This is a genomic window from Sphingomonas sp. PP-CC-1A-547, from assembly GCF_003610375.1.
Lineage (GTDB): Bacteria > Pseudomonadota > Alphaproteobacteria > Sphingomonadales > Sphingomonadaceae > Sphingomonas.
On the sequence record NZ_RAPZ01000013.1, the window covers coordinates 288358 to 346028 of the forward strand.

49 protein-coding genes, 1 tRNA gene and 1 pseudogene (2 of these 51 only partly in view) are annotated in these 57671 nt (G+C 64.9%); 23 read left to right on the plus strand and 28 right to left on the minus strand.

Annotation, left to right across the window (positions count from 1 at the left end; genetic code table 11):
• Both C8J39_RS14800 and C8J39_RS18845 read left to right on the plus strand, forming a co-directional pair.
• On the plus strand, positions 1-643 hold the 3' portion of the coding sequence (locus C8J39_RS14800) for an IS1 family transposase (RefSeq protein ID WP_243650166.1). 230 nt of this gene lie to the left of the window's left edge; 643 of the gene's 873 nt are visible here — the last part of the coding sequence; its start codon lies off the left edge, out of view; the stop codon is at positions 641-643.
• Complete coding sequence (locus tag C8J39_RS18845; protein ID WP_165895248.1) at positions 643-789, plus strand: hypothetical protein; 147 nt, start codon at positions 643-645, stop codon at positions 787-789. Before C8J39_RS14800 ends, C8J39_RS18845 begins: the two co-directional genes overlap by 1 nt.
• Before the next feature lie 548 nt (positions 790-1337).
• Here the strand turns inward: C8J39_RS18845 and C8J39_RS18545 are convergent.
• The 7 genes from C8J39_RS18545 to C8J39_RS19120 form a co-directional block, all read right to left on the minus strand.
• Entirely contained in the window at positions 1338-1952 is a 615-nt protein-coding gene (locus C8J39_RS18545; protein WP_132833619.1) for a hypothetical protein, read from the minus strand.
• Between the two features lie 150 nt (positions 1953-2102).
• Positions 2103-2987 (minus strand): hypothetical protein, encoded by an 885-nt coding sequence (locus C8J39_RS14810; RefSeq protein WP_120301244.1) that lies wholly within the window; start codon positions 2985-2987, stop codon positions 2103-2105.
• 55 nt (positions 2988-3042) lie between these two features.
• Complete coding sequence (locus C8J39_RS14815; protein ID WP_243650136.1) at positions 3043-3573, minus strand: hypothetical protein; 531 nt, start codon at positions 3571-3573, stop codon at positions 3043-3045.
• A 98-nt stretch (positions 3574-3671) separates the two neighbouring features.
• Complete coding sequence (locus tag C8J39_RS14820; RefSeq protein WP_165895249.1) at positions 3672-4601, minus strand: AAA family ATPase; 930 nt, start codon at positions 4599-4601, stop codon at positions 3672-3674.
• Positions 4601-5215: a hypothetical protein gene (locus C8J39_RS14825; RefSeq protein WP_120301144.1), complete on the minus strand. Its 615-nt coding sequence runs from the start codon at positions 5213-5215 to the stop codon at positions 4601-4603. Before C8J39_RS14825 ends, C8J39_RS14820 begins: the two co-directional genes overlap by 1 nt.
• 79 nt (positions 5216-5294) lie before the next feature.
• On the minus strand, positions 5295-6113 hold the full coding sequence (locus tag C8J39_RS14830) for a ribonuclease H-like domain-containing protein (protein ID WP_120301145.1): 819 nt from the start codon (positions 6111-6113) through the stop codon (positions 5295-5297).
• 270 nt (positions 6114-6383) lie between these two features.
• Entirely contained in the window at positions 6384-6506 is a 123-nt protein-coding gene (locus tag C8J39_RS19120; protein ID WP_259457560.1) for a hypothetical protein, read from the minus strand.
• Between the two features lie 222 nt (positions 6507-6728).
• Here C8J39_RS19120 and C8J39_RS14835 point away from each other — a divergent pair, with 222 nt between their 5' ends.
• From C8J39_RS14835 to C8J39_RS14850, 4 genes are read left to right on the plus strand one after another with little or no spacing between them, the layout of a single operon-like run.
• Entirely contained in the window at positions 6729-9548 is a 2820-nt protein-coding gene (locus C8J39_RS14835; RefSeq protein ID WP_243650137.1) for a helicase-related protein, read from the plus strand.
• Positions 9545-10303, plus strand: coding sequence for a DUF4391 domain-containing protein (locus C8J39_RS14840; RefSeq protein WP_120301147.1), 759 nt, complete (start codon positions 9545-9547; stop codon positions 10301-10303). The genes C8J39_RS14835 and C8J39_RS14840 overlap by 4 nt, the downstream gene beginning before the upstream one ends.
• Before the next feature lie 17 nt (positions 10304-10320).
• The gene (locus C8J39_RS14845; protein WP_120301148.1) at positions 10321-12252 is read left to right on the plus strand and encodes a site-specific DNA-methyltransferase; all 1932 of its coding nucleotides are present in this window, start codon (positions 10321-10323) and stop codon (positions 12250-12252) included.
• Entirely contained in the window at positions 12249-15272 is a 3024-nt protein-coding gene (locus tag C8J39_RS14850) for a type III restriction-modification system endonuclease (RefSeq protein WP_120301149.1), read from the plus strand. The genes C8J39_RS14845 and C8J39_RS14850 overlap by 4 nt, the downstream gene beginning before the upstream one ends.
• 45 nt (positions 15273-15317) lie before the next feature.
• On the opposite strand, the gene C8J39_RS14855 is transcribed toward C8J39_RS14850, so the two are convergent.
• The 5 genes from C8J39_RS14855 to cpdR form a co-directional block, all read right to left on the minus strand.
• On the minus strand, positions 15318-17279 hold the full coding sequence (locus C8J39_RS14855) for a hypothetical protein (protein ID WP_147420678.1): 1962 nt from the start codon (positions 17277-17279) through the stop codon (positions 15318-15320).
• Between the two features lie 96 nt (positions 17280-17375).
• Positions 17376-18290: a hypothetical protein gene (locus C8J39_RS14860; RefSeq protein WP_120301151.1), complete on the minus strand. Its 915-nt coding sequence runs from the start codon at positions 18288-18290 to the stop codon at positions 17376-17378.
• Positions 18291-18423: 133 nt separating this feature from the next.
• Entirely contained in the window at positions 18424-19461 is a 1038-nt protein-coding gene (locus C8J39_RS14865) for a site-specific integrase (protein WP_120301152.1), read from the minus strand.
• Between the two features lie 724 nt (positions 19462-20185).
• Positions 20186-20260 (minus strand) — tRNA-Val (locus C8J39_RS14870).
• A 44-nt stretch (positions 20261-20304) separates the two neighbouring features.
• Positions 20305-20682, minus strand: a complete 378-nt coding sequence (cpdR, locus tag C8J39_RS14875; protein WP_056065257.1) for a cell cycle two-component system response regulator CpdR — start codon at positions 20680-20682, stop codon at positions 20305-20307.
• 110 nt (positions 20683-20792) lie between these two features.
• On the opposite strand from cpdR, the gene C8J39_RS14880 reads away from it, so the two are divergent.
• Positions 20793-21638, plus strand: coding sequence for an N-formylglutamate amidohydrolase (locus C8J39_RS14880; protein ID WP_120301153.1), 846 nt, complete (start codon positions 20793-20795; stop codon positions 21636-21638).
• 10 nt (positions 21639-21648) lie between these two features.
• On the opposite strand, the gene C8J39_RS14885 is transcribed toward C8J39_RS14880, so the two are convergent.
• The 3 genes from C8J39_RS14885 to C8J39_RS14895 all read right to left on the minus strand — a co-directional run bounded on the left by C8J39_RS14885 (position 21649) and on the right by C8J39_RS14895 (position 26615).
• The gene (locus tag C8J39_RS14885; protein ID WP_310793839.1) at positions 21649-24834 is read right to left on the minus strand and encodes a helicase-related protein; all 3186 of its coding nucleotides are present in this window, start codon (positions 24832-24834) and stop codon (positions 21649-21651) included.
• Positions 24835-24916: 82 nt separating this feature from the next.
• Complete coding sequence (locus C8J39_RS14890) at positions 24917-25858, minus strand: Gfo/Idh/MocA family protein (RefSeq protein ID WP_120301154.1); 942 nt, start codon at positions 25856-25858, stop codon at positions 24917-24919.
• 31 nt (positions 25859-25889) lie between these two features.
• On the minus strand, positions 25890-26615 hold the full coding sequence (locus C8J39_RS14895; protein WP_107954384.1) for a FadR/GntR family transcriptional regulator: 726 nt from the start codon (positions 26613-26615) through the stop codon (positions 25890-25892).
• A gap of 159 nt (positions 26616-26774) precedes the next feature.
• Here C8J39_RS14895 and C8J39_RS14900 point away from each other — a divergent pair, with 159 nt between their 5' ends.
• From C8J39_RS14900 to C8J39_RS14940, 9 genes are all read left to right on the plus strand, one after another.
• Complete coding sequence (locus C8J39_RS14900) at positions 26775-27638, plus strand: 2-dehydro-3-deoxygalactonokinase (protein ID WP_120301155.1); 864 nt, start codon at positions 26775-26777, stop codon at positions 27636-27638.
• A complete protein-coding gene (locus C8J39_RS14905) occupies positions 27635-28267 on the plus strand; it encodes a 2-dehydro-3-deoxy-6-phosphogalactonate aldolase (RefSeq protein WP_120301156.1) in 633 nt (210 codons plus the stop codon). The genes C8J39_RS14900 and C8J39_RS14905 overlap by 4 nt, the downstream gene beginning before the upstream one ends.
• A gap of 56 nt (positions 28268-28323) precedes the next feature.
• Positions 28324-29445 carry an 8-amino-7-oxononanoate synthase gene (locus C8J39_RS14910; RefSeq protein WP_120301157.1) on the plus strand — a complete coding sequence of 374 codons (1122 nt, stop codon included), beginning with the start codon at positions 28324-28326 and terminating at the stop codon, positions 29443-29445.
• A complete protein-coding gene (bioD, locus tag C8J39_RS14915; protein WP_183038010.1) occupies positions 29442-30059 on the plus strand; it encodes a dethiobiotin synthase in 618 nt (205 codons plus the stop codon). The genes C8J39_RS14910 and bioD overlap by 4 nt, the downstream gene beginning before the upstream one ends.
• Complete coding sequence (locus C8J39_RS14920; protein ID WP_120301159.1) at positions 30056-31309, plus strand: adenosylmethionine--8-amino-7-oxononanoate transaminase; 1254 nt, start codon at positions 30056-30058, stop codon at positions 31307-31309. The genes bioD and C8J39_RS14920 overlap by 4 nt, the downstream gene beginning before the upstream one ends.
• 98 nt (positions 31310-31407) lie before the next feature.
• Positions 31408-32526, plus strand: coding sequence for a PHB depolymerase family esterase (locus C8J39_RS14925; protein ID WP_183038011.1), 1119 nt, complete (start codon positions 31408-31410; stop codon positions 32524-32526).
• A 361-nt stretch (positions 32527-32887) separates the two neighbouring features.
• Complete coding sequence (locus C8J39_RS14930) at positions 32888-34261, plus strand: MATE family efflux transporter (protein ID WP_120301160.1); 1374 nt, start codon at positions 32888-32890, stop codon at positions 34259-34261.
• Positions 34262-34346: 85 nt separating this feature from the next.
• A complete protein-coding gene (locus C8J39_RS14935) occupies positions 34347-34568 on the plus strand; it encodes a hypothetical protein (protein WP_120301161.1) in 222 nt (73 codons plus the stop codon).
• Between the two features lie 37 nt (positions 34569-34605).
• Positions 34606-35004, plus strand: a complete 399-nt coding sequence (locus C8J39_RS14940) for an MAPEG family protein (protein WP_120301162.1) — start codon at positions 34606-34608, stop codon at positions 35002-35004.
• A gap of 3 nt (positions 35005-35007) precedes the next feature.
• On the opposite strand, the gene mmsB is transcribed toward C8J39_RS14940, so the two are convergent.
• The 4 genes from mmsB to C8J39_RS14960 form a co-directional block, all read right to left on the minus strand.
• A complete protein-coding gene (gene mmsB / locus C8J39_RS14945; RefSeq protein ID WP_120301163.1) occupies positions 35008-35883 on the minus strand; it encodes a 3-hydroxyisobutyrate dehydrogenase in 876 nt (291 codons plus the stop codon).
• A 130-nt stretch (positions 35884-36013) separates the two neighbouring features.
• The gene (locus C8J39_RS14950) at positions 36014-36787 is read right to left on the minus strand and encodes an enoyl-CoA hydratase (RefSeq protein ID WP_120301164.1); all 774 of its coding nucleotides are present in this window, start codon (positions 36785-36787) and stop codon (positions 36014-36016) included.
• Positions 36788-36864: 77 nt separating this feature from the next.
• Positions 36865-37908, minus strand: coding sequence for an enoyl-CoA hydratase/isomerase family protein (locus C8J39_RS14955; protein ID WP_120301165.1), 1044 nt, complete (start codon positions 37906-37908; stop codon positions 36865-36867).
• Between the two features lie 68 nt (positions 37909-37976).
• Complete coding sequence (locus tag C8J39_RS14960) at positions 37977-39134, minus strand: acyl-CoA dehydrogenase family protein (protein ID WP_120301166.1); 1158 nt, start codon at positions 39132-39134, stop codon at positions 37977-37979.
• A gap of 91 nt (positions 39135-39225) precedes the next feature.
• Here C8J39_RS14960 and C8J39_RS19335 point away from each other — a divergent pair.
• Positions 39226-39569: pseudogene (locus C8J39_RS19335) on the plus strand (GIY-YIG nuclease family protein).
• An 87-nt stretch (positions 39570-39656) separates the two neighbouring features.
• Here C8J39_RS19335 and C8J39_RS14970 read toward each other — a convergent pair.
• A complete protein-coding gene (locus tag C8J39_RS14970; RefSeq protein WP_120301167.1) occupies positions 39657-41183 on the minus strand; it encodes a CoA-acylating methylmalonate-semialdehyde dehydrogenase in 1527 nt (508 codons plus the stop codon).
• Positions 41184-41289: 106 nt separating this feature from the next.
• On the opposite strand from C8J39_RS14970, the gene C8J39_RS14975 reads away from it, so the two are divergent.
• Positions 41290-42207: a LysR family transcriptional regulator gene (locus C8J39_RS14975; protein ID WP_120301168.1), complete on the plus strand. Its 918-nt coding sequence runs from the start codon at positions 41290-41292 to the stop codon at positions 42205-42207.
• 53 nt (positions 42208-42260) lie between these two features.
• A complete protein-coding gene (locus C8J39_RS14980; RefSeq protein ID WP_243650138.1) occupies positions 42261-42650 on the plus strand; it encodes a hypothetical protein in 390 nt (129 codons plus the stop codon).
• Between the two features lie 159 nt (positions 42651-42809).
• On the opposite strand, the gene C8J39_RS14985 is transcribed toward C8J39_RS14980, so the two are convergent.
• From C8J39_RS14985 to C8J39_RS15000, 4 genes are all read right to left on the minus strand, one after another.
• The gene (locus C8J39_RS14985; RefSeq protein WP_120301169.1) at positions 42810-43892 is read right to left on the minus strand and encodes an acyl-CoA dehydrogenase family protein; all 1083 of its coding nucleotides are present in this window, start codon (positions 43890-43892) and stop codon (positions 42810-42812) included.
• A gap of 4 nt (positions 43893-43896) precedes the next feature.
• Positions 43897-45093 carry an acyl-CoA dehydrogenase family protein gene (locus tag C8J39_RS14990; protein ID WP_120301247.1) on the minus strand — a complete coding sequence of 399 codons (1197 nt, stop codon included), beginning with the start codon at positions 45091-45093 and terminating at the stop codon, positions 43897-43899.
• A 247-nt stretch (positions 45094-45340) separates the two neighbouring features.
• Positions 45341-46879 (minus strand): alginate export family protein, encoded by a 1539-nt coding sequence (locus tag C8J39_RS14995; protein WP_243650140.1) that lies wholly within the window; start codon positions 46877-46879, stop codon positions 45341-45343.
• Positions 46880-46930: 51 nt separating this feature from the next.
• A complete protein-coding gene (locus tag C8J39_RS15000; RefSeq protein ID WP_259457561.1) occupies positions 46931-48271 on the minus strand; it encodes a dicarboxylate/amino acid:cation symporter in 1341 nt (446 codons plus the stop codon).
• A 207-nt stretch (positions 48272-48478) separates the two neighbouring features.
• Between C8J39_RS15000 and C8J39_RS15005 the strand changes: the two genes are divergently transcribed.
• Together C8J39_RS15005 and C8J39_RS15010 are read left to right on the plus strand one after the other, a co-directional pair.
• A complete protein-coding gene (locus C8J39_RS15005; RefSeq protein WP_207896980.1) occupies positions 48479-50263 on the plus strand; it encodes an ATP-binding protein in 1785 nt (594 codons plus the stop codon).
• The gene (locus tag C8J39_RS15010) at positions 50260-51597 is read left to right on the plus strand and encodes a sigma-54 dependent transcriptional regulator (protein WP_120301171.1); all 1338 of its coding nucleotides are present in this window, start codon (positions 50260-50262) and stop codon (positions 51595-51597) included. The genes C8J39_RS15005 and C8J39_RS15010 overlap by 4 nt, the downstream gene beginning before the upstream one ends.
• A gap of 94 nt (positions 51598-51691) precedes the next feature.
• Here the strand turns inward: C8J39_RS15010 and C8J39_RS15015 are convergent, their stop codons facing one another.
• Genes C8J39_RS15015 through C8J39_RS15025 form a run of 3 tightly spaced genes read right to left on the minus strand, consistent with a single transcriptional unit; the run spans position 51692 to position 54704 of the window.
• Complete coding sequence (locus C8J39_RS15015; protein WP_120301172.1) at positions 51692-52768, minus strand: AbrB family transcriptional regulator; 1077 nt, start codon at positions 52766-52768, stop codon at positions 51692-51694.
• A complete protein-coding gene (locus C8J39_RS15020; RefSeq protein ID WP_120301173.1) occupies positions 52747-53409 on the minus strand; it encodes a spermidine synthase in 663 nt (220 codons plus the stop codon). The genes C8J39_RS15015 and C8J39_RS15020 overlap by 22 nt, the downstream gene beginning before the upstream one ends.
• Positions 53406-54704, minus strand: coding sequence for an Hsp70 family protein (locus C8J39_RS15025; protein WP_120301174.1), 1299 nt, complete (start codon positions 54702-54704; stop codon positions 53406-53408). The genes C8J39_RS15020 and C8J39_RS15025 overlap by 4 nt, the downstream gene beginning before the upstream one ends.
• A 289-nt stretch (positions 54705-54993) precedes the next feature.
• Between C8J39_RS15025 and C8J39_RS15030 the strand changes: the two genes are divergently transcribed.
• Positions 54994-56817 (plus strand): diguanylate cyclase, encoded by a 1824-nt coding sequence (locus C8J39_RS15030; RefSeq protein ID WP_183038012.1) that lies wholly within the window; start codon positions 54994-54996, stop codon positions 56815-56817.
• A gap of 145 nt (positions 56818-56962) precedes the next feature.
• On the opposite strand, the gene C8J39_RS15035 is transcribed toward C8J39_RS15030, so the two are convergent.
• The gene (locus tag C8J39_RS15035; RefSeq protein ID WP_120301175.1) at positions 56963-57316 is read right to left on the minus strand and encodes a lysozyme inhibitor LprI family protein; all 354 of its coding nucleotides are present in this window, start codon (positions 57314-57316) and stop codon (positions 56963-56965) included.
• 145 nt (positions 57317-57461) lie between these two features.
• On the opposite strand from C8J39_RS15035, the gene C8J39_RS15040 reads away from it, so the two are divergent.
• Positions 57462-57671 carry the 5' portion of a Gfo/Idh/MocA family protein gene (locus C8J39_RS15040; protein ID WP_120301176.1) on the plus strand. It continues 729 nt past the right edge of the window, so the window shows 210 of its 939 coding nt (coding positions 1-210); it begins with the start codon at positions 57462-57464; the stop codon falls past the right edge of the window.

The following is a 57671-nucleotide window of genomic DNA, read 5'->3' on the forward strand; positions in this document are numbered from 1 at the left end:
AAGCGTCGCTACCGAGAAGGAAGCGCCGGAAGGCGTTGGGGATACGTGGACGTGGACCGCGCACGATCCCGATAGCAAGTTGATCGTCTCGTATCTCGTTGGCGGTCGCGATGCAGAATATGCGATGAGGTTCATGGACGACTTGGCGTCGCGCCTCGCCAGCCGAGTCCAACTGACGAGCGACGGTCACCGCGCCTATCTGGAAGCCATAGAGGGCGATTTTGGGGCCGATGTGGACTATGCGCGGCTTGTGGAGCTGTATGGCAACACGATCGGCGCACCGGGCCGCTACAGCCCCGCCGAATGCACAGGCAGCAAGAAAATCGATCGCGAAGGCAACCCGGATATCGCGCACGTCTCGACAAGCTATGTTGAACGCCAGACCCTGACCATCCGCTTGCACATGCGCCGCTTCACCCGCGTGACCAACGCCTTCACAAAGAAGGTCGAGAACCACGCGCACGCCGTCGCGCTCCACATGATGTATTACAATTTTGTCCGCATTCATAAGACGAAGCGCATCACCCCAGCGATGGCCGCTGGCGTGGCTGATCGGCTTTGGCAGATTGCGGATATCACGAAGCTGATTGAGGATGCCGAAGCTGCCCCGGCAAAGCGCGGGCCTTACGAGAACGCCTCATGATGGCATCCTTCAAAATTGAGACGCTCAGCCACCCTACCAACGGACTCGTGGCGGCAAATATCTATTACCCGACCGACCCTTCAACGTTGCTCGTCGGGACCGACTACATCTACCGATCGCACGAGGAGGCAGAGGGGGAGACGTGATCGCCATTATTAAAAAGGCATTTCCAGATCATCCCGTCGCGCGAAAGTTCGACTGATTTCAAACTGACACACTACCTGATGACGCAGGAGCTGGCTTTGAAGATCATGCATCTGGTTGGCAGACCAAAGATTTCCTTAACGGCCTTATGCTCCCGTTAAAGGAGGTGCAAAGCGATGTCGGCAGCAGGATACCCGCGATTTTTAGTTTTCCGTGTACTGACCGCTGCTCTCCATACAGGATGTCCTGGTAGCGATGAGTCGGACGCCAGCGCGATCCTCTGGAAATTAGGGTATCGGCGCAATCGTGCCCAAACTTGGGGTGGAAGCGGCGTGGATCGATACGCGGTCGCTTGACGCAACGGTTACCCATCATGCTGACGGTCCCCGCAGCGTCCAGCATAGCCAGGTCGATCTTGTGACGGCGCGCCCATCGCTTGCCGATGGCCGAAATTAGCTGGGTAGTCGGTCCGGTTTAGAGCGTTTAATTCATTAGATTTCCCCCTGCTTGCTTGGGCTCGAGTCCCAAGCCGAGCAAGACGAAGCCGTACCTATGGTCTGGTGTTTTCCGGCGGGGATATTGCTGGCTCGACTTGCAGCCACAGCCGCTGCGCGTGTCGTTTTAGGGCACGCCGAACTGTGGCGAGGTCGTCCAAAGATATGGCGAGATGATCGGCCAGCGCCTGACCGCGCAAGCCAAGGCCGATCCCGTCGATCAGCTTCGCCTGCGTCGCGGACGCGGCTGCCAAACGGTCGAGCACGTCCGCGCAGATCCGACGGACACGCTCGGTCTCGATGATATCGTCGGCAGATTGGACAGTGTAGCCGCCGATCGCCATCTGCTCGGCCAGCACTTCGACCGGGATCGATACCGGATCTTCCGCCCGCCGCTCACGAGATCGGCGGGCAGTCGATGCGATGCTGCGCATGATGCCGGCGAGAAACTGCTCGCCGGTAATACCTTCCCGGCAGGACCGCGACGTCAGCGCCCTTGTAACGGCGTCATGCAGCAGATCGCGTCCTTCGCCCGCGTAGTCGCCGGCAAGGTGATCAGCAGTCCGTCCAATCGTGGCGTGTGGTTTCAGGTCGAGTCGACCGATGACCGTCTCCACCTCGGCGCGTGACAACGGTCGGAAGCCATCCTGCGGCACGAAAGGTTTGGACATGCCGGTCCTACCTTATCATGCGCCGAAGGAACAATTTGCAGACAGGCTGTCCGAATTTTTCCGCACCGGCGCATGAATGTGTAGGGGCAGTTTTGTCATGCCGGCAGGATTAGCCGCTACCGGTAAAGCAACACTGAACGTGACCGTTCGTCAGGCGGCATCCTGATCCAACCACGGTGCCAGTGCGATCGCGTCGTTCGCCGCTTTCCCGATCTGCGCCGCGAACCGCGCATCACGCCGTGCCTGTAGCGCGGCTACATACCCGCGACCCGGCATCAGTTGGATGATCCGGCGCAAGATACGGTCTTCGACCACGTTCACCTCCGCCCGACCGTCGAGCATTTGCCGCCAGCGAGCGAGCAGCAGTACTTCGGACACGCAGTCGCCTTCGCAGACCTCCTTGACCAAATGCCATTGTCCAGCCTCGATCAACTTCGCCACCGCCGCAGGCTTTGCCGTCCATTTGCCAGGCAGATCCAGCGCGGCCAACATCTCGGTCTGATGGACGGGTTTCATGGCAAAGCCGCCCGTAAAAATCCGCAACAAGTCGACGTGACGGGCCGCGCTCTTGCCGCCGAACGCCAACCAACCCCACCCACGCGGCAGGGTGAGCCCGTGGCGGGCGCAGCCGGCGATGAGTAACGGGACGTCGTGCATGCTTCCGCCCCAAGAGCACAATTCCGTATCGGCAGGTGTATCCGCCAATTCCTTCAGGATACCGGCGAGCACGCCCCGTTCATCACACTCGGGTGCCGAATATGTAACGAACCGGCTGACGTCGATACCGCCGTCGGCATGCTCGCGCGCGATCAGGATCGAGGCGGTCGTGATCGTCTGGAACGGCCACCGCGGAGTCTTCAGCGGGTCTTCGCTGCGGGTGTAGCCCGGCCGGCTGGGGCGGTCGCTGTCATCCGGCACCCACCGCTCCATTGCCTGATAGCGGCGGTGGGCGGTGCGATCTAGGACGGCCGACTCGAGATCGAGGACGACATAGGTGCGCGGGCCGCGAGGCGGGGCGGGAAGTTCGAGCTTCATGATTATCTCCAGCTTGCAAGGGTGGCGCCGGACGCGGGCGCGCCGGCGCATAAAGTCAGCCGAAGCGAACGACCGTTTCGGCCGGCACAGCGTCCGGCTCGATCCAGTCCTGACCAGTCGGCAGGAAGCGGTTGCTCGCCAGCAGCGTGTCGCCCATCCTCGCCGCCCTGGCCTTGATGCGCTTCATCGCCAGCTGACGGCCTGTGCCGATGTCCCGCGGCTTACCAGCCACGCGGACGAGGCTTCCGCGCCGATCAACGACGAAGTGTTCGCCCGCACGGATGCTGACGAGGGTGAGCGGGGCGGTGTCGTTCACGGCATGGGGCACCAGCTTGTCGATAACATCAACCGTCAAAACCTCGCGGTATGCCAGGCTGAAGCTGGTCGGCTTCGTCGCCTTTGTGCTGGCCCAGCCCGAATAGATGACGTCCTTGCCCAGCAACTGCGCGACACGGGCGAGTTCCATGCCGACCTGAAAGCTCATCTCCTCGCCGGACGAAAACGCTAGGCAATCGTTTGCGAGTTTGAACCTCGGCCAACCCATTTCGACCCGCAGGGCAAGCATCAGGTTCTGGTGGCGAAGCATTATTTCCATCGTTTCATTCCTTTGGTGACGGCCTGTGGCCGGAGCATTTTTCCCGTCTTCTACGGTGCTCGATCCCGACTTCCAGTTGGCCCGCTCATTCAGTTGAGCGTGCGAGGCACGTGTCGCCCGGACACCGCCACGAGCGTCTCGATCGCTCGGCGCAACCGGCGAAGGGAACGCGTGTTGCGGAATAGACGAAGCAGCGCCGTCTGCGCCGCTGCCTCGACGCGCGGCAGCGCCGATGGTGGCAGGCCGAAGTCGCGGGCGATGTCTCGCCACAGGCTGGCGACGATCATTTCGGCGTGAGCCGGCCCGGGGCCGAGCACTTCCACCACCTCGACCCGCGACAGCAACGCCTCCGGCAGACGATCGATGCGATTGGCGGTGAGGATCCAGTTGACGTGCGAGAGGTCAATCTCGGCTGCTAGACAGCCATCGAAATACCGGCTGGACGTCGACCGATCCAGCAACCCGAGCAACGTGGCGACAGGATCGCCCAAATCGCCTGATGCCGCCTTCTCGACCTCGTCAACGACGATCACCGGGTTGGCGATGCCCGTGCGCAACATCGCCATCGCGGCGAAGTTGGGCTGCGGGTGGCGAAAGCCGCGTGGACTGCCGGCGAGTTCGGCATTGCTGCTTGCACCTGCGAGCGACAGGATCGCGCTGCTACAGCCGGAAAGCTCACCAATCCGGCGCGCCAGATGCGTCTTGCCCGCACCAGCGGGGCCGACCAGCAACAACGGACGGAACGACAGCCAAGGCAGTCCCGCCCGTAGCTGCAATGTCGCCTGATCGGCGAGACGACCGATTACGGCATCCATCCACGGCGCTTCTGCCCGCAAAGTTGCGGCAATGTGCGACTCGTTGCCGCGGGTCCTCGCCAGCATGGGCGCGCCTGCCAGCGGCAAAGGCGTCGTCAGCGGTGAGTACACGTCGCCGATCGAAGCGATACACTTGTTCGCCTCATTGCCGTAGGTCGGAATCGACACACAGGGGCGGACGTGCGGCTTTCCGTCGACCACCATCACAGCCGCACCTCTGCGTCCGGCGTGGCGATCCATGCGTCGGTTGCGGCGATCAGTGCCGCGGCATCGGCCCGGCTTTTTATCCACAGCCGCCATGTGTTAATCGCGCGCGACGCAAGATGTGTGCGGATGGCACCGTGGCAACCTGTCCTGTGCGCCTCGTGCAGTTGGTCTTCCATCATCGGCCGAAGCGGCAAACCCACCGCGTGTGACACACTGTCGAACGAGGTTGCCTGCCCTCCGCCGTAGCTGTCCGCCACATCGATCATCTCGCCGCCAAGCGTCAGATCGAGCTCACGCAACAAGCTGGCTGCGGTAACCGTATCGCGCGCTGTCTCACACGCAGATATCAGTGAGGGAATCACAATATCTTCCGCGCGCCACAGCAACAACCGGGTTGGCGGGACATGCAGTCGTTCGGCCAGCCACCTTATAGTTTCTGCCGGATTGTCGGTGACGGTGGTGCTGTGTGCCGCCAGATCGAACGCAAGGGTGCCGAAGCTATAGCGCGCGGTGAGCGTGGCGGCGCCGACTAGCAGCGTGCGTGCTGGAGCCTTGCCGTGCGCGCGCTGGTGGATCCAGGCGGTGAAGAGAGCAACGGTGTCAGTGGTCATGGACGGTCCTTGAAATGAAAGCGGCCCGGTCATCACGAGATGACCGGGCCGGCAGAGGCGGTGGTGACGACGGTAGTGGTCAGGCGGTGGCGAAGGCGCGCTCGTCCTCCTCTCTCCGCAGCCTTGCGGTGACGCGCTCCAGTGCGGCGGCGATGTCCGCATGCAACGCACGCGGGCGGCACCACCGCATCAGCGCGCAGTCGAGGAAGGCAGACAGGTGCGCTAGATCCGGCGTTGCCGCGATATGCCGGGCCAGCGCCGCCATCGGCCGGGTGACCAGCGCCTCATCTCCGGCACGCGACGCGTTCCAGGCGAACCATAAGACGAGCGTGGCTACGGCATCCTCCATCACATATTTGCGAATACGCTCGGTCTCTCCAGCATCCCACAAAACCGCAACATCAGCCCCGCCCACATCGGTTTTCACCGGTATACCAATCTGATCGCAGATGGTGGCAAGCCCCACCTTACGGCCGTAGCTGCTGTATAAATCAGCCAGATCGGCATGTTCTCCGCCATAGCGGTGTGCGGCGGCATGGTCGGCAAGCGCCTTTAAGTTCCATAACCGCGCACGTTGCGCCGATAGACGCAGCACCAGCGCGTCGAACTGGCTGCCGTTGAACGACGTTACGGTGTCGGCTTTCGCCATACGGGTATCAGCTGCATGGATCAGATCGGACTCGTTTGTACCGTGGGCGACGACCAGCGCTTCGATATCGAAGCTCCAGCCGCCGCCACGATGGCGAGCCTCGGCAAATCCGATCGCGACCGGTTGGTGTGTCGGCCAAGGTGGAAACGAACCGTCCGCCACTTGGGGGGCGATGGTCTCAATGTCGTAGGCCAGAATCGTCGCTGGCATCTGGATGCCGTCCGAGTGGCGCGATGATGATGCGCGCATGGTTCACCTCTTCATAGAAAGCGGGTCATGGCCCGCGGGACAACCAAAGCGCTGCAAGGCATGGGCGCAAAACACGCACCTTTTTCCCCTCACTCACTCTGATCACCACGCTGCTCGCAATCAGCGCTCCCGAACATCTCCAGGCGGTCATTCGCGATTGCAATCGACTGATCGACCAGTCGCGGCCGATTGCTATTGTCCTGCGAGAAAGGATCAGGAACAACGCGGGGAAGGATTGCCCACCGTTATCGGAACGTACTTTTGAAGCTGCTAAGGAATCGCGGAAACGACCGCGTCATCGACCATTTGCGGGCGGCGGGTAACACGGCGACGATCCGTGCTGCGGCGTCCAATCTCTCGGTGTTTGGCGTAGCCGCGCTTGTCGATGGTCATCGTCGCGCCCCTGAAGGCAAGCTGCTACTGCCCCCCGCCGCGCTGCTTGCCGATGGCGTCGCGGGCGGTACCGCGGACCGTGCCGAGCGTAACCGATTGGCCTTGCGGGGAGCCGCGTCCCGAACGTCGGCCTGGCTGGAACGGGTCGATATACGTGTTGCATCAGGTCGGCTGCCCCAATCCACGTTGATCCTCGACGCCATTGATGGACGTCGAATCGCTATGGTTGGCGCCTGCGCGCTAACCACCGAAGGCCTTGGCCTGACGCCGGCCGACCGGCTGGGGATCGTTCAGGTAGCGGAAGGCGATGACGAGGCCGTCATGCTGACCGACTGGTTCGAGGAACAGTGGCAGGGATTACCGATCGATCCGATGGGACGCGCCGAGATCGTCAATGTGTTCGCCCCCGCCGCCGCCCGCCGGCCGGCCGCCGATGTGTATCTTCGTGTCCTCGACGCAGTCTTCGCCGATATGGGCGAAGGTGCCGACGAAGAATCGATCGTCAAGTCGGCTACGGGCATCCGCAACACCGTGATCTGGTCGAAGCTGTACCGTTTCCAGCGCGATGGCGCGGTCGGCGCGATCGACAAGCTACAGCGGTACGGCGGCTGCATCATCGCTGACAGCGTCGGCCTGGGGAAGACGTTCGAGGCGCTTGCCGTCATCAAATATCATGAATTGCGCAACGATCGCGTCCTCGTGCTCGCCCCCAAGCGGCTGCGCGAAAACTGGACGATCTGGAAGCAGAACGATCGTCGCAACATGCTGGCGGCGGATCGCTTCAACTACGACGTGCTCAACCACACCGACCTGTCGCGCGAGAGCGGGCTGTCCGGCGACATCGACCTCAGTCATATTAACTGGGGAAATTACGACCTCATCGTCATCGACGAGTCGCATAATTTTCGGAACAAGACGACGCACCGTGACCGCGAGACGCGGTACGACAAGCTGATGCGTCAGGTGATCCAGGCCGGCGTGCGCACCAAGGTGCTGATGCTGTCGGCGACCCCGGTCAACAATCGCCTCGCCGACCTGAAGAACCAGATCGCGTTCGCGACCGAAGGCAACGACGCCGCGCTCGCCGATCAGAACATCCCGTCGATCGAGGGCACGATCCGCTTCGCACAGGGCGCGTTCAATCGCTGGCTGGCGATGCCAGAGGAACGACGGACGTCGGAACGGCTGCTTGACATGCTCGGCTTCGATTATTTTCGTCTGCTCGACCTGCTGACGATCGCCCGGAGCCGCAAGCATATCGAGCGCTATTATGGCACCGCGGAGACGGGCCGCTTTCCCGAACGCCGCGCGCCGATCAACATCAAGGCCGACGTCGACACGACCGGCGCGTTCCCGCCGATCGGCGATATCAACGCGGACATCCGCCGTCTGACGCTCGCCGCGTACGCCCCACTGCGCTATGTGCTGCGATCGAAGCAGGAGGCGTACGACCGCGCCTACAACCAGCAGGTCCGCGGCGGGCAGTCCGTGTTCCGCCAGCTCGACCGCGAGGAAAGCCTGGTCCACCTGCTGCGCGTCAACCTGCTGAAGCGGATGGAAAGCTCGGTCCACAGCTTCGCGCTGACGCTGGAACGGCAGCTGGCGACGGTCGACACACTGATCGGCCGCATCGACGCGCATGACGGCGCGATCGAGGAAGTATCGATCGACGATATCGAGGTTGATGATCCGCTATTCGAGACGCTGGCCGTCGGCAAATCCGTCCGCGTCCTGCTCGCCGACGCGGACCGGGTGCGCTGGCGACAGGATCTGACCGAGGACCGCCTGCTATTGGAGGCATTGCTGGCAGCGGCGCGGACGATCACGCCCGAACGCGATGCCAAGCTGGCGGCGTTGCGGCGGTTCATTGCCGACAAGCAGGCCAACCCGTTCAACGCGGGCAACTGCAAAGTAATCGTCTTCACGGCGTTCGCCGATACCGCCGGCTATCTGTATCGCGCACTCGCGTCCGACATCGACGGCACCGTCGCACTGGTGACGGGAACGGGCGCGAACAAGACGACCGCGAAGGGCGTCCGCACCGACCTGGCCTCGATCCTGACCGCCTTCTCGCCGCGTTCGAAAGGACGCGCCGATGGCGAGAATGATGACGCGGGCGAGCCCGAGATCGACCTGCTGATCGCCACCGACGTTATCAGCGAGGGGCAGAACCTGCAGGATTGCGACTGCCTCATCAACTATGACATCCACTGGAACCCGGTGCGGATCGTCCAGCGCTTCGGCCGGATCGACCGGCTGGGATCGCGCAATGCGGAGATCCAGCTCGTCAATTTCTGGCCGAACGTCGACCTCGACACCTATATCAACCTCGAACGTCGCGTATCCGGGCGGATGGTGCTGCTCGACGTGTCGGCGACCGGCGAGGAGAACATCATCGAGGCGCAGGCTGGCGACACGATGAACGACCTCGACTATCGCCGCCGCCAGCTGGAGACGTTGCAGACGACGGTGATCGACCTTGAGGATCTGTCGTCCGGCGTGTCGATCGCCGATCTGACGCTGAATGACCTGCGGATCGACTTGGCTGGGCTGAACGTCGACGAGCGTGGAGCCCTCGTCCGGATGCCGCTAACCGCGTACGCCGTCGTGACCGCCACGCCGGACATTCCCGCCGGCGCCATCTTCTGCCTGCGCGCGGAGACGCCCGCCGCGCTGGCCGCGATCGCCATCGCCGATCCGCTGCGCCCCCACGTGCTGGTGCATGTGAGCGAGGACGGCGCGATGCTGCTGCCGCCGGGACAGGCCAAGCGTGTGCTTGACCGGCTGAAATGGCTCGGCGACCGCGGGCGCGCGATCGACACCGACGCGTGGGACCAGTTCGATGCGGCTACGCGGGGCGGCCTCGCGATGGAGGAATGGCGCGACCTCCTCGCCAGCGCGCTCGCCGCCGTCACCGGCAAGGCAGAGGAGCGTGCGGTCGCCAGCCTGTTCTCGCCCGGCGGTACGCTGGGCGGCGCTGACTTTGCGGGCATCGACGATTGGGAAGTGGTCGCCTGGGTTGCGGTGCTGCCCTCCGCATGATGCTGGGCCGCCTGTTCGACGCGCTCGCCCTGCCCGCCTCCGCGCAAATGGAGCGGCGCGTGCCCAAGGCGCTGCTGGCCGAGCATGGCGCATCCAGCGCAGGCGACCGCAAGCTGGTCGACGCGGGGATCGAGCGGCTGCGCTGGCGGGCCACGCTGAAGCCCGCAACGATCGGCGTCCCGGCAATGACCGACGAGACCCGCGATTATGCGGAGATCGCGGTGCTGACGCTGGAGACGCGCGCCGGGGCCAATGCAATGCGGCTCGCTCGCATCGCACATAGTGCCATCCCCTATCCGCTAATCCTGATTACCGGGACGGCCGATGCTGCCACGATCAGCGTCGCGCCGAAGCGACGGCACGAACGGCATGCAGATCGCTTCGTGATCGAGCGGCTGGTGCTGTCACCCGACCTCGAGGAGCCGGGCGACGAACCCGCCGCCGCGTTCATGGCGAGCCTTGCGGTTGCCGACTTGCCCGCCGCCAGCCTATGGTCGCTGTACGAGGGGATAATCGACCGTATCGAAGCCTGTGCCGCCGCCCGGATCACGGGTGAGTTTCGCTTGCCCGCCAACGCGCATGAGGCTGAGACCCGCCGCAGGGCGCTGGGCGCGCATGACGGACAAGTTCGCGAGGTGGCGCGGCTACGCAAGGCCGCCGCTGCCGAAAAGCGGCTGTCGACGCGGGTCGCATTATCCCACACCATCACCGGGGCCGAAGCAGAACTTCGCCGCCTCACTCACTTGCTGGCCTGAGCCGGCGCGGAGCAGATATGACGATCGAGCGCATGACCCTCAACGACCCCGAAGCCCAAAGCGCCGATCCCGTCGCCGACAATATTGCGGCGTTGAAGGCGCTGTTTCCGGCTGCCGTCGCCGACAGCCGGATCGACTTCGACACGCTGCGTCAGTTGCTTGGTGACGAAGTGGAAGACGGCGACGAACGCTACGGCCTCAACTGGCCGGGCAAGCGCCTCGCTCGTCGAATAGCGCTAACCCCGTCAACCGGCGCGTTGTTGCCGGCTCGCAAGGAAAGCGTAAAATGGGAATCGACCCGTAACCTCATGATAGAAGGCGACAATCTAGAAGTATTGAAACTGATCCAGAAAAGTTATGCGGAAAGCGTAGATTTGATTTACATCGATCCGCCTTACAATACCGCCGGGGACTTTGTTTACAATGATAACTTCCGCGATACGCTCAAAGACTACTTGCTCCAGACTGGTCAGATTGACGATAGTGGCCATCTCACCTCAGATTCAGAGGGTTCAGGCAGATATCATTCACGCTGGATGAGTATGATATATGCCCGACTGATAGCTGCCCGACCATTGCTTAGTCCGACCGGAGTGATTCTCGTTTCTATTAATGAGATTGAGTATCCCCGTCTTCGTCAGATTCTTGAGGACGTATTTGGCGATGAGAACCATTTAGTAGATTTTGTATGGAACAACGAGGGCAATGTTGATCAGCAGAGCGCGATTAAGGGAGTGCACGAGTACGTTGTAGCATTCTGTCGCGACCGGTCAGTATTTTCCAAACCACCCGTAATAGATCCAAATATATCTGATGATAGCAAACTTTATAATGATACTATTGAGAATTCTATTACAAAGAATGGTCCTGCAAATCCTCCATCGACCGTTACACTTCCAGAAGGGTTCCCAGCCCTATTTAAAGATGGATTATTGAAACCGCGGGAAGATGTTTGGCCATACATCATTGACCCTTTAGAGGTGCGCGGTGGAAAGCTCGTCTCCCCCGGACGAGTACGTAGCGGATGGAGCTCACGAAACCTGCTTGAGCTGTACTGTCAAAACGGATGCGTTCCTATCCAAGATAGCGAAGGGAAACAAACTTGGTTTTCTTTGAAGGAAACGGGCGCTATCTACGGCTTCAAGTCGCGATCACAACAGCAAAGTCACGTTCTATCGGTCATTCGAAACGTAGGAACGACAAAGCAGAATAGCTCGCAGCTTCAAAAGATAGGTGTAGAGTTCAGCTATCCTAAGCCCGTTTTGTTGATACAATACCTTATCAGCGTATTTACCGCAGATAAGAAAGATGCGCTTGTCATGGATTTCTTTGCCGGCTCTGGGACAACCGGGGAGGCTGTCGCGAGACAGAACGTCAAAGACGATGGCACGAGAGCGTATGTGTTGGTCCAGTTGCCGACTGAAAATAGCCGTAGAGGGTCCGCCGATTTGGGTAAGGCCGTTCGAAAGCGTCTGGCCCATACCGCGGCCACCTTTGCTAGCAAAAAAGGCACTCAGGGTTTCCGTGTCTACAAGCTCGCAACCTCCAACTTGCGCGTGTGGCAGCCTGGCGACAATCTCGTTGCCGATTTGCTCGCCGCCGCAGACAACATAGTTCAAGGCCGGACGGAAGACGATCTGCTTACCGAGTTGCTACTCAAGCAGGGCATCGACCTGACCGAGCCGATGGTGACGGAGACGATTGCAGGCGCGCCCGTCCATGCGATGGGCGGCGGCGTTCTGGTCGTGTGCCTCGCCCGCATCACCGCCGCCGGTGCCGAGGCGCTGGCGGACGGCATCGCCGACTGGATCATCGCGCTGAACCCTGTTTCGGCCGCGACGATCTTCTTCAAGGATGCCGGTTTCGAGAATGACGTCGCCAAGGCCAACGTCGCCGCGATCCTGGACCAGCGGCTCGACGACAAACTGCTGAAGGTCCGCAGCCTGTGAAGCTGAAATTCGAATCCGACCTCGATTACCAGCTACAGGCAATCGAGGCGGTGTGCGACCTGTTCAAGGGACAGGACATCAATCGTACCGAATTCACCGTCAGCCGCGTTGCCGCGGATGCGGCTCAGGGTGCGTTGGGGCTGGACGAATCGACGCTGGGCATCGGCAACCGCCTGACTCTGCTTGATGACGAAATCCTTGCCAACCTGAACGCCGTGCAGCTTCGCAACGGACTCGCCCCGGCGTCGGCGCTGACGAACGGCAATTTTACCATCGAGATGGAGACGGGGACGGGCAAGACCTATGTCTATCTCCGCACCGTGTTCGAGCTGAACAAGCGGTTCGGCTTCACGAAGTTCGTCATCGTCGTGCCCAGCGTGGCGATCCGCGAGGGCGTGGCCAAGACGATCGAGATGACCGCCGACCACTTCCGCGCGCTCTATGCTGGGGTGGCCGTCGATGCGTTCGTCTACGACAGTGCCAAGCTGGGGCAGGTCCGCGACTTCGCCACCGCCTCGACGATCAAGATCATGATCGGCACGATCGGTGCGTTCAACAAGCAGGACACCAACGTGTTCTACACGCCGCACGAGAAGACCGGCGGCGAACGGCCGGTCGATCTGGTTCGCGCGGCGCGCCCGGTGCTGATCGTCGATGAACCGCAATCGGTGCAGGGTCGCGACCCCGACAGCGCGGGTGCGAGGGCGTTGCGCGAGATGCACCCACTGTGCACCGTCGGCTATTCCGCGACCCACCTGCACACCCACCATATGCTGTACCGGCTCGATGCGATCGACGCTTATGAGCGCAAGCTCGTGAAACGCATCGACGTCGCCGGCGCGGAAGTACGCGGCGCGAACAACACCGCCTATGTCCGGTTGGTGTCCGTGAAGACCGCGAAGAACAAACCCCCGGTCGCGACGGTGGAGATCGACCTGCAGGGTGCGGGCGAGGTTCGCCGGACAGAGATGACGGTCCGCGATGGCGACGACTTGAAGGACCGCACAAACCGCGACGTGTACCGCGACGTCTCGGTCGGCACGATCGAGGGCGGCAAGGGGCGTGAGTTGGTCCAGCTCAACATACCCGGCGACGTCGTGTATCTCCGCCCGGGCCAGGCGCATGGCGATGTCGACCGCGACGGGATCGTCCGGCGCATGATCGAACGCACGATCCGCGAACATTTTCTCCGCGAACGCGCGTTCCGCGAACAGGGCCAGCACATCAAGGTGCTGAGCCTGTTCTTCATCGACCGTGTCGAGAATTACCGGGCCTACGCCGAGGACGGCACGCAGACACTGGGCAAGTACGGACGAATGTTCGAGGAGGAATATCGCAAGCTCGCCGGCCATCCCGACTTCCGTGAGTCGCTGTTCGCCGGTCGTCAGCCCGAGCCGGAATCTGCCCACGATGGCTATTTCTCGATCGACAAGAAGGGTGTGCCGGTCGAAGCCGAACTCAACGCTGCCGGCGACTTCCGGAACGCCAAGAGCCGCGAGGAGGCCGAACGCGCCTTCCGCCTCATCATGCGCGAGAAAGAGAAGCTGCTCGACGAAGCCGAACCTCTGCGCTTCATCTTCTCGCACTCGGCGCTGCGTGAGGGTTGGGACAATCCGAACGTTTTCCAAATCTGCACTCTGCGCGAGATGGGGACGAACCGCGAACGTCGGCAGACGATCGGCCGTGGTCTTCGCCTGTGTGTCGACGCCAATGGCGACCGCCGGCGCGACGAGGGGCTGAACGTTCTCACGGTCATCGCCGACGAGAGCTTCGAAACATTCGCCGAGGGCCTGCAGAAACAGATCGAGGAGGATCTCGGGATCAGCTTCGGCACCGTCGTCGCCGACAGCTTCGCAGCGCTTGTGTACGAGACGCCGGACGGCACACAGCCGATGGGCGTAGAGGAATCGCGCGCGCTGTTCGATCACTTGCGCGATGAGGGCTTGATCGATGCCGCCGGCAAGATCCAGGACAGCCTGCGTACTGCACTCAAGGACAACACGCTGGTCCTGCCCGACCGCTTCGCCGCCGTCGCGGGTCCGGCGCGGGCTCTGCTGGTCAAGCTGGCCGGCCGGCTGGATATTCGCAATGCCGACGAACGGCGAACGGTGAAGCTCAACAAGGCGGTGTTTCTCAGCGAGGACTTCAAGGCCCTGTGGGACCGGATCAAGCACCGCACCACCTATCGGCTGGCATTCGATCCCGACGCGCTGATTTCGGATGCGGCCGGACGCATTGCGAACGCGCCCCACGTCGCACGCGCACAGCTACGCTGGCGCAAAGCGGGGCTCGCGATCGGTCGCGGCGGTGTCGATACCGGTGAAGAGACGACCTCCGGCTTCGTCACCGTCTCCCCGGAAAGCATCGTCGTCCCCGACGTGCTGGGCGAACTGCAGAACCGCACACAGTTGCGCCGCGCGTCACTGGCGAAGATCCTGATCGACAGTGGCCGGCTCGACGACCTGAAGCTCAACCCTGCGGCCTTCATCGACCAGGCTGCGGACCTGATTGAACGCGCCAAAATCGCCGCGCTAGTCACCGGCGTCCGTTATCAGAAGATCGGCGACGACGTGTTCTACGCGCAGGAGCTGTTCGAATCGGAAGAGCTGAAGGGCTATCTCGGCCGTATGGTTGAGACCAAGAAGTCGGTCTACGACGCGGTCATCTGGGACTCATCGACGATCGAACGGCCCTTCGCTGAAGCGCTGGACAGCAACGAAGCGGTGAAGGTGTTCGCCAAGTTGCCGTCATGGTTCAAGGTCGCCACACCCCTGGGGTCATACAATCCAGATTGGGCGGTGCTCGTGTCGACCGAGGCAGGCGAGCGGCTATATTTCGTCGCAGAGACGAAGGGCGTGCTGCTGATGGAAGACTTGCGCGGGTCCGAGGCGGCGAAGATCGAATGCGGCAAGCGCCACTTCGCCAGCGTGGCACGGTCGGAAACCGAGCCAATGTTCACGGTGGCCCGCACCGTAGAGGACCTGCTGACCCAGGCGGCGCAGATCACTCAAGAGGCATGAGGATGTGATTCGCGGCTTCGTCTAGTCGTGAAGGGCAAGCGCACATCACGCCTGCCCTTCACGACCAGACGCGAGATGTGCCGCGAGAGCTTGTCGCGTTCGTGGGGACATGGCCGGCGGTGCTCCATCGCCTAGCTGTAAAGTCGGAGCCGCCGAAGCGTCCACACGCATCGCAACGAGCTCAGCTTCTACCGTCGGCAGGAATTTGCGCAACGCGGCCCGCGCCTCCTTCAGCTTGGCCACCGCAGCCTCCTGCGTTGTAGCAAGCTGCTGCAGGATCGGATCTAGCCCGGCAAGGTGTGTGTGCGCAGCTTCGCACACCGTGCGCGCAACATCGCGCCTCACCGTGCGTGCCGGAGTCGCGCGTTTGCGACTAAGGGCTTCATCCGTAGCCGAATAGTGGCTGATGATCGCACTTGGACCGCTCAGGATCATCTGTCGCAACATTGCCGCGTGCACCGCAGTGTCTATCAACACGTCTAGGTCGTTGGCAACCAACGCAGCACGGTCCAGCCGCGCTTCGGCCTTTCGGAGCGACGGTGGCGGCATCGGCGTCCGTTGGGCTTGCGCCCGTAGCCGTTCTAGATCGTGCCTCAAACTTTGCGTGCTCTTAAGGAGCTGCGCCTTCTTTCGCTTTCGCCATAGCTGCCACGATGCGATATTCTGGTCGACCTCAGCGTCGGTGAAGTGTCCTTTCGCGTGCAGAGCCTGACGGCCAGGGGTGTAACGCGTTTGTGGCTTCGGCAGGCCGCGTTGCTCGTTCCGCTCATTGGTGAAGCGGGTTGTGATCCCCTCGGCGATGGCTTGTGTGTTCACGATCTCGGACCATCTATTTTTCAGCTTCGGCACCCAGTCCTCAGCGCCAACTTCCGCATTGCGCCCCATGCGCTTGAGCGGGATCGATTTCATTGTACCCCATTTGTCACGCTGCCGCTCGCGCTCAAAGCTCCACCTGCCATCAGCCAGCTGCTCGGCTTCACCGGCATAATAGATCAATTGGAAGTGCCAGTTCTTTTTCGAATTTTTCGCCGTGGGTTCATGGATGACGGCCTGGCAAGGTAACTGACGAACGGTAAATTCGTCGACCATCTTGTCGAGGCAGTCGCGCATGCCCTTTGGGGACATATCGTGTGGGAACTGTCCCACTATCGAATACGCGATGCGGCTGTTGTGCGGCGTTTCTAGCGCAATGTGCGGCCGCAACTCTGCCGGAAACGACCGCATCCGCTTCGCCAGCCAGCGCTTTACGACGCCTGCATCGTTCACCATGATCGAAGCCTCACCGCCATCGCTTGCCTTAGCCTTCGCTATGGTCTCGCGCAGTGCATCCGGCATCGTGGCGTCGCGGGTGGCTTGATCCCATGCCGCGTCGACGCCGCGCGTGGTGACACTGATTTTATGAGATCCAACGAAGTGGGCGTGCTCGTTCGCGAGATCCCAAAATCGCATACGGTCGTCGTAGGTGCTGCCATTTGTAGCGGCGATATAGACCACGCGCTCGGCTTCGGTGCTCTTGCCGCCCTCGGTGTAAGCCGCCTCATTGGTGGCACGCACATCGCCGGGGATGAGGGAGTCGGAGGCGTTGAATCCCTCGCCATAGGCCGCACGCTTCTCCGCGACTGAAATTGTGCCTTTCGCCGATGCGAGAATGACCTTCTGCTCGAAGTGGTGGTGCCGGACGGCTGAGGTGGGTCGCGCCGCCGCCCGAGGCTCGGCGATGCGAATGGACCGATCCATACGATACTGAGACGTAGGCGACAGGCGGCCAGTTAGAGCAGATGAACTAGACGCCGAACCCCGATGCCGTGCAATATTGTCATCCATCTGGGCCCGGGGTCCACGTTTTATCTCCCAACCGCCCATCAGCAACGCCTCGATTTCGAGCAGCCACTGCGGTGCGTTCTCGAGATGCGTGCCGGCAAACTGTGCGCGCGCTACTGGCATGGGGATACAATCCGCAGCAATCCAGTGTCGAGCACAGCGCCATTCATCGAAGATGAGATGCACGATTTCGTCTGCCCGGCAGACGAAATCAGGTATTGAACAATTCTCTCTGCCTTCTTCTGTTTGCTTCTGAGCTTAAGGACGATGTGCTGGACCGGTTCAATTGTGCACATGGGTCCAGTCCTGATCCGGCACTGCGATGTGCTCGCTCTGCGCGTAGGCGATGAAGCTCTTGATGTGCGCGATGCGCGCGCGTTCCCCGCGCGGGGAGAGCGGGGTGGCGTCTGCATAAAAGACGAACCTTTGAGCGGCCTTGTCACCGATATCGGTAAGGCGGTCAGCCGTGGCCTCGCTTACGCCCATCGCCTCGACGAACAGCCTAGCTGAGCTACCTTGCCGCGATCGCTCCGCTCGGCTCAGGACACCCTTGGCGTCGAGCCATTTGTCGATAAGACCGGCCATCGTGACGGTAATTTTTGCGGCCAAGGCCGGCGGTGCGAATGGTTCTGATGATTCAACGTGGCGAAGGAAGGGTGCCGTCACTTCAAGGTCATGCCCATCCGATTCTACGGGCGACGGGCGCGCCGTCAGCATGGTACAACCGTAGTCGTCATGCTCCGGCATTTCGTGAACGAACTGAAACACGAATTCGCGAACAGACGAACCGGGGTTTCCACGACCGTCCCCGTTCGCCTGAAAAAGCTCGTCGGCGACCTGAGCGATCCCGACCGCGATATCCTGCATCCAGCAGGCCCACGTAGACCGCCCCCAACCGAGGCCATCTCTTAGTTCGTCTAAGTGACCCTTGTGCTCGGCGAAATAAGCAGGCGTCAGGACCGACGATCCGGACATGGTGGGATTGTCGGCCATCTTGGCCAACAGAAGTTTGCGAGCGTGGGTCATGAGCGTCGCGTTGACGTAGCTTGCCGCAGCGAGGGCATAGGTTTCGGCGCTATGCTCAGGATGCTTAGAGAGGTCATCGAGAACGAGCTGGCGACCATGCTTGATGGCCGCGTGACATGATGCGACGAAATCTTCGGGGTCTGCGCAGAAATTAGGATCATACAAAGTCATTTTCGACTCCTGCAATTGAAGAGCGCCTGTCGGTACCGCAAAGTGCGGGTGCGCAACTGACACGCGGTGACGGCCGTTTTCATTGATTGAACCGGCGCGATTGAGGGATGTCACTTGACGGCTGCGGTATCCGTCACGACAACTTATTGATCGCTTCACGCATATGCTCGACGCCAACGCTGGCGTAGCGCTGAACCATCCGCAGCGACTTCCAGCCGCCCATGTGCATAATGGTGATGAGGTCGATACCCGCCATTACGCAGTGCGACGCCCAGTGATGCCTCCAATCGTGAACCGTGAAGTCCTCGATCTCGGCGCGCCCTAGCGCTGTAGCGTGAGCGCGCTTGAGCGGGTTGCCGCCCGGAATCGGCGCAAGGCGCGTGTCCTGGTACGGCTGGCCGTGCTTGTTGAGAAAGACGTGACCCTTGGTGGGCCTGCCGCGGTCTTCCCATATCGGCCCGAGCACGTCTCTGACCCGGCGGTGCATCGGCACCGACTGGATCACAGCGGTCTTGATGTGGTTCAGGCGGATCGCCTCGCGTGCCATATCAACCCCATTGGCGCCCCACTGAATCTGGAGCGCGGTCTGAACCCGAGGACCATGGAAGGCGAGCATGGTAATAATTGGTCGGACATGCGGCGTATAGGAGCCGATCAGCCGGTCGCGCTCCTCCTTGGTCAGGAAGCGAACTCGTTCGTTGTCGAACGGGATAGCCTTGATCTTGATAGGCGACAGGTCATGCATTTCGTGATGAACATTGACCGCCGCTTGGAAGACCGCGCGGTAGCGGTCCTGCCCGGCCGGATCGTGACCGGTTAGATAGGCGCGGCGGAAGTGCTCCCATGCCTGCTTGGGTTCGCGCAGAGTGAGGTCGCCTATCAAGCCATTCAGCTTGCCAACGCGCAGCACGTCCGAGGCGCAGGGCGACTTGGCCTTCGACAGATAGCTGTCGAAGGCGTCCGCCATGATGCCCTGTGCCACTGCCGCGGCGGGGCCGAACAACAGCTGATGGCGCAGCTTTGTCTCGTATTCGGCCATCAGGTGCGACGCAGCATCTGCGTCACACGTTCCTGAACTGAATTCCTTGACGTCGATCCGCTTGTCGCCGAGCGAGACTTGGCCACGGATGTAGAGAATACCGTTCTTCCCACGGGGACGGATGGAGAGCATGTGATCTTGTCCAAGAGCAGTCGGTATTGTGCCTGCGTCGCGCGGACCTGACCGCATACGTGCATGAAGGGCACACCGTGTTTCGTGAAGGTGCGACGCATCCACTTCGCCGGTTCGGCACTGGTCATGCCCAACAGGTCGAGAATGTCATGCGGCGTCAGCAGCGTGTCGGCTGTGCCGACGCTGGCCCTTCTGGGTGGCGAACGTGCTCCATCGGCCCCATCCGGCGTGGCGAGGGGCACGGACGATCCCGGCGGCGTTCCCGCGCGGTTCGTTAAGGACGCCATCGGCGCGCAACCAGCCATGAGTGCCTTAGCCTGCGAGGGCTCTTGCGGCACGACTGCATCGGCTGGGCTGGCGGCCCCCGGTGCAGGATCTTTACTCGACATAGGGGAAACCCGTTGGTCGGCGCGCACGGGTCCCCGGCCTAGCACCCGACGATGGCCGGAGACCCGCACGCGCGAAGTTTCCTCATGATCGTCGAGCCGGCCTCCTCGCACGCGAACGAGCGGGGCGCCTGCCTCTATTGTATGTTCGTCGATCGATTTCGCCAAGCGACCGGTTTTCGCCCCGAATTCGTTGCCCGCCACGTGCCCAGAATCTGCCCAACCGGCAGCCGGAATGCCCGATTTTGCTGGGCATATACTGGGCACGAAGCCCGATATCAGACACTGCTCAGACGCAAAAAAGCCCTGGTAACTCGTTGAGCTACCAGGGCTTTCTATGGTGGGCGTGGCAAGGATTGAACTTGCGACCCCTGCGATGTCAACACAGTGCTCTACCACTGAGCTACACGCCCGCCGGAGGGCTCCACTAGCCGCGCTCTTCGCGGCGTGCAAGCCCTCAATGCATGCCCGTTACATTATCCATCTCGAACAGCCGGTCGACCTCGGCGACCAGGTCGCGCAGGTGGAACGGCTTGGACAGGACGCGGGCCTGCGGCATCGCCCGCCCGGCCTTCAACGTGACCGCCGCAAAGCCGGTGATGAACATCACGCGCAGGTCCGCGCACATCTCGCCGGCCTTCTGCGCCAGTTCGATGCCGTCCATCTCGGGCATGACGATATCGGTCAGCAGCAGGTCGAACGTCTCGGTTTCGAGCAATGGAATCGCCGCCGTCCCGCGGTCGACCGCGGTCACGGCATAGCCCGAGCGTTCGAGCGCTCGAGTCAGATACTCGCGCATGACCTGATCGTCCTCGGCCAGCAGAATTCGTAACATCGATCTAAAGTCCCGTTTTTACACGCACATTCCGCGGCCGCCCTACCCTGAAAATGGTTAACATATCCAGGTCGATTGCCCATGCCCGGTGCTGGCCCTAGCGTGGCGCGATGCAGTCTTCTTCCTTCGAGCGCCTGGGCGCAATGCCGCCCGTGAGCCCGGTGGTAGTGTCCGTCCCGCACGCAGGCCGCGACTATCCGCTCGCGCTCAAGACGGCGTTGCGCGTGCCGCTTGCCGGGCTGCTGCCGCTCGAGGACCGGCTCGTCGATGCGGTGGCGCGTGCCGCACGGACCGATCAGACGACGATCGTCCAGACCCGCGCGCGCGCCTGGATCGATCTCAACCGGCGCGAAGACGAGCGCGATCCGCTGCTCGACGAGGGCGCGCCGTCGATGCCGCTCGCCCAGCAATCCGCCAAGCTGCGCAGCGGGCTCGGTCTCGTTCCCCGCCGCGCATCGGGGGCGGGCGACCTCTGGGCGCGGCGGTTCACCGATGCCGACGTCACCGCGCGGATCGTCAACGATCACCGCCCTTATCATGCGGCGCTCGCGTCGGCGTTGAAGGCGGCGCACGACCGATTCGGCGTGGCGGTGTTGCTCGACGTGCATTCGATGCCGCCGCTCGGGCCGGGTGGATCGCGAATCGTGATAGGCGACCGGTTCCGCCATTCCGCCGAGCCACGCTTCGTCGCGCGAATCGAGGCCGAGTGCGTCGCGCGCGGGTTCTCGACCGCGATCAACGCGCCCTATGCGGGCGGGCACATCTTGGAACGTCATGCGTGCCCGGCTGCAAACGTTCACGCGATCCAGTTCGAACTGGATCGCACGCTGTATCTCGATCGCAAGCTCCACGCGCCCGGCGCCGGCTTCGCGCGCGTGGTCGACCTCGTCCGCGCGATCCTAGCGGCGCTCACCGACGAGGCCTTGCCCGTCCCGCTCGCCGCGGCCGCCGAGTAAGCGGACGCACCTAGCCGATCAGCGCGTCCAGCAGTTCCTCGATCCGCCCTGCCCGCGCGATCGGGTCGGCAATGCCCTCGGCGGCGATCCAGCGCCCGTTCTTCTCGACCAGATCGTCGAGCGGTTTCGCCGCAGTCCGGTCGTGCGGCGTGAATGCGATCGCCGCGGGACCGGCGTCGATCTGTCGGACGCCCGCCTCACGCGCCATCATCCGGATACGGGCCACCTGCAACAGTCGTAGTGCCGCCTCGGGCGCCTTGCCGAATCGATCATCCAGCTCGGCCTCGAACAGGTCGAGCGCCGAGACATCCTCAAGCCGCGCAAGCCGGCCATAGAGCGACATCCGGACCTCCATCTCGGGGATCCACGCTTCGGGAAGGCTGCCGCCCAGTTCGAGATGGAGTTCGGGAATCCAGTCGTCGATCGGCGCCCCGCCCTCGCGGTCGATCCACGCCAGCCGCAACGCGCGACCGAACAAATGCTGGTACAGGTCGATCCCGATCAGCTTCATGTGACCAGCCTGCGCCTCGCCGACCAGATCGCCCGCGCCCCGCAGGTCGAGATCGCGCGCACTGATCGCAAACCCAGCGCCCAGGCGGTCGAACGCCTGGAGCGTGCGCAACCGCTTCAGCGTCGTCTCCGCGATCGTCGCCTCGCCGTCGGTCAGCAGCATCACCTGCCCCCGCCGTCCGCTGCGACCGACGCGGCCGCGAAGCTGATGCAGCTGCGACAGCCCGAACCGATCCGCGTGATGCACGATCATCGTGTTCGCGCGCGGCACGTCGAGCCCGGCCTCGATGATGTTGGTCGCAAGCAGTACGTCGCCGTCGCCCGCCGCAAACGCGACCATCGCCTCGTCGATCTCCCCCGCCGGCATTTTCCCGTGCGCCTGCACCAGCCTGAGTTCAGGCACGAGCTTGGCCAGCTTGGCGGCAAGCGGCGCCATGTCGTCGATCCGCGGCACCACGACGAAGCTCTGCCCGCCTCGCGCCCGCTCGCGACGCAGCGCCGCGCGCACCGTCGCGTCGTCGAACTGCGCGACCGACGTGCGGATCGGCTGGCGACGTGCCGGCGGGGTGGCGATCACCGACAAGCCCTGCAACCCGATCATCGCGGATTGCAGCGTGCGCGGGATCGGCGTCGCGCTCAGCGTGAGGACATGCCCCGCCCCCAGCGCATGCATCTTGGCCTTGTCGGCCGCACCGAACCTTTGTTCTTCGTCGATTACGACGAGCGCGAGATCCTTGTACGCGACGCCCTTGCCCGCAATCGCTCCCGTGCCGATCACGACGCCGATCGATCCGTCCGCAAGCCCCGCCCGAACCCGCGCCTTCTCCGCGGTATTGGACAGCCGCGACAGCCCCGCGACGGTCACGCCGGTGCCTTCGAACCGCTTCGAGAACGTCTCGATATGCTGGCGGACCAGCACCGTCGTCGGCGCGGCGATCGCAACCTGGCGCCCGGCCAGCGCAACGGCAGCAGCGGCTCGCAACGCGACTTCGGTCTTGCCGTAGCCGACGTCGCCGATGACCAGCCGGTCCATCGGCTTGCCGCTCGCGAGGTCCGCCAGCGTCGTCGCGATCGCCCTTGCCTGGTCCGGTGTCTCGGTGAACGCGAAACCGGCGGCGAATTTCTCGTACCGGGCACGGTCGGGCTCGATCGGATCGGTCGTCCGCGCGTCGCGTTCCGCAGCGATCGCGGCCAGATCTCGCGCGCTTTCGGCGATCGCGGCATCGATTGCGCCCCGCCGCTTCTGCCACGACGCGCCGTCGAGCGAATCGAGCGTGACCGCGTCGATCTCCGCACCGTACCGCCAGATCCGGTCGGCCTCGCGCACCGGCACCAGGCGGCGGCCTTCCTTGGCATATTCCAGGACGATCGCGTCGCCGTCGGTCCCCGGCAGCATCTCGAGCCCACGGACGACGCCGATCCCGAACTCCTCGTGGACGATCACGTCGCCGCATCGCAGCTCGCTCGTCAATCCCGGCAACATGCCAGCGCTGCCGCCCGCGATCTCGTCGCCACGCGCCCGCCCCCCGAGCAGGTCCGCGCCGGCAACGACCGAGGTCCCGCTCGCGACGAAGCCGCGATCGATCGGAGCAACCAGCAGCATCGCGGTGCCGGGCTTGGCCGAAACGACGTCCGTCCAGCGATCGATCGACGTAAAGGCGATTTTCGCCGCACGCTCGAGCTTGGGCTGGAGGAACCGCAGGTCGCGCGGCGATCCCACGACGAGCAGACGCCCATCCGCGAGCGCGTCCTTGGCAAACCGGGCGAACGCACGCGCCGGATCGCGGCGTTCGATGAACCGCGGGGGCATTTCGTCGCCGACGTCGAACGCGGCCGTTTCACGTTTCGCGATCTCGGTTGCCCAGACCTTTTCGAGGACCAGATCGGCGGAGGCACGACGTCGGGGCAATCCGTCTGCGGCGATGGCAAGGAACCGATCGCGCCGCTTTTCCGCATCCCGGTCGAACGCGATCGCCGCATCCGGCAGGTGCGCGAGGATCGACACGCCCTTCTCGACCGCGGGTTCGGTCGCGCGGCCGATCTCGACGACGTCGACGTCGCCCAAGCCGAGCTGAGACACCGGATCATAATCACGCAGGCCAGTGATGCGGCCATCGGCGAATTCGATCCGGACCGGGGTCTCGCGATCGGCGGGGAAAACGTCGATCACGCCACCGCGTACCGCGATCTCGCCGGGTTCGTCGATCCGATCGTCGGTCAGGTAGCCGACCTCCTCGGCGATCGCGGCAAACGCCTCGATGTCGATCGGATCGCCGACCTGTAGCCGCGGTGGCGCCACGTCGAACATCGGCGGCGGCGGATAGCGTACCGCCGTCGCCTCGGCAGTCGTCACCACCAGGATGGGTGCCGCCTTACTCTCGGATCCCGCGCGCAATCGCCGCAACGCCGCCACGCGACGTCCGACATTGGCAGGCGATGCCGGCGCGTCGTCGCCGGGCAGCGCGTCGCTCGACGGCACATGGACGACCAGCGCATCGGGCGCGAGCGCCGCCGCGATCATAGCGATCTCCGTCGCACGCTGATCGTCCGCCGCGACGTAGACGAGGTTCCCGCCGGACAAGCGCTCGACGATAACCGCCGCCAGCGGTGCCACCGCCGCGCTAGGCTTCGCCGCTATCGCTGGCGCGATATCCGCATTCTCGACGTCTTGACTGACCTGAAGCACCGATACGCATCCTTCGTTCGAGGATGAACGTGATGCAGGCAGCGTGCGTTCCGGCGATACTATCCTCGATCAGGGTATTCGATCACCATGCGAAAGCGGGAACGATCGTACGCCGTCCGACCAGGAACGCGTCGGCCACGAGCCGCAGCGGTGTTACGTCCACGTCGCGGGAGCGCGAGCCGACGAGTGCGGCGAACTTGGCATAGAGCCCGGGATATTCGGCATCCGTGGCCTCGGTGACCTCGCCGTCGATCTCCAGGATCGCGCCGCCCATGCTCAGCTTGAGCGTACCGCCGTCGGTCTCAACGACGATGTCCCATTGCTGCGGCCCTTCGTGGAGGAAGTCGAACGCCGCCGTGACGGGGATGTCGCCGCAGGTGAGATCGATATTGGCAGCCAGCGGCGACATCCGGCCTTCCGGCACCTGCAGGTCCGCACGATGCACCACCCAGTCGCCGGGGAGGATCTCGGTCGCGATCGACAGCGCGTTGATGCCGGGATCGAACACGCCGAACCCGCCCGCTTCCAGGATCCAGTCCTGCCCGGGGTGCCAGCGCCGGATATCCTCGCGCCATGCGATCGTGACGCGCTCGACCGTGCGATCGGCGAGCCACGCGCGCGCCGGCGCGACGCCGGCCGCTTCGCGCGAATGCCAGGTTGCGAACAGCGATCGGCCAGCGGCAACCGCATGCGCCTCGATCCGCGCGACCTCGGACAGCGTCGCGGCAGGCGGCTTCTCCATCATCACGTCCAGCCCGGCATCGAGCGCCGCCATCGCGATCGCGGATCGTCCGACCGGGGGCGTGCAGATCGACACCGCGTCGAGGTCATGCCCCGCCGCAAGAAGTTCGGCGATGTCGTGGTAATTATCGACGCCCTCGACATCCGCATTACGGCTGACCGCCGCGACCAGTTCGAAGCGCGGATCGTTCGCGATCGCCGGCAGATGCTGGTCGCGCGCGATCTTGCCAACGCCGATGATCGCCAGCCGGATCGGCTTTGCGGACTTTGCCTCGGTCGCCATTAAAACCCTCTCAGTTACAGTATAACGGTGCTTACTCGTCGCCGATCAGCGTCAGCACGTCGCCGATGATCCGCGTCATCGCGATCCGCGCCGCGGCGGGGTCACGTGCGATGATCGCGTCCGCAACCGCGGCGTGATCGGGGATATTGGCGGAACGGCCCTTGATCCGGTTGGTGAAGCGGATCGACGTCCGCAGCGCGGTCGAGACCACCGATTGGAACTGCGCGTAGAACGGGTTCTTCGACGCCCGCAGGATCGCCATGTGAAACGCGATGTCGGCCTCGAGCGGATCGGTCGTTCCCGCCTCGCCTGCTTCCATCTGCGCCAGCCCGTTGCGGATCGCCGCCTCGTCCGCGGCGTCGCCGAACCGCGCCGCCAAGGCCGCGGCCTCCGGCTCGATCGCGACGCGCAACTGATTGAAGTGCCGCAGCAACTCGACCGAGAACTTGCGCTCCAGCGTCCAGCGCAGCACGTCGGTATCGAACAGGTTCCACGAGCTCGCCGGTTGCACGACGGTCCCCTGCCGCGGCCGCGCGCTGACCAGGCCCTTCGCAGTCAGCATCTTGACCGCCTCGCGCGTCACCGATCGGCTCACGCCATGCGTCTTGGCGATCTCGGCTTCGGTCGGGAACGGACGGTTTTCGTAGCGTCCGGTGACGATCGCCCGCCCGAGCGTGTCGAGCATCCCATGCGTCAGATTACGGCCCAAGATCGCGGTGGCCGGAAGAACGTCGGTGTCTGTCGTATCGGTCGCCATCGGCCGGGTTTTGGCGCAACGCGCTCCTGGTGTCACGCGTCTTGCAACGCGCCGCAACGATATCCGGTGGAAGGCTTGCCGCATTCATCCTACAATTGGCGACAATGCGGGCAAAGGCGGGTGTAATCGTCAAGCTCGCGAGGATGTCGAGGTAGAGTTATGCAGGCTTTCATTGCAGTCGACTGGGGCACCACCAACCGACGTGCGTTCCGGATCGAGGACGGTGCGGTCGTCGCGACCGAACGCGACGACCGCGGCGCCGCGACCGTAGCGACCGACGAGTACGGCGCCGAGGTTGCGGGTATCCGCGAACGGCTGGGCGACCTGCCGATGCTGCTCGCGGGGATGGTCGGATCGAACATCGGCTGGCGTAGCGTGCCCTATGTCGCCGCCCCCGCAGGACTTGCAGACGTTGCCGCCGCGCTCGACCGGATCGACGACAGGACCGCGATCGTCCCCGGCTTATCGTACCGCGACGGGTTGCACGCCGACGTGATGCGAGGCGAAGAGGTCCAGCTGCTGGGCGCAGTCTCCGCTGGGCTGGTACCGGCGGACGCGCTGCTCTGCCAGCCCGGCACGCATTGCAAATGGGCGACCGTCGAGGGTGGCAGGATCACGCAATTCACGACAGCAATGACCGGCGAACTCTTCGCGCTCTTACGCGCACACGGCATCCTGTCACGGCAGCTCGGCCATCCGGTCGAGCCGGGTGAAGCGTTCCTCGAAGGCGTCGCTGAAGGCTCGAAGCGCGATCTCGCCGCCAGCCTGTTCGCGATCCGCGCGCGCGGCGTACTCGGACTTGCCGACGATGCGCACGCCGCCTCGTTCGCGAGCGGGCTGCTGATTGGCGCGGACACCGCCGCGCGAATCGAGCCCGGCGCGACCGTCCACATCCTAGCCGACGCCGCCCTCGGCGCGCTGTACGCCAGCGCGATCGATGCGCTCGGCGGCGCGTCGCACCATATAGACAGTCAGGCCGCGTTCGTCGCCGGCATCACCCGCATCCAGGATCTTGCAGCATGACCAACCGCCAAGCCTTTGACGACGCCTTCGCGAAATGCCCGCTGATCGCGATCCTCCGCGGGGTAAAGCCCGACGAGGTCGAGGCGATCGGCGAAGCGCTGGTCGAGGCCGGCTTCACGATCCTCGAAGTGCCGATGAACTCGCCCGACCCGCTCGACAGCATCGCCCGACTGGCGCGCAGGCTCGAGGGACGTGCGGTCGTCGGTGCAGGCACGGTCTTGCGGGTCGAGGATGTCGAGGCCGTCGGCGCGGCGGGCGGCACGCTGATCATCGCCCCCAACGCGAACGTCCGCGTGATCGCCGCGGCGGCGGACAAGGGCTATGTCGCGCTCCCCGGCATCGCGACTCCGACCGAGGCGTTCGCCGCGCTCGACGCCGGTGCCGCCGCGCTGAAGCTGTTCCCCGCCGAAGCCGCAAGCCCAGCGGTACTCAAGGCAATGCGCGCGATCCTCCCCAAGGACACGCGCGTGCTGCCGGTCGGCGGGATCGCGCCGGAACTGATGGCGGATTGGCGCAAGGCCGGTGCAGCTGGCTTCGGGCTCGGCTCTGCGCTGTTCGCACCGGGCATGACCGCGGCGGACGTGGGCGCGAGGGCGAAGACGTTCATCGAGACGTGGAACGCGGGTTAGACCCAAGACTGGAAGCAGGGATCGTCTTCCCGGCGTGCAGGGTTTAGGGCCGCGCGATGATGTTTGCCGAACAGGAACGAGACCTCGCCAAACTTACGGCTGCCGACCGGTACCGATCGCTCCGGCCGCGTAAGGGCGTCGACTTCGCCTCGAACGACTATCTCGGACTCGCCGGATCGGACCGGCTTCGTGCGGCAATGACCGATGCGTTGCAGCGCGGCGTCCCGGTCGGGTCGGGCGGGTCGCGGTTGCTGCGCGGCAATGCGCCCGAGCATGAGGCGCTGGAGGCGGACGCCGCGCGGTTCTTCAGGACCGAGGCGGCGCTGTTCTTCGCGAGCGGCTATGTCGCCAACACGATCCTGTTCGCGACGCTGCCACAACGCGGCGACCTGATCGTCCACGACGCGCTGATCCACGCCAGCGCTCACGAGGGCATGCGTCTCACGCGAGCGAACTGCGTCGCCGCCGCGCATAACGATGCCGATGCGGTCGAGGACGCGATCGTCGCGTGGCGCGCGTCGGGCGGCACGGGTCGCGTGTGGATCGCGGTCGAGAGTCTCTACAGCATGGACGGCGACCAGGCTCCGCTCGCAGCGCTAGCCAAAATTGCAGACCGCCACGACGCCGTCCTGCTGATCGACGAAGCGCATGCGACGGGTGTGTTCGGCACCGACGGCCGCGGGCTTGCCGAAGCGCTCGACGGCCGCGTGAACGTCATTACCCTGCGCACCTGCGGCAAGGCGCTGGGGTGCGAGGGCGCGCTGTTGTGCGGACCGTCGGTCATGCGCAACTTCATCATAAATCGCGGGCGCGGGTTCATCTTCTCGACCGCACCGTCGCCGCTAATGGCACTGGCGGTTGGCGAGGCACTGCGGATCGTTGCGGACGAACCGGCGCGCCAGGAGAGGCTCTGGACGTTGATCGCCAAGGCAGAGCGCGTGCTCGCACCCTACGGCGTCGCGGCGACTGGTTCGCAGATCCTGCCGCTGGTGCTCGGTGACGCCGCACGGACGATGCGGGTCGCCGGCGCGATCCAGGCAGCCGGGTTCGACGTGCGCGGGATACGGCCGCCGACCGTGCCGGAGGGGGGATCACGGTTGCGGATTTCGTTGACGCTGAACGCCACGGTCGAGGACATCGAAGCTCTGGGAGCGGTCATGGAAGAGGCATTGCGATGACGATCGTCGTTACCGGGACGGACACCGATATCGGCAAGACCGTGTTCGCTGCCGGGCTCACCGCAGCACTCGGCGCGCGCTACTGGAAGCCGGTGCAGGCCGGGCTCGCAGACGGCAGCGATGCGGCTTCGGTCGTGACGCTCGGCGTTCCTGCGGACCACGTCCTGCCCGAAGCATACCGGCTGACGACGCCGTGCTCGCCGCATCTTGCCGCCGAGATCGACGGCGTCACGATCGATGCGGACCGGCTTGCGCTACCCGAAGTCGATGGCCCACTGGTGGTCGAGGGCGCGGGCGGCGTGATGGTCCCCGTGACACGCGACCTGATCTTTGCCGACCTGTTCGCGCGGTGGAACAAGGCGGTCGTGCTCGTTGCGCGCACCGGGCTCGGCACGATCAACCACAGCCTGCTCTCGATCGAAGCGCTGCGCAGCCGCGGCGTCCCGATCCTCGGCATCGCTTTCGTCGGCGATCCGGTCGAGGATAGCGAGGCGACCATCGCCGCACTCGGGAAAGTCCGGCGCCTCGGCCGCCTGCCCCGCCTCGATCTACTCAACGCCGCGACGCTGGCCGAGGCGTTCGCCGCGAACTTCAACCTGGAGACGTTCCGATGAGCGACTCCCCCGTCTGGCACCCTTTCACGCAGCACGGCCTGCGCGAACCGATCCCGCTCGTCACGCATGCCGAGGGTGCCGCGCTTTACACCGCCGATGGCCGGCGGATCGTCGATGCGATCTCGTCCTGGTGGGTCACCACGCATGGCCACGCCAACCCGAAGATCATCGCGGCGATCGCGGAACAGGCGGGCAAGCTCGACCAGATCATCTTCGCCGGCTGGACGCACCAGCCTGCCGAAGACCTCGCGCGCGGGCTGACCGCGATCATGCCGCCCGAATTGACCCGCGTGTTCTTCTCGGACTCAGGCTCGACCAGCGTCGAGTGCGCGCTGAAGATGGCGCTCGGCTATTGGCTCGATCGCGGCGAGGATCGCCACCGCATTCTCGTGCTGGAGCACGGCTATCACGGCGACACGATCGGCGCGATGTCGGTCGGCGCGCGCGGCGTCTACAACCGCGCCTACGCGCCGCTGCTGTTCGACGTCGGCACGATCCCTTTCCCCGCCGCTGGGCACGAACAGGCGACGCTCGACGCGCTGGAGGCGGCCTGCGCGGCGCATCCCGCCGCGTTCATCGTCGAGCCGCTGCTACTCGGTGCGGGCGGGATGCACATTTATCCCGCGCATATCCTCGCCGAGATGCGGCGGATCTGCGCAGCGCATCACGTACTGTTCATCGCCGACGAGGTGATGACCGGATGGGGCCGCACCGGCACGTTGCTCGCGTGCGAACAGGCGGGCGTAGTGCCCGACATCCTCTGCCTGTCGAAGGGGCTAACGGGCGGCGCGATCCCGCTCGCGGTGACGATGGCGACCGAAGCGATCTACCAGGCACATTACGGCACCGACCGGTCGCGCATGTTCTTCCACTCGTCGAGCTACACCGCCAACCCGATCGCCTGTGCCGCCGCCAATGCGAACCTTGCAATCTGGCGCGACGAACCGGTGCGCGAGCGGATCGCCGACCTCGCCACGTGCCAAGGCTCGCGGCTGGAGGCCCTCGCCCAGCATCCCCGCATCGCCAACGCGCGCCAGATCGGCACCATCACCGCGGTCGAACTCCGCGGCGAGGATGGCTATCTGTCACAGATCGGCCCGCGCCTGCTCGCGTTCTTCGCCGAGCGCGACCTGCTGCTCCGCCCGCTTGGCAACACCGTCTACGTCATGCCGCCCTATTGCATCGAAGACGCCGATCTGGACCACATCTATGCGGCGATCGCCGAAGCATGCGATGCAATCCGGCATTGATCCTGACGTTCTTGCTGCACTGCAGCAACAAATGATGTACGTGCGACGTTGAGATAAGATCGCGGCCGAGTACGCTGGCGACGAAAGGCTCGATTGACGTGAGAAACATCGCCGATACCCTCGCCCGCATGGCGCGCGCCGGAGCCCCGACGCCGCGCGACACTGCGCCCAGCCGCCTTACGCCACTGGCCGAGTTCGGGACCAATCCGGGTGCGCTGCTCGGCTTCAGCTACGTTCCCGCCAACCTGCCAGCGAACGCGCCACTGGTCGTCGTCCTGCACGGCTGCACGCAGACCGCGGCGGGCTATGACCACGGTTCAGGCTGGTCGAAGCTCGCCGATCGCGCCGGTTTCGCGCTTATCTTTCCCGAGCAGACGCGCGCGAACAACCCCAATCTGTGCTTCAACTGGTTCGCGTCGGAGGACACCGCGCAGTCCGGCGGCGAGGCGGAATCGATCGCGCAGATGACCGAGACGATGATCGCGCGCCACGGCCTCGACCGCAGCCGCGTGTATGTTACCGGGCTGTCGGCGGGCGGCGCGATGACGATGGCGATGCTCGCGACGCGGCCGGACCTGTTCGCAGGCGGCGCGGTAATCGGCGGCCTCGCCTACGGCACCGCGACCGGCGTGTCGCAGGCGCTCGACCGGATGCGCGGGCACGGCGACACGAGCGATGCCGCGCTGGTCGACGCAGTCCGCAGCGGCGCGCGGGGGCACGATGGACGCTGGCCGACGCTCGCGATCTGGCACGGCGGCGCGGACGCGACGGTGAGTGTGGCGAACGCGGACACGATCGCGCGGCAATGGCGCGGCGTCCACGGCGTCGATGCGAAGGCCGTGCGCACGGAGCGGATAGGCACCGCCGTCCACCGGATCTGGTCGAACGCGGACGGGCACGATGTCGTCGAGGACTGGACTGTGCCGGGCATGGGTCACGGCACGCCGATCGATCCGTTGCACGGCGAGCGCCTCGGCGCCGCGGGGCCGTTCATGCTCGATGTCGGGCTTTCGAGCACGGCGGTGATCGCGAGGTCTTGGGGGTTGGTTGCGGCGGCGAAGGCGGAGACTGCGATCAAGCCGGCACCAGTCGAACGCGTCGCCAAGATTGCTATCCCCGTGTCGCCGAAGACAACATCGAAACCTCGCGCCGAAGCCCCCGCCGGTATCCAGGCAACGATCGAGAACGCCCTCCGCGCAGCCGGATTGATGCGGTAGGATAGACTTCGGCTAGGTGTCAGATCCGACTGCGGGCCAACTCCCCCGTCATCCTGACGAAAGTCAGGATCCAGTGCCAAATTGGACGACGTTCGTTACCCTGGATCCTGACTTTCGTCAGGATGACGGAGTGGTTGGGAAGGGTTACGCGGTCGCCCCAGCATCTTTCACACAGCATCGCGCCCTATCGATCCTCTCCCGCCAGGGGGGGGTGGCAGGCACTTCGCCTGACGGAGGGGGCGGCATGGACAACCATAGTTGCCCGCCCTCCCCCTCCATCGCCTACGGCACTACCTTGCCCTGACAGGGAAGGATCGACGCGAGTAATCGACAAGCCGCGCAACCCAGCTAAAGCCACCGCATGACGTCCACCCCGCCCCGCCCCTGGCGCACCGAGTTCGCCGCCACGCTCAAACTCGCCTGGCCACTCGTTGCGACCAATCTCGCCCAGGCACTGGTCGGCGCGACCGACGTCGCGATGCTAGGGCGACTCGGGTCGGACACGCTCGCGGCAGCGACGCTCGGCCTCAACCTCTACCTCGTCTTCCTGATCTTCGGGATGGGCCTCACCACCGCCGCCGTCCCGATGATCGCACGTGAGCGCGGCGCACGGCCCCACGCGGTACGCGATATCCGGCGGACCGTGCGCCAGACGATCTGGGTCGCCGCCACGCTCTGCATCCCCTCATGGATCGTGTTGTGGAATGCCGAGCCGATCCTCGTCCACCTGCTCGACCAGGATCCGCTGCTCGCGCACGAGGCGGCGCGCTTCGTCCGCGCAGTGATGTGGGGAATGCTGCCCAGCCTCTGCTTCCTCGTACTCCGCGCGTTCGTCGCCGCGCTGGAAAAGCCTGCCTGGTCGCTGGTGGTGATGGTCGGACTATTGGTCGTCAACGCCGCGCTCAACTGGCTGCTGATCTTCGGTCATGCCAGCCTCCCCGCGCTCGGTCTGCTCGGCTCGGGGATGGCGAGCAGCATCGCCAATGGCCTCAGCTTCGTCGCGATGGCCACCGTCATCGTCTACGCGAGGCCGTTCCGCCGCTACCGCCTGCTCGGCCGGTTCTGGCGCGCCGACTGGCCACGCTACCGTGCGGTGTGGACGCTGGGCCTGCCGATCGCGATCACGCTCGGGTTCGAATCCACCGTGTTCATCGCTGCGGTGTTCCTGATGGGCCTGCTCGGCACCGTGCCACTCGCCGCGCACGCGATCGCGATCCAGATCGCCAGCGTCACCTTCATGGTCCCGCTCGGCATCGCGCAGGCGGCGACGATCCGCGTCGGCCTGGCGTCAGGGCGTGGCGACCGTGTCGGCATAGGCCGCGCAGGTTGGGCGGCGTTCGCGATCGGCGAGAGCTTCATGGTGCTGACCGCCGCGCTGCTGATCCTCGCCCCACAGTTGCTGATTGGGATCATCCTCGATGTCGATGCGCCTGCGAACGCGCCGGTCGTCGCGCTCGCGATCTCGCTGCTCGCGGTTGCTGCGATATTCCAGGTGGTCGACGGCGCGCAGGTGATCGGCGCGGGCATGTTGCGCGGATTGGGGGATACCACGGTGCCGATGATCTTCGCCGCGATCGGTTATTGGGGGATCGGCATCGGAGTCGGCGCGTGGCTCGCCTTTGCCCGCGGCTGGGGCGGCGTCGGTATCTGGACCGGGCTGGCGACCGGATTGGCCGTGGTATCGGTGCTGATGATGGCCCGGTGGCAGGCGCGCGAGCGGCTCGGCCTTGGTTGACGCTCCGCTGGGCGTGTTTTCGCGATAGGCCGGTACCGTTAACGCGTAGAGCGCGTTAACTTATATTGCATCACGGGAGCCTAACATGTCCGACCCAGACCGTATCGTCGCGATCGGGCTTCTCACGCAACGCGACGTGTTTGCGCTGGGGCACGATCTGTCGCGCGTCTATCCGATCGACGAGGCCCCCTGCTTCGGTGCGTTGCTCAGCGCGATCGACGACGCCGACCGCGCGTTTCACCGCGAGCACGATGCCCGCCAAATGCATGTCGATCAGCAGATCAAGGTTGCAACACAAGCACGCTAGCAGCGTTCGAGACCCGCTGCCCTAGCGGAGATCGATCATGACGCATTTACCTACGGAACTGCTGCTGCTCGGCTGGTCGACGGTCCTGCTGTTCGCGTACGTCATGATCCAGGGCCAGACCGCGACGCGCGACCGCGGGCTCGACTGGAACGCGGGCCCGCGCGACGGCGAGCAGAAGCCGCTCGGCGAGATGGCCGGCCGCGCCGAACGCGCGCTCAAGAATTTCCAGGAAACCTACCCGGTCTTCATCGCACTCGCGTTGGGGCTTGCGGTGACCGATCGCACCGGCGGGCTCGGTGCAATCGGCGCATGGCTCTGGTTCGGTGCGCGGATCGCTTACATCCCGCTCTATCTGTTCGGCATCAAATATGTCCGCAGCCTGAGCTGGACGGTGTCGATCCTCGGCCTGCTGCTGATGCTGATTCGCTTCCTTTAAGGGCTAACCGCGCAGCGTGCGGATGATCGCCGAGAAGTCGAGCCCGCCCTGCCCGGCCTCGGCAAACGCCTCGTAACGCTCGGCAGCCTTCGCGCCCATCGGCGTATCGGCACCAGTGTCCTTTGCCGCCGCCATTGCGAGCCGCAAGTCCTTGAGCATCAGCGCCGCCGCAAAGCCGCCCTGATAGTCGTGATCGGCCGGCGTATCGGGACCGATCCCGGGGAGCGGCGCGTACGTCGTCATCGACCAGCTCTGCCCCGACGACACGCTGGCGATGTCGTAGAAAGCCTGCGCATCGAGCCCGAGCTTCTCCGCCAGCACGAACGCCTCGCAGGTCGCGATCATCGTCGCGCCGAGGATCATGTTGTTGCAGATCTTCGCCGCCTGCCCCGCACCGTTCGCGCCCGCGTGGATGACCGCCTTGCCCATGTCGGCGAGGATCGCTTGTGCCCGGTCGAACGCCTCGGCAGAGCCACCGACCATGAAGGTCAGCGTCCCCGCATTCGCGGCGCCGATCCCGCCCGAGACGGGCGCATCGACCGCGACGAGACCCTTGGCTTGCGCGGCGGTGGCGACCTGCTTGGCGGTGGCGACGTCGATCGTCGAGCAGTCGATCAGGATCGCGGACGGCGACGCGACCGCGAACAGCGCGTCATAGACCTCGGCGACATGCTTGCCGGCGGGGAGCATCGTCACGATCGCCTCGGCACCGTCTGCGGCTTCCGCCGCGGACGCGACTGGCAGGCAGCCTGCCGCCTTCGCCTTGCTCAGCGCGTCGATGCTCAGATCGAACGCGCGAACGTCATGGCCCTTCTTGGCGAGGTTCGCCGCCATGCCGCCGCCCATGTTGCCGAGCCCGATGAAACCGATCCGTGCCATGTTCTCTCTCCTAATTTTGCTCCCCTCCCGTTCACGGGAGGGGTTGGGGGAGGGCAGTGCCGCAAACACCTCGCGCGTGGTCGCGGCACGCCCCTCCCCTGACCCCTCCCGCAAGCGGAAGGGGAATTCGTTACTTCCCCGTCCAGGTCCCGGCGCGCTTCTCGACGAATGCGGCCATCCCTTCGCTCTGGTCCTCAGTCCCAAACAACCCGTGGAACAACCGCCGCTCGAACTGGACGCCCATCGCGAGCCCCGTCTCGAACGCCGCGTTGACCATTTCCTTGTTCGCCAGCACCGCCAGCGGCGCCATCGCGGCGATCGTGGTCGCCGTCTTCACCGCCTCGTCGACCAGCTCGTCCGCCGGCACGATCCGCGAGACGAGGCCCGCGCGCTCCGCTTCCTCGGCATCCATCATCCGCCCCGTCAGGCACATCTCCATCGCCTTGGCCTTGCCGACCGCGCGCGTGAGGCGCTGCGATCCACCCATACCGGGGGACACGGCGAGCTTGATCTCGGGCTGGCCGAACTTGGCGGTATCGGCGGCGAGGATGAAGTCGCACATCATCGCCAGCTCGCACCCGCCGCCAAGCGCATAGCCCGCGACCGCCGCGATGATCGGTTTCCGCGTCCGCGTGAAATTCTCCCAGCCCGCGAAGAAGTTGCTCGCGTACATCTCCGCGAAGCCTTGCGACTGCATCTCCTTGATGTCCGCCCCCGCCGCGAACGCCTTGGCCGAGCCGGTCAGCACCGCGCACCCCTGCGACGGATCCGCATCGAACACGGCAAACGCGGCGATCAGGTCGGCGAGCACCTGCGAGTTCAATGCGTTCAACGCCTGGGGCCGGTTCAGCGTGACAAGCGTAACGCCGCCGCGCTGCTCGACCAGGATGGTTTCGTAGGTCATTCACTTACTCCTTGTATCCCCGCGAAGGCGGGGACCCAGTCTGGGCTCCCGCCTTCGCGGGAGAACATTTAGACGGATCAGCCGGGCGTCCACGCCTCATGCTCAGGCAACGGCGCGAAGATCTGGTCGATCACATGATCGGTCACATCCTCGGGCGTCGCCGGATCCCAGCGCGGCGCATTGTCCTTGTCGACGATCACGGCCCGCACGCCTTCGATAAAATCATGCCGCTGCACGACATGCGCACCAACCGCGTATTCCTGCCGCATCTCGTCCGCAAAGCTCGCCATCCCCGCGCCCTCGTGAAGCAACCGGAGCGACACCTTCATCGTCTGCGGCGACTTGGTCTTCAACGTCGCGAGCGTCTGCGCGGCCCACTCGCCCCGATCGGCTTCGAGCGCAGCGTAGATCTCTTCCAGCACATTGGAGGCGAACAACCGGTCGATATCGTCCTTGCGCGCCAAGATCTTCGCGTCAGGCGCCGCGGTCGCCAGCGCGTCTAACACACCCGCGATGTCCTGCGGCGTCTCCGCAATCCGCGCCTTGGCGGTATCGAGCGTATCACTCGCCAGATACTGCGTCGCCAACCCCAGCGCGAGACACTCCGCGCCATCGAGCCGATGCCCTGTCAGCGCGAGATACTGCCCGATCCGCCCTGGCAACCGCGACAGATACCAGCCGCCGCCGACATCCGGGAACAGGCCGATCCCCGTCTCCGGCATCGCGAACTTGGTGTTCTCGGTCGCGACGCGAAACCGGCACGGCAGCGCAAGGCCGACGCCGCCGCCCATCGTGATCCCGTCCATGAAGGCGATGATCGGCTTGGCATAGGTGAACAGCCGGTGGTTCATGCGGTACTCGGCATAAAAGAATGCCCGTGCCTCGACGCCATCGGTCGCACCGGACGCGGCGAGCATGCGGATATCCCCGCCCGCGCAGAACCCGCGTCCCTCCGCATGATCGACCACGATCGCCTCGACCGCCGCATCGCCACGCCACGCCTCCAGCGCGTCAAGCACGCCTTCGCACATCGCCAGATTCAGCGCATGCAGTGCCTTGGGCCGATTGAGCCGTACCCTGCCGATCGGCCCCTCGACTGCGGTAATCAGGTCTTCGGTCATCCGCTCTTCCTTGTTCTCCCGCGAAGGCGGGAGCCCAGACTGGACTCCCGCCTTCGCGGGAGAACATGCTATTGCCGCGTCAGCTCGCGACCCACGATCATCCGCATCACCTGGTTCGTCCCCTCAAGGATCGAATGCACGCGCAGGTCGCGCCAGAAGCGTTCGATCGGATAGTCCTGCAGATACCCATAGCCGCCATGCAGCTGCAACGCACGGTCGACCACCGACGAGCCGGTATCCGTCGCGAGCCGCTTCGCCATCGCCGCAAACTTGGTCTTGTCGGGCGCGTTCGCCGTCACCTTCGCAGCCGCCATGTAAAGCAACGCGCGCGCCGCCTCCAATTCGGTCGCCATGTCCGCCAGCATGAACTGCGTGTTCTGGAAATCCGTGATCGCCTTCCCGAACTGCTTGCGGTCCTTCGTATAGGCGATCGCCTCGTCTAGACACCGCTGCGCGCCCCCCAGCGAGCACGCACCGATGTTCAGCCGCCCGCCGTCGAGCCCCATCATCGCGATCCGAAAGCCCTCGCCCTCGCCGCCAACCATGTTCGCCGCCGGCACGCGGACGCCGTCAAAGATCACCTGCCGCGTCGGTTGCGAATGCCAGCCGAGCTTCTTCTCGTTCGCGCCGAACGACACGCCCGGCATGTCCTTCTCGATCACGAGGCACGAGATGCCCTTCGGCCCATCCTCACCGGTACGGACCATGGTGACATACACCTCGTTCTCGCCCGCACCCGAGATGAACTGCTTCGAGCCCGTCACGATCCAGTCGTCACCGTCGCGCACCGCGCGCGTCTTCAACGCCGCCGCATCGGAGCCCGAACCCGGTTCAGTCAGGCAATAGCTTGCAAGCCGGTCCATCGTCACCAGGTCGGGAAGATACTTGTCCTTCACCCCCTGCGACCCGAACCGGTCGATCATCCAAGACGCCATGTTATGAATGCTGATGAACGCGCTCGTCGAAGGACATCCGTACGACATTGCTTCCATGATCAGCGCCGCTTCGAGCCGCCCAAGCGCGATCCCTCCGCTCTCCTCGCTGACGTAGATCGCCGCGAAGCCGAGTTCGGCCGCCGCCTTGATCGTCTCACGCGGAAAGATGTGCTTCTCGTCCCACCCGGCCGCATGCGGGGTGATCCGGTCGGCAGTGAAGCGGCGCGCCAGCTCTTGGATTTCGCGCTGGTCGTCGGTGAGGTCGAACTGGTTTGAGGTGAACTGGTTCATCGTGGTCCTATCTCCGTCATGCCGGGCTTGACCCGGTACCCAGTGTCACGGACGCCTGTGTTCGTGGCTCTGGGTCCTGACGTGCGTCAGGATGACGATTGGGGGAAATGACGTGGATCGGCAACCGGCTGTCTACATCTGGCCAGCTGGCGCAACGGGACGCTGTACATCGGCGTCACGTCCAACCTGATGGCGCGGATCGTTCAGCATCGTGCCGGATCCTTTGGCGGCTTTACGCGAATATACGGCGTCAAACGGCTCGTTTGATTCGCGATGGCGGACACGATGGAGGAGGTCATAGCTCGCGAGAAGCAGTTGAAGAACTGGTGCCGCGCCTGGAAGATCGAATTGATCGAAGCCGACAACCCGACTTGGCGCGATCTGGCAGAGAATTGGGGCTTCGATCCGCTCCCCCAGCCGTCATCCCGGGCTTGACCCGGGACCCAGAGCCGCAAGCACCTACGCTCGTGGCTCTGGGTCCTGACGTTCGTCAGGATGACGGAAGAACGATAGCCCACCCAATCACCCCATCGTCGGGATAACGAACGCGTCGTTATTGCGCGCAGGCCCACCATCCTCGGCCATCGCCGGCAGCGCAGACCCGTCCGGCCAACGCTGCGTGATCGTCTTCACCTTGGTCCAGAACTTCACGCCCTCCATGCCGTGCTGGTTGGTGTCGCCGAACGCCGAGCGCTTCCAGCCACCGAAGGTGTGATACGCGACCGGCACCGGAATCGGCACATTGATGCCGACCATCCCAACGTTCACCCGCGCCGCGAACTCGCGCGCCGCGTGGCCGTTGCGCGTGAAGATCGCGACGCCGTTGCCGTATTGATGCTCGCTCGGCAGGCGCACCGCCTCCTCGAAATCGGCGGCACGGACGACCTGGAGGACGGGTCCGAAGATCTCCTCCTTGTACGCCGACATCTCCGTCGTGACGTGATCGAACAGCGAAGGCCCGATGAAGAAGCCCTTCTCATGCCCCTGCAATGCAAACCCGCGCCCATCCACGACCAGTTCAGCGCCTTCGTCGACGCCGGTTTGGATCCAGTTCTCGATCCGGGTGCGATGCGCCGCATTCACCACCGGCCCGTAATGCGCATCGTTGTCGGTCGACACGCCAACCCGCAAAGCAGCGATCGCCGGGATCAACTTCTCACGCAACGCGATCGCGGTCTTCTCGCCGACCGGCACCACCACCGGCAGCGCCATGCAGCGCTCGCCCGCGCTCCCGAACGCCGCGCCCGACAAGTCCGCGACGACCTGGTCGAGGTCCGCGTCGGGCATGACGATCCCGTGGTTCTTCGCGCCGCCCATCGCCTGGACGCGCTTGCCCGCCTCGACGCCGCGACGGTACACGTAATGCGCGATGTCGGACGACCCGACGAAGCTCACCGCCGAGATCGCCGGATGATCGAGGATCGCGTCGACCATTTCCTTGTCGCCGTGGACGACCTGGAAGATGCCCTCGGGCAGCCCCGCCTCGACGAACAATTCGCCCAACCGCACCGGTACCGACGGATCGCGCTCGCTGGGCTTGAGGATGAACGCGTTGCCCGTGGCGATCGCCACGCCCGACATCCACAGCGGGATCATGGCCGGGAAGTTGAACGGCGTGATGCCCGCACCGATGCCGAGCGGCTGGCGCATCGAATACACGTCGATCCCCGGCCCGGCGCCCTGCGTGTATTCGCCCTTGAGGATGTGCGGGATGCCGCAGCAGAACTCGATCACCTCCAGCCCGCGCTGGATGTCGCCCTTCGAATCCGCGATCACCTTGCCGTGCTCGGACGACAGCAGCCGCGCGAGTTCGTCCATGTTCGCCTCGACGAGCCGCTTGAACTCGAACATCACGCGAGCACGCCGTTGAGGGTTAGTCGCAGCCCAGCCCGGCTGCGCCTTCTGCGCCGCGGCGACCGCACGGTCCAGATCGGTCGCACCCGACAGCCGCACGCGCGCCTGCACCTCGCCCGAATTCGGGTCGAACACGTCGCCGAAGCGCTCGGCCGTGCTGGCCGCACCGCTCACGAAATTCTCGATCGTCCGCATGGCATCCTCTTCTTGTTGCACGCACCGTCGGGCATAAGCGTTTCGCAGCCAAGCGGGGTTGTTTGCAGAATCGCTCTGCGAATATGCAGCATAGGGTGAGGCGTTCATGGATTGGGACGACGTCCGGTATTTCCTCGCTCTGGCGCGCACGCACCGGCTTGGGCCAGCTGCAAAACTGCTGGGACAGGACGCGACGACGGTGTCGCGGCGACTCCAGCGACTGGAGCGGCGACTCCAGACGACGTTGTTCGAACAGACCGTCGCCGGATACGCGCTGACCGAACGCGGCGCGGCGCTGCTCGACCATGCCGAGACGATGGAGGCGTCAGCGCTCGGTATTCAGGAAGTCGTCGGCAACGACGCAGGCGTGCTCGCCGGGCCGATCCGGTTGAGCGTCTCGGAAGGCTTCGGCAGCCGCATCCTCGCACCGCGCCTCGCGTCGTTCACCAACCAGCATCCGCGGATCGCGGTGGACCTGATTGCGTCGACGGGGTTCCTCAACCCGTCGCGGCGAGAGGCGGATATCGCGGTAATGCTCGCGCGACCGAAGAGCGGCCCATTGGTGGCGCGAAAACTCACGGACTATCACCTTGGCCTCTACGCGCATCCCGATCACCTCGCGCGGGCGGGGCCGATCGCGACCACCGCGGACCTGATGCGGCACCGGCTGATCGGCTACGTACCGGACATGATCTACGTGCCCGAACTCCGCTATCTCGCGGAGATCGACGGGCGCCTGGATGCGTCGATCCGCAGTTCGAGCATCGTCGCGCAGGCCGAGCTTATCGCCGCGGGCGCGGGGTGCGGGATCCTGCCGTGCTTCATCGGCGACGGCATGCCGGGGCTAGTGCGGGTGCTGCCCGACGCCGTCGATATTCAGCGCTCGTTCTGGCTCGTCGTCCACCGCGACGTTCGCCGGATCGCGCGGATCGACCGGTTCATCGCCTGGCTGGACGCGACCATCGGCGCGCTGAAGCCGCTGATGCTGGGCGTGCCCTCGGCGCCGATTGCCGCCCCCGAATGACGCCCGTATAGATCGATGTTGCATGGCAGCATCGCCGGGCCCGGAGCAGCGCGTTGATCCCCAAACTTTATCACCAGATGATCGACGCGATCGGCGACGGCACCGGCCTGCCCGACATCATCCTCCATATTCATGCGGGCATGGCGCTGTTGATGATCGCCCGGCTGATCACGCGGCAGTCGTTCGGGACGTTCATTCCGTGGTGGGTGGTCGTCGCGGGCGAGGCGTTCAACGAGATCATGGACCGGCTTAACTTCGGGTCCTGGCGCTGGGAGGACACCTCGCTGGACATCGTCAACACGCTGCTGTGGCCGACGGTGATCTGTGTCGGCGTGCGGTTGCGGCCGATGATTGCGCAGCGGGTTACGATCAAGACGGGTGTGGTGGAGACCGGGTCGGATGCCGTCTCGATAAAAGACGTGCCGGTCGAGACGCAGCACTAACCTGCTCCCCTCCCTGAAAGGGAGGGGTTGGGGGTGGGTCGGCCGATTGACTCGCGCGACGAATCCCAAGCAGCCTACCCACCCCTAGCCCCTCCCTTTCAGGGAGGGGAACGCGTTGTGGGCGGGTGAGCGCAGTCTATTCCAGCCAACCGCCCTGGCTTAGCCCAAAGCCACATACCGTTGCAGGTGATAATCCTCATCACCCAACTGGTGATCGATCATCACCAGCCGCTTGGCGTAATGCGACACGGCGTATTCCCACGTCATGCCGATCCCGCCGTGAAGCTGAATCGTTTCCTCCGCGACCAGCGCGCCGGTCCGCCCGATCGTGTATTTCGCCGCCGCCAGAGCCCGCTCGCGCGCCTTCGCGTCATCACCGTCGAACGCCGACGCCGCGTTGATCACCGCGGAATGCGCCTGCTCGATCTCCAGGAGAACCGTCGCCATGCGGTGCTGGAGCGCCTGGAACTTGCCGATCGGCACGCCGAACTGTTTCCGGTCGCGGAGGTAGCCGAGCGTGGCTTCCTTGACGAATTCCATCGCGCCGACCGCTTCGGCCGACAGCGCAAGCAACCCTGCACCGATCGCCACATCGACGATCACCTGCCCCTGCCCTTCGCCACCAACGCGCGCATCCGCGCCGACAGTAACGTTCTCGAACGTCACATCACCGGCCGCGCCGCCTTCGATGACGTTGAAGCTGCGCACCGACACCCCGGCCGTATCCGCCGGCACGAGCAACACGAGCGGATCACCGTCCTGCTCGACCGTCACCACGAACACCGATGCCGCACCCGCCTGCGAAACGACTGCCTTCGTCCCGCTAAGCGTCCAACCATCGCCACTCTTCGTCGCGGTCACCGGCGTCGCGCCATCCTCATGCGCGAACGCGGCGATCGTCTCGCCGGACACGATTCCGGCGAGCGTTTCGTCATGCCCGCCAGCCTTCGCCAGCGCACGCCCCGCCATCAGCGCACCGAGGAACGGCTCGACCACCAGCGCGCGGCCGAGCGCCTCGAACACCACCATGATGTCGAACCCGCTGCCGCCGAAACCGCCCGCCGCCTCGTCGAACAGCGCGGACACGATACCGAGTTCGTTCAACTGCTGCCAGACCGCTGGGTCGTATCCCGTGTCGCCATACGCGCCCGCGTTGCGCGTCTCGATCGGATAGCCGTCGCGCAACGCCCGCACGAGCGTGTCGGCGAGCATGCGGCGGTCGTCGGTGTGTTCGAAGTTCATGGTATCACAGACCCAAGATGGCTTTGGAGATGATGTTCTTCTGGATCTCGTTCGACCCGCCGAAGATCGACAGTTTGCGGTTGTTGAAATAGCTCGGCGCCGCCATCGCCGCGTCCTCCGGGCCGACATCCTCGCCGTTCCAGCCGGCCTCCAGAGCCTCGGGTATGTAGGGCGCCGCGTACGAGCCATAGGCGCGACGCGTCAGCGAGGTGATCTCCTGGCGGATCTCGGTACCCTTGATCTTGAGCATCGAGCTCTCCGCGCCCGGCGCACCGCCGCCCGCGACCGCCGCCAGCACGCGAAGATTGGTCGTCTGCATGTTGGCCAGATCGATCTCGACCCGCGCCATCCGCGCCGCGAACAACGGATCATCCGCCAGCGAGCGCCCGCCCTTCTTCTGCATCTGCGCGACTTCCTTCAACCGCTCGAACGACGCGATCGAGAAGCCGACGCCGGCGATGTTGGTGCGCTCATAGGTCAACAGGTACTTGGCGTAGGTCCAGCCCATATTCTCTTCGCCGACGAGATTGGCGACGGGCACCTCGACGTCGGTGAAGAACACCTCGTTCACCTCCTGCTCGCCGTCGATCAGCGTGATCGGGCGGACCTCGATGCCGGGCGACTTCATGTCGATCAGCAGGAACGAGATGCCCTCCTGCTTCTTCGCGGTCGCATCGGTGCGGACGAGGCAGAAGATCATGTCGGCATGCTGGCCGAGCGTCGTCCAGGTCTTCTGGCCGTTGACGACATAGACGTCGCCCTTCCGAACCGCAGTAGTCTTCAGGCCCGCGAGATCGGAGCCCGCACCCGGCTCGGAATAGCCCTGGCACCACCAGTCGGAGCCATCGAGGATCCGCGGCAGCCACTGCTTCTTCTGCTCTTCGGAACCGTATTTGATCAGCACGGGACCGAGCATGTTGACGCCGAACGGAACGACGCGGGGCGCGTGCGCGAGCGCGGACTCGTTATCGAAGATGAACCGCTGGATCACGCTCCAGCCCGGGCCACCCCATTGCTCGGGCCAGTGGTTCGCCAGCCAGCCGCGTTCGTTGAGGATCGCGTGCCATTCCTCCATGTCCGACTTGCGCAGCCGCTTGCCCTCGCGAACCAGCGTCGAGAGCCGCGCGGGCAGTTTGTCGCGGAAGAACGCGCGGACTTCGTTGCGGAACGCTTCTTCCTCGGGCGTGAAGCTGAGATCCATGGTCATGTGACTCCTGATGCTGGAGCCTGTGTGCCACAGTCGATCGTGGAATTGAAGGACCGGTATGGTCAAAGTCGGAGAAAATACGATGCCTAACTACGCAGGTTAATCCGGGCGGTATCCAACTTCTTCTCCCCTCCCTGAAAGGGAGGGGTCGGGGGTGGGTCGGCCAGCTTGAGCCACGCGCGTTCGACTGTGTGGAAGCCAACCCACCCCCAGCCCCTCCCTTCCAGGGAGGGGAGCAGTCTCAGAACCGGTAGCTGATCCAGCCGGCGAGGAAGTCGGAGTTCTTGTACCCCGCATTCGTCAGTGCAGGCCCCGCGATCAAATGCTCGTACCGCCCGGTGAACGACAGCCGCGAGGTGAACGGGTACACCGCCTGGAACCGCAGCGTATCGGCGATCTTCTTGCCCCCGAAATTCTGCGTCCCGGCAAACGCCGAGCCGTTCGCGCGGTACACCGCATCGCTCGTCGTATCGCGCCACGAGCGCTGATATTCCGCGGTCATGCGCAGCTTGCCGAACGGCGTGAACGTCACGTTGGGCGCCAGCGCGACCAGGTTGGTCGGCGTCGCGAACAGCTGATAGCTATAATAGATGTTGTTGCCGAACGGCGCCAACGAGTTGCGCAACGTGCCATTACCGTACGCGCCGCCGCCACTCGCATAGTCCGCGTGGAAACCGACGCGCGGCGCGGACTTGCTCTTGCCGAGCTTGTAGGTCTGGGCCAGCAGGATCAGCCACGCCTTGATCGAGCGGTTGTCGTACGAACCGCCTTGGTAATTGATCGTCCAGTCGAGATTGACCGGCCCCGCATCGCCCCAGACGTGCAGGCCGTAGAAATTACGGACTTCGCGCGCATTTTCCATGCCCCATACCGCCGCGCGGTTCCGCAGGCGCCAGAGGAACGGATCGACGTACAGCTTCGAGCCCCCGAACAGCGTCTCCGGCACGACGATGCCCGTCGAGATGCCCGAGAACCGCCGCGCGCTCTCCGCGTTGTCGTCCTGTGTACCGCCATTGCCATACGCGGTCGGCTTGAAATCGAACACGTCGGCACGGACGCCAGCGGTGCGCGCCCAGGCGCGGAAGCCGTTGAACCCGAAGAACAACGTGTTGTTGTCGCGCGGCACGACCAGCAGGTTGGGACCGTCCGCAAACGTCTGGCGGCCATAGCGCACGCCGACATCGATATCGGCGACCGTCCCGGTCAGGTCGACGAATGCCTGCTGCACCGCCAGCTTGTTGCGCAGGTTCGGCAACGCGGTCCCGAGATTCTGCCCCTCCAGCGTCCCATGCGCGAGCTCGCCGTAGAAACGAAGGTGCTGACCGACATGCAGGTCGGCGCCACCGAACAGGCGGAGAATGTCCTGCCGCTGTGCCTCGGCATCGCGCAGATTGGGGTTGGTCGTCTCATTGACGCGCAACCGCGCCTCGCCCGACAGCGTCAGATAAACGTCGCCATCACCCGCGATCGAGATGAACTTCAACTGTTCGACGATGTCCTTGCGCTTCTTCGGATCGCGCAGCTTCGACCAGTCCTCCGCCCACCGCGACTGGTTGTAGCCACCCGTCGTCGTACCGTCGCCGATCGCGGCGTTGGGATAGCTCTCGGCGATCGGCGAGGCTTCGGCGGTGCTCGACACGTCCTTCGCGCCGGCATTCGCCGGTCGCGAGGGCGGCGCTTCGGCCTGCGCCATCGCCGCGCTCGAAAAGGCCAGGGTCGAAAGCGCGGACGCGGCAAAGCCGGCCGCATACGCCATGCGGCGGATCGTCATCGAGGTCATAAGCAAATATCCGGTACAGGACGCGGGACCGGCGAACCGGCCCCGTACGCGTCAGTGGGCAGGAACGGCAGCGATGGGAGCAGGCACGAACTCGGGGAGCTTGCCCGACAGCGCCGCGTTCAGCTTGTCGCGATCGAGACCGCCCTCCCAGCGGGCGACGACAATCGTCGCGACCGCGTTGCCGATGAAGTTGGTGAGACTGCGGCACTCGCTCATGAAGCGATCGACGCCGAGGATCAGCGCCATGCCCGCGATCGGCACGGTCGGCACGATCGACAGCGTCGCGGCCAGGGTGATGAAGCCCGCGCCGGTGACACCCGCCGCGCCCTTGGACGAAATCATCGCGACGACCAGCAGCAACAGTTCCTGGCCAAGCGTCAGGTGCGTGTTGGTTGCCTGCGCGATGAACAGCGCCGCCAGCGTCATGTAGATGTTGGTGCCGTCGAGGTTGAACGAATAGCCGGTCGGCACGACCAGCCCGACGACCGACTTCTCGCAGCCTGCCGCCTCCATCTTCTGGATCAGGTTCGGCAGCGCGGCTTCCGACGACGACGTCCCGAGCACCAGTAGCAATTCGGCCTTCAGATACTTGATCAGCTTGAAGATCGAGAAGCCGGTCAGCCGCGCGACCGTGCCGAGGATGACGACCACGAACAGCGCGGCGGTCAGGTAGAAGGTCGCGACCAGCGCGCCGAGATTGGCAAGGCTGCCGATCCCGTATTTGCCGATCGTGAACGCGATCGCGCCAAACGCACCCAGCGGGGCCGCGCGCATCAGGATGCCGACCAGCTTGAACACGATCAGGCTGAGGCGCTCGAGGAAGTTCAGCACCGGCTTGGCAGGCTCGCCGACCAGGCTCAGCGAAATGCCGAACAGGATCGCGACGAGCAGGATCTGGAGGATGTTACCCTCGGTGAACGCGCTGACCATCGTGTCCGGGATGATGCTCATCAGGAACCCGGTGATCGTCGTCTCGTGCGCCTTCACGGTATAGTCCGCGATGCCCTTGGTATCCAGCGTGGCGGCGTCGATGTTCATCCCCGCGCCCGGCTGGACGACGTTGGCGACGATCAGCCCGACGATCAGCGCCAGCGTCGAGAAGAACAGGAAGTAGGCGAACGCCTTGCCCGCGACGCGGCCGACCGAGCCGAGCTCCTTCATGCCCGCGATGCCGGTGACGAGCGTCAGGAAGATCACCGGGGCGATGATCATCTTCACCAGCTTGATGAACGCATCGCCGAGCGGCTTCAGCGCCGCGCCGTACGTCGGATAGAAATGCCCGAGCGCCGCGCCGAGTGCGATCGCGATCAGGACTTGGATATAGAGCTGGCCGCTCCAGCGCTTCCGCGCGGGCGTTTCCGCGACGCCATATGTCTGGGTGGGTAGGGTCAACATCGCCTCCTGGTATTCTCGTCCACTCACGCGGGACGTTATGTGCGACGGTAATGCCGGGCCGAACCGGGGACTACAAGAGCAGCCCCTTCAGCGCTTAAAACGTCGGTTTTTAGCCATTTATCAGCATACCCATTGTTCGGACGTGTGGGAATTGTCGCGTTTCATCAATGGCGCAGCTGTTAGGTGTGTGATAATCCGCACAAAATGACGCGACTCCGATCCTCCCTTTTCGTCACGGCGTTGACGGTGCTGATGGCGTTCGCGGCGCTTGGCACGATCGTCGCGGGAGTCGCCTCGATCTACGGCCAGCGCGCCGCCGCAGACGCGCGCGCGGGCGTGCGGATGCGCGCGGTCCAGCAGACCCGCAGCAACCTTCGCCTGCTCGAAGCAGAGTTGCAGACCTATCGCCTGTTGCCGATCATGCTCGGCGAATACCCCGACGTCCGGGCAGCACTCGCTTCGGGCAAGGTCGACCCCGCGCTCAACACAAAGCTCGCGCTGCTGGCCGAACGCACCGGCGCACCGGTGATCTACGCGCTCGATACGCAGGGCATGACGATCGCCGCCTCGAACGCCGGCCGCCCCGACAGCTTCCTCGGCCACGACTACCGGTTCCGTGACTATTTCACCAAGGCGATGGCGTCGGGCGCAACCGAGTTCTTCGCGCTCGGCAGCGTCAGCGGGCGGCCGGGCCTATACCTGTCGCGAAGGATCGACCGCGCCGGCCGACCGCTCGGCGTGGTCGTGGTCAAGGTCGAGTTCGAAAAGATCGCGCGCGCGTGGATCCAGGACCGGATGGCGACCTTCGTCACCGATCCCGACGGCATCATCCTGATCTCCAGCGATCCGAAGCTCGAATTTCGCACCACCCGCCCGCTCTCGCCTTCGCGTCGCGCTGCGCTGGTCGAGACGCGCCAGTTCGGGACGTCGCCGCTGGCCCCCGCCCCACTGACGCTGGCCGACGGGGTTTCACGTCTGCCCGACGGATCGCCTGCGATCACGGTGTCATTGCCGGTACCGATCTCGGGCTGGCGGCTGGTGCATATGGAGCCGCTCGACGCTGCCCTGCGCACCGCCGCCGCGCGCACGCGCTGGGCCACCGCGATCGCCGCGATGCTGACGATCGCGGCGATGCTCGGCGCGTGGTGGCTGTACGAGCGGCGCAAGCGCAACGTCGGCGCGCGCGCGGAACTGGAGGCGGAGGTCGCGCGCCGCACCGCCGAGCTCCGCGCCACCGCCGACCGCCTTCAGATCGAGGTCGAGCAGCGCGAGGCGTCCGACCAGCGGTTCCGCCAGGCGCGCGAGGAACTCGCGCACGCCAACCGCGTCGGGTCGATCGGCACGATCACCGCCAGCGTCGCGCACGAGATCAACCAGCCCGTCGCCGCCATCCGCACCTTCGCCGACAACGCCGCCGCCTTCCTCGACCGCGGCGAACCCGCGCGCGCGGCGACCAATCTCCAGTCGATCGTCGACCTGACCAGCCGGATCGGGACGATCACCGCCGGGCTCAGGCGCTATGCACGGCGTGGCGCAGGATCGATCGGCCCGGTGGCGCTCGACGAGGCGATCGACGGCGTCCGCCTGCTGATCGGCGACCGCTTCCGCGCCAAGGGCGTGACGCTCGACCTGCCGAACGGTCCCGAAGCGCGACTGACGGTGATCGCGGGCCGCGTCCGCCTGGAACAGGTGCTGGTCAACCTCCTCCAGAACGCGCTCGACGCGGTCGCCGACCGGCGAGATGCCCGGGTGAGCGTCACCGTCGGGCGTAAAGGCCGCGACGTCGTGCTGACCGTCGCCGACAACGGTCCCGGTATCGAGACCGACATCGCCGACCACCTCTTCACCCCGTTCGCGACGAGCAAGAAGGACGGCCTCGGCCTCGGGCTCGGCATCGCGCGCGACATCATGACCGAGTTCGGCGGCACGCTCGACCTCGTCCCAGCACCTGAAGGCGCCATTTTCCGTATGATCCTGGTAAAGGCATGAGCGAGCAAGCTGTTCTGCTCGTCGACGACGACGACGTGTTGCGCGGCGCGCTGGAGCAATCGTTCGAACTCGCCGGCATCGCGGTGATCGCCGAGCGCGACCCGACCGTCGCGCTCGCCCGCGTGACCGCCGGGTTCGACGGCGCGGTGGTGTCCGACATCCGCATGCCGAAGATGGACGGGCTCGAACTCTTTCGCCGGATCGCCGCGATCGACCACGAGATCCCCGTGCTGCTGATGACCGGCCACGGCGACGTCGCGATGGCGGTCGCCGCGCTCAAGAACGGCGCGTTCGACTTCATCCCGAAACCCTTCGCGACGGACCATTTGATTGCGGGTGCCAGGCGGGCGCTCGAAATGCGCCGCCTCGTCCTCGACAACCGCCGTCTTCGCGCCGCCGCCGAGGAAACGATCGGCGCCGAACCGCTGATCGGCGAAACCCCGGTAATGGTCCGCCTCCGCGAAACGATGCGCCAGATCGCGCAGGCCGACATCGACGTGCTGGTCGAAGGCGAGACCGGCACCGGCAAGGAACTTGTCGCTGTACTACTCCACCGCTGGAGCAACCGCCGCTCCCGCCCATTCGTCGCGGTCAACTGCGCCGCGCTGCCCGAGGCTGTCGCGGAGATCGAGCTGTTCGGCCACGACGGCGACTCCCGCCTGCCGCGTACCGGCCGGATCGAGGCCTCGAACCGCGGCACTTTGTTCCTCGACGAGATCGAGAGCACGCTCCCCGCGTTCCAGGCGAAACTGCTCCGGGTACTGGAGGAGCGCGAGGTGATGCCGGTCGGCGGCGACCTCCCCCGCGCGCTCGACCTGCGCGTGATCGCCGCCGCCAAACCCGGCCTCGAACAGGCGGTCGAGGAAGGCCGGTTCCGCGCGGATCTCCTGTTCCGGCTCGACGCGGTCCGCCTGCGCATCCCGCCGCTCAGAGAACGCCGCGACGACATTCCGCTGTTGTTCGGCCATTTGCTCCACCAGGCGGCAGAACGGTTCGGCCGCGAGGTCCCGACGATCGACACCGCCACGCTAGCGTATCTCGGCCAGCACGACTGGCCCGGCAACGTCCGAGAACTCGACAATCTCGCCAAGCGTCTGGTGCTGCGCGTAGAGGCGGAAGAGGCGGTCGACGAAGACAGCGACATCCCCCTCCCCGCCCGCGTCGACAAATTCGAGGAAGCGACGATCCGCGCCGTGCTCCAACAGGTCAGCGGCGACGTCCGCTCGGCCTTGGCCGCACTCGGCATCCCGCGAAAGACATTCTACGACAAGCTCAAGCGCCACGACATCGACGTCGAGGCGTACCGCCCGACCAAACCACCCCCGTCATCCTGACGAAAGTCAGGATCCAGAGCCACGACCGCTACCCCCTGTAACCCTGGGTCCTGACTCTCGTCAGGATGACGGGGGTATATGAGGCCCCATCGCGCTAAGTCGGAATGACCGGCGGCGGCACCCCGCCCTGCCGCGTCGCCACGAACTTCGCGAGCGGTGGCCCGATCAGCAGCACGCCCAGGAACCGCAACACCTGAAGCGCCATCACGAACGGCACATCGACCGGGCTAGACGCAGCAATGATCGCGACCGAATCCATCCCACCTGGGCTAGTCGCCAGATACGCGGTAACCGGATCGATCCCCCACCACCGCGTCAACGCCGCCGCGATCCCGCCGCAGAACGCGATCAGCAGCGCCACCGACAACAGGATCCGCGGCATAGCCTTCCCCGCCACCCGCAGCGTATCGCGCGTGAACGACAACCCGATCCGCCACCCGACCACCGCATAGCTGATCGCCAGCAGCCACTGCGGCAACACCGGTTGCGCGACGCCAGTGACGTTGAGCGCCGCCCCCGCCACCAGCGACCCGAGCAGCGCGCCGGCGGGAAGCTTCAGCACCACACCGACACTCGCACCAACCCCGGCAATCGCGATCGTCCGCAGCACGACCAACGGGTCTACGGACGCGAACCACGTTGCGGCAACATGATGCCCGCTACCACCGCCGACCATCACCGCCGCCAGCACCGACGCGACCACCGCCACGCTCACGACCCGCGTGTAGGTCATCACGGCCACCAGCCGAGAGTCCGCGCCGTAAGCCTGCGCCATCAACACCATCGCGCTCGCAGCACCCGGCGTCGATCCCCACACCGCAACAGTCCCCGGAAGCACCTGCCACCGGCTGAGCAGATACCCGAGCACGCTGCTCGCCGCGAGCGTGACGAAATTGACCATCAGGAACACCGGCCAGTGATCCGCCACCGTCGCGACGATCCCCGTGGTGATCGACCCCGCAATCAAAGTCCCGACCGCAGCCTGCGCACCCCGAAACGCCGAAGTCGGCACGCTCAGCGACCACCCCCGCACCGCCAGCACGACCGCCGCGACCATCGGCCCGAGCAGCAACCCCGCAGGCAGCCCAACAACCTCCAGCATCCCCGCAATCACCGCCGACAGCGCGATCAAGACGGCCCACCGCCAGATCATGCCCTGATAGCGAACCATATCGTGTGCCGCGCGCCGCCCTTCCGCGTCGCCCGTGCGATCACTTCGTCGACCGCGAAACCCGCTTCGGCAAGGCGCATGGCAAATGGCTTGCTAGGTGCCGACGACCACACGGCAAGCACCCCACCCGGCCGCAAAGCCGATCGCGCCAGAGACAATCCACGCGCCCCGTAAAGCCGGTCGTTACCCGGCCGAGAAATCCCGTCCGGGCCGTTGTCGACGTCGAGCAGGATCGCGTCCCAATCGCCCTCCGCGATCGCCGCGGCGACATCGCCCTCGAAAATGCGCGTCCGCGGATCGGTCAGGCTGTCGCCATGCACCGCCGCCATAGGCCCGCGCGCCCATTCGATCACCGCCGGCACGATCTCCGCCACAACTACCTCCGCGTCAGGCCCAAGCCGAGCCAGCGCCGCGCGAAGGGTAAACCCCATCCCAAGCCCGCCGATCAGCATCCGCACGCCCGGCCGCCCACCGATCCGATCGCACGCCTGCTCCGCCAGCGCCTCTTCCGACCCGCTCAACCGGCTGTTCATCAACTCGTTCGCACCGAGCATGATCGAAAACTCGGTACCACGCTGGAGCAAGCGAAGCTCACCCCCGCCCGGCACCTGCGCCGTCCCGAGAAGCACGCGAGGGATCATGCCGACCAAGCCGCGATATCGTCCTGCTCGCCGATCAAAGCCAGTCCGTGCGCGATCGAGGTCAGTTCGCCGCCGCTCATGATCGCCGCCTTGCCGAACCGCTCGACGAAGATCCGGCGGATACGCGGGATCAGCGACGATCCCCCAGTCAGGAACACCCGGTCGATCTCGCCGCCGCCGACGTTCGCCACCTCCAAAGCCCGGTCGACCGCGGCCTCGATCCGCACCACGTCATCGGCGATCCACCCCTCGAACTGCGCCCGCGTCACGTCCGCCTCGATCTCGAGCCCTGCGCCCGCAAAGTGGAAATGCGCATCCTCGCCGCTCGACAGCGCACGCTTGAGCGACCCCACCGCATCGTACAGCGGATAGCCGAGTTCGTTCTCGATCACCGCGATCATCCGCCCGATCGCGTCTGGGTCGATGGCGGTCTTCTGCAACCGTTCCAGCTCGGTCATCGTCTTGCGGTTGCGCATCAACGCGAGGCGTGACCAGTCCGCGAAATCGGCAAAATACGCGCGCGGAATCTCCAGTTCCTTGCCGAACGACTTGTAAGCACCGCCCTTGCCCAGCATCGGCAGCACCAGCCGGTCGAGGATCCGGTAATCGAACCGGTCGCCCGCGATCCCGACGCCCGCATGACCCAGTGGCGTACACCGCCGCGCCGCGCCCGGCTCGGCCACGCGCACCACCGAAAAGTCGCTAGTACCGCCCCCGAAATCCGCCACGAGAATCGTCGCCGGCTCAGTCAGGCGCGTGGCGTAGCTATACGCCGCACCGAGCGGTTCGTAGACGTAATGGATCTCCGCCCCGAAGCCCTTGAACATCGCGTCATAGCGTGTGCGCGCGAGCGCCTCGTCAGGTCGCGCGCCAGCGTATTCGACCGGCCGGCCGACGACGATCCGGTGCGGCCGCGTGTCGAGCTTGCCACCCGAATGCGCAATCAGCTTTTCGAGAAACAGCTGGCCCATCTCCTCGAAGCGATAGCGCTTGTCGAACACCGACGCCTGCTCGAACGTCTTCATCGCCGCGACCGACTTGAACGACTGGATGAACCGGCTGTCGAGCGGATACTCCATATACTCGGCGATCGCCCACGGCCCCGCATCGGACGCGAGCCCCTTGCCGCTGTCGTCCTGCCAGAAGCACAGCGCCGAGCGGAACACCGGGCTCGTCTCGGCGGGGGCTGCGAAGGTCACCAGCTCGGGTGAACCACCGCGAGTCCCCAGCGCCACGACGCTGTTGGTCGTGCCGAAATCCAGCCCCAAAGCGGGGCCGCCAGCGTCCGTCTGCATCGCGTCGTCCCTCAATGAACGCGCGCCTATGCCGACGCGGGGTGCGGGATGGCAACCCCGCGCGTGCTTCGGCGGACCAGTTGAGCGGGTTTGGTTGAGCTTTGATCTATGACCGGATGACCGCACACAGCGGAAGCCCGCTAGAGAGTCGGTCTCCAGCGGTTTGCCCTTTTCCAAGCGAACCGTTCGCCCAGATTTTATCGGGCACGCCCCTTTTCCCGCGGACGAAACAAGACCGGCCCCTCGCAGCGTAACCAAACGCTAAGCTCTTTGGGATAAGCATGCCGCGATGTTCGTATCGCTGACAGCGCGTATCACCGCGATCGGACTCATCGTCCTCCTGGCGTTGGCGTCTTTGGCGGGGCTCCTCGCCGATGCGTCGTATCAGGCCAGCCAGAGCGTTCACTGGGCCGCGCATTCCGCCGGGATCATCGAGACGACCGAGGCGGCGCTGGGCGATCTGCGCGAGGCCGAATCCGGCCAGCGTGGCTTCGTCATCACGCGCGATCCAGCCTATGCTCGGTCGTACGCCGAACGTGTGGATAGCGCTGCCCGAACCATCGCCCGAGTCGTAGAACAGACCGACGACAATCCGCTTCAGCATGCAAGGGCGCAGGAGATCGCGGTGCTGATGAAGGAGCGCTCCGCTATTTTGCTGCAACCGTTGAATCTTGCCCGCCGGGGTGATTTTTCCGGCGCGGTCGCGGTCATCGCGAGTGGCCGCGGCCGCGAACTGATGGATGCGATCAGCGTGCGCGCACAGGGCTTTCTCGACGAGGAACGCGCGCTCCAGTCCACGCGGCAGGACGCGGCGGTTCAGCGGCTGGAAAGCGGCAAGAGACTGGCGATACTCGGCGCGATCGCCGTCGCCCTCGTCGTCGTCGGCAGCTTTGCACTGCTCGTTCGGGCGATCCGCCGCCCGCTGGCGACCATGATGCGAGCGATGACCGCGCTAGGCAGCGGCGAACAGGACGCCCGCATCGATACTGCGATGGGATCGCGCGAATTTACCCGCCTTGCCGTAGGCTACAATGCGATGGCCGACCGATTAAGGGGTGCCGTCGCAGACCAGGGCACCAGCGAGCGGCAATTGCAGATCGTCAACACCGAACTCGAGCAGAACACGAAGTCGCTTCGCGAACGCGGCGAGGTGATCGAACTGCTCGGCGGCATGGCGCATCGCATGCAGGCCGCGCGCACCGACGACGAATTGGCGCAGATCATCCGGGTGTTCGTACCGCAGGTGCTCCCCGACATTCCCGGTGCCCTGTACGCGCACAACAACTCGCGCAATTGCCTTGCCCCCGTCGCGAGCTGGGGCGGCATCACCGTGCCGATCGAAGGCTTTGCGCCAGAGCGGTGCTGGGCGCTGCGTCGCGGCCAGAGCCACTCCGTCGAAGACCCCAGCCGAGAGATCGTCTGCGGGCATGTCGCGGAGAACGAGGTGTATCATTGCGAACCCCTGCTCGCGGGCGGCGAGGTCATCGGCGTGCTCTATCTCCAGGGCAGGATCGGAGCCGAGAACCGCTTCCGGATGAACGTGCTGACCGAGAACATCGCATCCGCGCTGGTCAACCACCGCTTGCAGCGATCGCTGCGCGAGCAGACGATCCGCGATCCGCTCACCAGCCTGTTCAATCGTCGCTACATGGAAGAAACGCTCAAGCTGGAGATCGCCCGATCCTCGCGCGCGGGAACTCCGCTCAGCCTCGTCATGTGCGACATCGATCATTTCAAGCGGTTCAACGACGAGTTCGGCCACGATGCCGGCGACTCGGTGCTGCAGATGGTCGCGGCGGAGATGCGCAGTCGGTTCCGCGACGGCGATGTCATCTGCCGCTTCGGCGGCGAGGAGTTCACGATCATCGCGCCGGGCACGACGGCGGAAGCGCTTGCCGGTCGCGTCGAGACCGTGCGGCGCGCCATTGCGGAACTGGCGGTCCGACACGGCAACCGCACGCTGGGCTCGACCAGCATGTCGTTCGGCATCGCGACCTGGTCCGACGCCATGGACCGGGACGGCGCGACGCTCATCCAGGCGGCGGACATGGCATTGTATCAATCCAAGCGTGACGGCCGCAACCGCGCCACCATCAGCATGCTCGCGGCTTAATCCGGGTCGTTCGGACCGGTCCCGGCGCGCCGTCGACTGGAACAGCGTCGCATTGAGAACCGGATTGCACGGATAGAGGATCTCACCGGGCTGCAGACCTTCTCCGACCCCGCCCCGCCTCCAATCGGCTGCGGCAGGAATCACATCAGCGGTAGCGCGCAAGCCACGCGGTACGCCGATCGGTCTGCTTGGTCAGGCAGGCGGGATGGTTCAGGCGTTCGATCGTGCCTACGCCGTCGCCTTGATCGAGCGGGCAGGCAGCGTCGCGCTGCTTGATCCAGGCGCGCTGCGACGTGCGCAATGCGGCGCGACGCGCAGACGGCAACCGTTTCATGGTGGCGGCATAGGTCCTGTTCAGTCGCCCATCGGCCCGCTTGTAATCCGCGCCGAAACAGGCCGCCATCGCTGGGGTGATACCTTGTGCGGCCTCCCCGGTGTTGAGGCAGCGGTCGAGATCGGGCGAGCCGGCTAGGGTGAGGGCAAGCGCTAGGATCAGCATTTCAGGTCTCCTTTCCCAGTCCAACGTCGCAAACCCGGGTCGGTTCTGTGGCGGCTGCGTAAATCGTCAGCCACGCGAAGCCACGTATCGGCACGACGCGCGATTGCGGTATCTAGCGCACCGGAATGACAGTTCGGAGATCGCGATGCGCGTGTTGGTGACGGGATTGGGCGACATCGCTCACAAGGGATATTTGCCGGTGCTGGCGGCCAACCCCGAACTGGAGCTGCATCTGGCGACACGCGACCAGCGGGTTCTCCGTGAAGCCGGACGTTCGTTCCGCGTGCCTCACCTTCATGCCAGCGTAGAGCATGCATTGGCGGCGGCGACCTTCGACGCGGCCTTCATTCACGCC

Excerpts from the sequence above, each read along its gene's own strand:
- C8J39_RS18845 (WP_165895248.1), top strand. The coding sequence starts at position 643 with ATGGCATCCTTCAAAATTGAGACGCTCAGCCACCCTACCAACGGACTC.
- C8J39_RS18545 (WP_132833619.1), bottom strand. The coding sequence starts at position 1,952 with ATGTCCAAACCTTTCGTGCCGCAGGATGGCTTCCGACCGTTGTCACGC.
- C8J39_RS14810 (WP_120301244.1), bottom strand. The coding sequence starts at position 2,987 with ATGAAGCTCGAACTTCCCGCCCCGCCTCGCGGCCCGCGCACCTATGTC.
- C8J39_RS14815 (WP_243650136.1), bottom strand. The coding sequence starts at position 3,573 with ATGCTTCGCCACCAGAACCTGATGCTTGCCCTGCGGGTCGAAATGGGT.
- C8J39_RS14820 (WP_165895249.1), bottom strand. The coding sequence starts at position 4,601 with ATGGTGGTCGACGGAAAGCCGCACGTCCGCCCCTGTGTGTCGATTCCG.
- C8J39_RS14825 (WP_120301144.1), bottom strand. The coding sequence starts at position 5,215 with ATGACCACTGACACCGTTGCTCTCTTCACCGCCTGGATCCACCAGCGC.
- C8J39_RS14830 (WP_120301145.1), bottom strand. The coding sequence starts at position 6,113 with ATGCGCGCATCATCATCGCGCCACTCGGACGGCATCCAGATGCCAGCG.
- C8J39_RS19120 (WP_259457560.1), bottom strand. The coding sequence starts at position 6,506 with ATGACCATCGACAAGCGCGGCTACGCCAAACACCGAGAGATTGGACGC.
- C8J39_RS14835 (WP_243650137.1), top strand. The coding sequence starts at position 6,729 with ATGGTTGGCGCCTGCGCGCTAACCACCGAAGGCCTTGGCCTGACGCCG.
- C8J39_RS14840 (WP_120301147.1), top strand. The coding sequence starts at position 9,545 with ATGATGCTGGGCCGCCTGTTCGACGCGCTCGCCCTGCCCGCCTCCGCG.
- C8J39_RS14845 (WP_120301148.1), top strand. The coding sequence starts at position 10,321 with ATGACGATCGAGCGCATGACCCTCAACGACCCCGAAGCCCAAAGCGCC.
- C8J39_RS14860 (WP_120301151.1), bottom strand. The coding sequence starts at position 18,290 with ATGACTTTGTATGATCCTAATTTCTGCGCAGACCCCGAAGATTTCGTC.
- C8J39_RS14865 (WP_120301152.1), bottom strand. The coding sequence starts at position 19,461 with ATGCTCTCCATCCGTCCCCGTGGGAAGAACGGTATTCTCTACATCCGT.
- cpdR (WP_056065257.1), bottom strand. The coding sequence starts at position 20,682 with ATGTTACGAATTCTGCTGGCCGAGGACGATCAGGTCATGCGCGAGTAT.
- C8J39_RS14880 (WP_120301153.1), top strand. The coding sequence starts at position 20,793 with ATGCAGTCTTCTTCCTTCGAGCGCCTGGGCGCAATGCCGCCCGTGAGC.
- C8J39_RS14890 (WP_120301154.1), bottom strand. The coding sequence starts at position 25,858 with ATGGCGACCGAGGCAAAGTCCGCAAAGCCGATCCGGCTGGCGATCATC.
- C8J39_RS14895 (WP_107954384.1), bottom strand. The coding sequence starts at position 26,615 with ATGGCGACCGATACGACAGACACCGACGTTCTTCCGGCCACCGCGATC.
- C8J39_RS14900 (WP_120301155.1), top strand. The coding sequence starts at position 26,775 with ATGCAGGCTTTCATTGCAGTCGACTGGGGCACCACCAACCGACGTGCG.
- C8J39_RS14905 (WP_120301156.1), top strand. The coding sequence starts at position 27,635 with ATGACCAACCGCCAAGCCTTTGACGACGCCTTCGCGAAATGCCCGCTG.
- C8J39_RS14910 (WP_120301157.1), top strand. The coding sequence starts at position 28,324 with ATGATGTTTGCCGAACAGGAACGAGACCTCGCCAAACTTACGGCTGCC.
- bioD (WP_183038010.1), top strand. The coding sequence starts at position 29,442 with ATGACGATCGTCGTTACCGGGACGGACACCGATATCGGCAAGACCGTG.
- C8J39_RS14920 (WP_120301159.1), top strand. The coding sequence starts at position 30,056 with ATGAGCGACTCCCCCGTCTGGCACCCTTTCACGCAGCACGGCCTGCGC.
- C8J39_RS14930 (WP_120301160.1), top strand. The coding sequence starts at position 32,888 with ATGACGTCCACCCCGCCCCGCCCCTGGCGCACCGAGTTCGCCGCCACG.
- C8J39_RS14935 (WP_120301161.1), top strand. The coding sequence starts at position 34,347 with ATGTCCGACCCAGACCGTATCGTCGCGATCGGGCTTCTCACGCAACGC.
- C8J39_RS14940 (WP_120301162.1), top strand. The coding sequence starts at position 34,606 with ATGACGCATTTACCTACGGAACTGCTGCTGCTCGGCTGGTCGACGGTC.
- mmsB (WP_120301163.1), bottom strand. The coding sequence starts at position 35,883 with ATGGCACGGATCGGTTTCATCGGGCTCGGCAACATGGGCGGCGGCATG.
- C8J39_RS14950 (WP_120301164.1), bottom strand. The coding sequence starts at position 36,787 with ATGACCTACGAAACCATCCTGGTCGAGCAGCGCGGCGGCGTTACGCTT.
- C8J39_RS14955 (WP_120301165.1), bottom strand. The coding sequence starts at position 37,908 with ATGACCGAAGACCTGATTACCGCAGTCGAGGGGCCGATCGGCAGGGTA.
- C8J39_RS14960 (WP_120301166.1), bottom strand. The coding sequence starts at position 39,134 with ATGAACCAGTTCACCTCAAACCAGTTCGACCTCACCGACGACCAGCGC.
- C8J39_RS14970 (WP_120301167.1), bottom strand. The coding sequence starts at position 41,183 with ATGCGGACGATCGAGAATTTCGTGAGCGGTGCGGCCAGCACGGCCGAG.
- C8J39_RS14975 (WP_120301168.1), top strand. The coding sequence starts at position 41,290 with ATGGATTGGGACGACGTCCGGTATTTCCTCGCTCTGGCGCGCACGCAC.
- C8J39_RS14985 (WP_120301169.1), bottom strand. The coding sequence starts at position 43,892 with ATGAACTTCGAACACACCGACGACCGCCGCATGCTCGCCGACACGCTC.
- C8J39_RS14990 (WP_120301247.1), bottom strand. The coding sequence starts at position 45,093 with ATGGATCTCAGCTTCACGCCCGAGGAAGAAGCGTTCCGCAACGAAGTC.
- C8J39_RS14995 (WP_243650140.1), bottom strand. The coding sequence starts at position 46,879 with ATGACCTCGATGACGATCCGCCGCATGGCGTATGCGGCCGGCTTTGCC.
- C8J39_RS15005 (WP_207896980.1), top strand. The coding sequence starts at position 48,479 with ATGACGCGACTCCGATCCTCCCTTTTCGTCACGGCGTTGACGGTGCTG.
- C8J39_RS15010 (WP_120301171.1), top strand. The coding sequence starts at position 50,260 with ATGAGCGAGCAAGCTGTTCTGCTCGTCGACGACGACGACGTGTTGCGC.
- C8J39_RS15015 (WP_120301172.1), bottom strand. The coding sequence starts at position 52,768 with ATGGTTCGCTATCAGGGCATGATCTGGCGGTGGGCCGTCTTGATCGCG.
- C8J39_RS15020 (WP_120301173.1), bottom strand. The coding sequence starts at position 53,409 with ATGATCCCTCGCGTGCTTCTCGGGACGGCGCAGGTGCCGGGCGGGGGT.
- C8J39_RS15025 (WP_120301174.1), bottom strand. The coding sequence starts at position 54,704 with ATGCAGACGGACGCTGGCGGCCCCGCTTTGGGGCTGGATTTCGGCACG.
- C8J39_RS15030 (WP_183038012.1), top strand. The coding sequence starts at position 54,994 with ATGTTCGTATCGCTGACAGCGCGTATCACCGCGATCGGACTCATCGTC.
- C8J39_RS15035 (WP_120301175.1), bottom strand. The coding sequence starts at position 57,316 with ATGCTGATCCTAGCGCTTGCCCTCACCCTAGCCGGCTCGCCCGATCTC.